Annotated in this window: 54 protein-coding genes, 3 pseudogenes and 1 riboswitch (1 of these 58 running past the window's edge); of the genes and pseudogenes, 51 read left to right on the plus strand and 6 right to left on the minus strand. The window is 42.3% G+C overall.

Annotated features, from left to right (window positions below):
* Positions 1 to 138: pseudogene (locus ACF1X7_RS03260) on the minus strand (IS3 family transposase); the annotation flags it as partial.
* Between the two features lie 239 nt (positions 139 to 377).
* Between ACF1X7_RS03260 and clpB the strand changes: the two are divergent.
* The 5 genes from clpB (at position 378) to ACF1X7_RS03285 (ending at position 6,916) form a co-directional block, all read left to right on the plus strand.
* Positions 378 to 2,963, plus strand: coding sequence for an ATP-dependent chaperone ClpB (gene clpB / locus ACF1X7_RS03265; protein ID WP_411162423.1), 2,586 nt, complete (start codon positions 378 to 380; stop codon positions 2,961 to 2,963).
* 359 nt (positions 2,964 to 3,322) lie between these two features.
* Entirely contained in the window at positions 3,323 to 3,505 is a 183-nt protein-coding gene (gene rpmF / locus ACF1X7_RS03270; RefSeq protein WP_004270395.1) for a 50S ribosomal protein L32, read from the plus strand.
* 107 nt (positions 3,506 to 3,612) lie between these two features.
* On the plus strand, positions 3,613 to 4,164 hold the full coding sequence (locus ACF1X7_RS03275; protein ID WP_004270388.1) for a DUF1836 domain-containing protein: 552 nt from the start codon (positions 3,613 to 3,615) through the stop codon (positions 4,162 to 4,164).
* Between the two features lie 197 nt (positions 4,165 to 4,361).
* Positions 4,362 to 5,894: a glutamate/gamma-aminobutyrate family transporter YjeM gene (gene yjeM / locus ACF1X7_RS03280; RefSeq protein WP_411162424.1), complete on the plus strand. Its 1,533-nt coding sequence runs from the start codon at positions 4,362 to 4,364 to the stop codon at positions 5,892 to 5,894.
* 146 nt (positions 5,895 to 6,040) lie between these two features.
* The gene (locus tag ACF1X7_RS03285) at positions 6,041 to 6,916 is read left to right on the plus strand and encodes a hypothetical protein (protein ID WP_039099384.1); all 876 of its coding nucleotides are present in this window, start codon (positions 6,041 to 6,043) and stop codon (positions 6,914 to 6,916) included.
* Between the two features lie 45 nt (positions 6,917 to 6,961).
* On the opposite strand, the gene ACF1X7_RS03290 is transcribed toward ACF1X7_RS03285, so the two are convergent.
* Positions 6,962 to 7,138, minus strand: a complete 177-nt coding sequence (locus ACF1X7_RS03290; RefSeq protein WP_004270393.1) for a YjzD family protein — start codon at positions 7,136 to 7,138, stop codon at positions 6,962 to 6,964.
* 122 nt (positions 7,139 to 7,260) lie between these two features.
* Between ACF1X7_RS03290 and dnaE the strand changes: the two genes are divergently transcribed.
* From dnaE to ACF1X7_RS03350, 12 genes are all read left to right on the plus strand, one after another.
* Positions 7,261 to 10,599 (plus strand): DNA polymerase III subunit alpha, encoded by a 3,339-nt coding sequence (dnaE, locus tag ACF1X7_RS03295; RefSeq protein WP_411162425.1) that lies wholly within the window; start codon positions 7,261 to 7,263, stop codon positions 10,597 to 10,599.
* 128 nt (positions 10,600 to 10,727) lie between these two features.
* Complete coding sequence (gene pfkA / locus ACF1X7_RS03300; protein WP_004270386.1) at positions 10,728 to 11,687, plus strand: 6-phosphofructokinase; 960 nt, start codon at positions 10,728 to 10,730, stop codon at positions 11,685 to 11,687.
* 80 nt (positions 11,688 to 11,767) lie between these two features.
* A complete protein-coding gene (gene pyk / locus ACF1X7_RS03305; RefSeq protein WP_039099382.1) occupies positions 11,768 to 13,528 on the plus strand; it encodes a pyruvate kinase in 1,761 nt (586 codons plus the stop codon).
* Positions 13,529 to 13,676: 148 nt separating this feature from the next.
* Positions 13,677 to 14,138 (plus strand): DUF441 domain-containing protein, encoded by a 462-nt coding sequence (locus tag ACF1X7_RS03310; RefSeq protein ID WP_004270392.1) that lies wholly within the window; start codon positions 13,677 to 13,679, stop codon positions 14,136 to 14,138.
* A gap of 25 nt (positions 14,139 to 14,163) precedes the next feature.
* Positions 14,164 to 15,072, plus strand: a complete 909-nt coding sequence (locus ACF1X7_RS03315) for a S1 RNA-binding domain-containing protein (RefSeq protein WP_004270403.1) — start codon at positions 14,164 to 14,166, stop codon at positions 15,070 to 15,072.
* Between the two features lie 33 nt (positions 15,073 to 15,105).
* Positions 15,106 to 15,624, plus strand: coding sequence for a Fur family transcriptional regulator (locus ACF1X7_RS03320; RefSeq protein ID WP_004270398.1), 519 nt, complete (start codon positions 15,106 to 15,108; stop codon positions 15,622 to 15,624).
* Positions 15,625 to 15,636: 12 nt separating this feature from the next.
* A complete protein-coding gene (gene xerD / locus ACF1X7_RS03325) occupies positions 15,637 to 16,521 on the plus strand; it encodes a site-specific tyrosine recombinase XerD (protein ID WP_039099379.1) in 885 nt (294 codons plus the stop codon).
* 75 nt (positions 16,522 to 16,596) lie between these two features.
* Positions 16,597 to 16,965 carry a hypothetical protein gene (locus ACF1X7_RS03330; protein ID WP_004270408.1) on the plus strand — a complete coding sequence of 123 codons (369 nt, stop codon included), beginning with the start codon at positions 16,597 to 16,599 and terminating at the stop codon, positions 16,963 to 16,965.
* An 8-nt stretch (positions 16,966 to 16,973) separates the two neighbouring features.
* Entirely contained in the window at positions 16,974 to 17,726 is a 753-nt protein-coding gene (locus ACF1X7_RS03335; RefSeq protein WP_004270404.1) for a segregation and condensation protein A, read from the plus strand.
* Positions 17,710 to 18,339 carry an SMC-Scp complex subunit ScpB gene (gene scpB / locus ACF1X7_RS03340; protein WP_004270387.1) on the plus strand — a complete coding sequence of 210 codons (630 nt, stop codon included), beginning with the start codon at positions 17,710 to 17,712 and terminating at the stop codon, positions 18,337 to 18,339. Before ACF1X7_RS03335 ends, scpB begins: the two co-directional genes overlap by 17 nt.
* The gene (locus ACF1X7_RS03345) at positions 18,340 to 19,110 is read left to right on the plus strand and encodes a pseudouridine synthase (protein ID WP_039099378.1); all 771 of its coding nucleotides are present in this window, start codon (positions 18,340 to 18,342) and stop codon (positions 19,108 to 19,110) included.
* Positions 19,111 to 19,165: 55 nt separating this feature from the next.
* Positions 19,166 to 19,301, plus strand: a riboswitch (FMN riboswitch).
* A gap of 124 nt (positions 19,302 to 19,425) precedes the next feature.
* On the plus strand, positions 19,426 to 20,007 hold the full coding sequence (locus ACF1X7_RS03350; RefSeq protein WP_039099377.1) for an ECF transporter S component: 582 nt from the start codon (positions 19,426 to 19,428) through the stop codon (positions 20,005 to 20,007).
* A gap of 60 nt (positions 20,008 to 20,067) precedes the next feature.
* Here ACF1X7_RS03350 and ACF1X7_RS03355 read toward each other — a convergent pair whose 3' ends face one another.
* Complete coding sequence (locus tag ACF1X7_RS03355) at positions 20,068 to 20,298, minus strand: ferredoxin (RefSeq protein WP_039099376.1); 231 nt, start codon at positions 20,296 to 20,298, stop codon at positions 20,068 to 20,070.
* 34 nt (positions 20,299 to 20,332) lie between these two features.
* Here ACF1X7_RS03355 and ACF1X7_RS03360 point away from each other — a divergent pair, with 34 nt between their 5' ends.
* The 9 genes from ACF1X7_RS03360 (at position 20,333) to ACF1X7_RS03400 (ending at position 29,375) form a co-directional block, all read left to right on the plus strand.
* On the plus strand, positions 20,333 to 21,364 hold the full coding sequence (locus ACF1X7_RS03360) for a helix-turn-helix domain-containing protein (RefSeq protein ID WP_411162426.1): 1,032 nt from the start codon (positions 20,333 to 20,335) through the stop codon (positions 21,362 to 21,364).
* Positions 21,361 to 22,806: a RecQ family ATP-dependent DNA helicase gene (locus ACF1X7_RS03365; RefSeq protein ID WP_411162427.1), complete on the plus strand. Its 1,446-nt coding sequence runs from the start codon at positions 21,361 to 21,363 to the stop codon at positions 22,804 to 22,806. Before ACF1X7_RS03360 ends, ACF1X7_RS03365 begins: the two co-directional genes overlap by 4 nt.
* A gap of 68 nt (positions 22,807 to 22,874) precedes the next feature.
* Entirely contained in the window at positions 22,875 to 23,540 is a 666-nt protein-coding gene (locus ACF1X7_RS03370; RefSeq protein ID WP_039099373.1) for a LysM peptidoglycan-binding domain-containing protein, read from the plus strand.
* A gap of 66 nt (positions 23,541 to 23,606) precedes the next feature.
* Positions 23,607 to 24,266, plus strand: a complete 660-nt coding sequence (gene cmk, locus ACF1X7_RS03375) for a (d)CMP kinase (RefSeq protein ID WP_004270391.1) — start codon at positions 23,607 to 23,609, stop codon at positions 24,264 to 24,266.
* 94 nt (positions 24,267 to 24,360) lie between these two features.
* Positions 24,361 to 25,572, plus strand: a complete 1,212-nt coding sequence (rpsA, locus tag ACF1X7_RS03380; protein WP_004270399.1) for a 30S ribosomal protein S1 — start codon at positions 24,361 to 24,363, stop codon at positions 25,570 to 25,572.
* Between the two features lie 188 nt (positions 25,573 to 25,760).
* Entirely contained in the window at positions 25,761 to 27,071 is a 1,311-nt protein-coding gene (gene der, locus ACF1X7_RS03385) for a ribosome biogenesis GTPase Der (RefSeq protein ID WP_004270389.1), read from the plus strand.
* Between the two features lie 205 nt (positions 27,072 to 27,276).
* Positions 27,277 to 27,552 (plus strand): HU family DNA-binding protein, encoded by a 276-nt coding sequence (locus tag ACF1X7_RS03390; protein ID WP_004270407.1) that lies wholly within the window; start codon positions 27,277 to 27,279, stop codon positions 27,550 to 27,552.
* 95 nt (positions 27,553 to 27,647) lie between these two features.
* On the plus strand, positions 27,648 to 28,913 hold the full coding sequence (locus tag ACF1X7_RS03395; RefSeq protein WP_004270405.1) for a tetratricopeptide repeat protein: 1,266 nt from the start codon (positions 27,648 to 27,650) through the stop codon (positions 28,911 to 28,913).
* A gap of 129 nt (positions 28,914 to 29,042) precedes the next feature.
* Positions 29,043 to 29,375 carry an ATP-binding cassette domain-containing protein gene (locus ACF1X7_RS03400; protein ID WP_235601713.1) on the plus strand — a complete coding sequence of 111 codons (333 nt, stop codon included), beginning with the start codon at positions 29,043 to 29,045 and terminating at the stop codon, positions 29,373 to 29,375.
* A gap of 32 nt (positions 29,376 to 29,407) precedes the next feature.
* Here the strand turns inward: ACF1X7_RS03400 and ACF1X7_RS03405 are convergent.
* Positions 29,408 to 30,301 (minus strand): annotated as a pseudogene (locus ACF1X7_RS03405) (IS30 family transposase).
* A gap of 101 nt (positions 30,302 to 30,402) precedes the next feature.
* Here ACF1X7_RS03405 and ACF1X7_RS03410 point away from each other — a divergent pair.
* A pseudogene (locus tag ACF1X7_RS03410) lies at positions 30,403 to 31,550 on the plus strand (MFS transporter).
* 45 nt (positions 31,551 to 31,595) lie between these two features.
* On the opposite strand, the gene ACF1X7_RS03415 reads toward ACF1X7_RS03410, so the two are convergent.
* A complete protein-coding gene (locus tag ACF1X7_RS03415; RefSeq protein ID WP_004270306.1) occupies positions 31,596 to 32,453 on the minus strand; it encodes a YitT family protein in 858 nt (285 codons plus the stop codon).
* A 147-nt stretch (positions 32,454 to 32,600) separates the two neighbouring features.
* On the opposite strand from ACF1X7_RS03415, the gene ACF1X7_RS03420 reads away from it, so the two are divergent.
* The 23 genes from ACF1X7_RS03420 to budA all read left to right on the plus strand — a co-directional run bounded on the left by ACF1X7_RS03420 (position 32,601) and on the right by budA (position 56,424).
* On the plus strand, positions 32,601 to 33,800 hold the full coding sequence (locus ACF1X7_RS03420) for a CCA tRNA nucleotidyltransferase (RefSeq protein ID WP_411162428.1): 1,200 nt from the start codon (positions 32,601 to 32,603) through the stop codon (positions 33,798 to 33,800).
* A gap of 63 nt (positions 33,801 to 33,863) precedes the next feature.
* The gene (locus ACF1X7_RS03425) at positions 33,864 to 34,325 is read left to right on the plus strand and encodes a hypothetical protein (RefSeq protein WP_004270303.1); all 462 of its coding nucleotides are present in this window, start codon (positions 33,864 to 33,866) and stop codon (positions 34,323 to 34,325) included.
* A gap of 142 nt (positions 34,326 to 34,467) precedes the next feature.
* A complete protein-coding gene (locus ACF1X7_RS03430) occupies positions 34,468 to 36,351 on the plus strand; it encodes an ABC-F family ATP-binding cassette domain-containing protein (RefSeq protein WP_039099422.1) in 1,884 nt (627 codons plus the stop codon).
* Between the two features lie 259 nt (positions 36,352 to 36,610).
* Positions 36,611 to 37,561, plus strand: a complete 951-nt coding sequence (locus tag ACF1X7_RS03435) for a thymidylate synthase (RefSeq protein WP_039099421.1) — start codon at positions 36,611 to 36,613, stop codon at positions 37,559 to 37,561.
* A 15-nt stretch (positions 37,562 to 37,576) separates the two neighbouring features.
* Positions 37,577 to 38,071 (plus strand): dihydrofolate reductase, encoded by a 495-nt coding sequence (locus ACF1X7_RS03440; RefSeq protein ID WP_004270296.1) that lies wholly within the window; start codon positions 37,577 to 37,579, stop codon positions 38,069 to 38,071.
* Positions 38,072 to 38,270: 199 nt separating this feature from the next.
* Positions 38,271 to 39,113: a DegV family protein gene (locus ACF1X7_RS03445; RefSeq protein ID WP_064777125.1), complete on the plus strand. Its 843-nt coding sequence runs from the start codon at positions 38,271 to 38,273 to the stop codon at positions 39,111 to 39,113.
* A gap of 94 nt (positions 39,114 to 39,207) precedes the next feature.
* Positions 39,208 to 40,113, plus strand: a complete 906-nt coding sequence (locus ACF1X7_RS03450) for an SGNH/GDSL hydrolase family protein (protein WP_064777126.1) — start codon at positions 39,208 to 39,210, stop codon at positions 40,111 to 40,113.
* 14 nt (positions 40,114 to 40,127) lie between these two features.
* Positions 40,128 to 40,760: a YpmS family protein gene (locus ACF1X7_RS03455; protein ID WP_064777127.1), complete on the plus strand. Its 633-nt coding sequence runs from the start codon at positions 40,128 to 40,130 to the stop codon at positions 40,758 to 40,760.
* 9 nt (positions 40,761 to 40,769) lie between these two features.
* The gene (locus tag ACF1X7_RS03460) at positions 40,770 to 40,994 is read left to right on the plus strand and encodes a YozE family protein (protein ID WP_004270292.1); all 225 of its coding nucleotides are present in this window, start codon (positions 40,770 to 40,772) and stop codon (positions 40,992 to 40,994) included.
* Positions 40,994 to 41,548 carry a signal peptidase I gene (gene lepB, locus ACF1X7_RS03465; RefSeq protein WP_052202764.1) on the plus strand — a complete coding sequence of 185 codons (555 nt, stop codon included), beginning with the start codon at positions 40,994 to 40,996 and terminating at the stop codon, positions 41,546 to 41,548. The genes ACF1X7_RS03460 and lepB overlap by 1 nt, the downstream gene beginning before the upstream one ends.
* Before the next feature lie 243 nt (positions 41,549 to 41,791).
* Positions 41,792 to 42,643, plus strand: a complete 852-nt coding sequence (gene ylqF / locus ACF1X7_RS03470) for a ribosome biogenesis GTPase YlqF (RefSeq protein WP_162145192.1) — start codon at positions 41,792 to 41,794, stop codon at positions 42,641 to 42,643.
* Positions 42,643 to 43,404, plus strand: a complete 762-nt coding sequence (locus ACF1X7_RS03475; protein WP_064777128.1) for a ribonuclease HII — start codon at positions 42,643 to 42,645, stop codon at positions 43,402 to 43,404. Before ylqF ends, ACF1X7_RS03475 begins: the two co-directional genes overlap by 1 nt.
* Positions 43,405 to 43,454: 50 nt before the next feature.
* Positions 43,455 to 44,321, plus strand: coding sequence for a DNA-processing protein DprA (dprA, locus tag ACF1X7_RS03480; RefSeq protein ID WP_064777129.1), 867 nt, complete (start codon positions 43,455 to 43,457; stop codon positions 44,319 to 44,321).
* Positions 44,322 to 44,415: 94 nt separating this feature from the next.
* Entirely contained in the window at positions 44,416 to 45,270 is an 855-nt protein-coding gene (locus ACF1X7_RS03485) for an SDR family oxidoreductase (RefSeq protein WP_039099414.1), read from the plus strand.
* Positions 45,271 to 45,302: 32 nt separating this feature from the next.
* On the plus strand, positions 45,303 to 45,746 hold the full coding sequence (locus tag ACF1X7_RS03490) for an Rrf2 family transcriptional regulator (protein WP_004270319.1): 444 nt from the start codon (positions 45,303 to 45,305) through the stop codon (positions 45,744 to 45,746).
* Between the two features lie 234 nt (positions 45,747 to 45,980).
* The gene (gene topA, locus ACF1X7_RS03495) at positions 45,981 to 48,065 is read left to right on the plus strand and encodes a type I DNA topoisomerase (protein ID WP_064777131.1); all 2,085 of its coding nucleotides are present in this window, start codon (positions 45,981 to 45,983) and stop codon (positions 48,063 to 48,065) included.
* Positions 48,066 to 48,087: 22 nt separating this feature from the next.
* On the plus strand, positions 48,088 to 49,398 hold the full coding sequence (gene trmFO, locus ACF1X7_RS03500; protein ID WP_004270308.1) for an FADH(2)-oxidizing methylenetetrahydrofolate--tRNA-(uracil(54)-C(5))-methyltransferase TrmFO: 1,311 nt from the start codon (positions 48,088 to 48,090) through the stop codon (positions 49,396 to 49,398).
* A 66-nt stretch (positions 49,399 to 49,464) separates the two neighbouring features.
* On the plus strand, positions 49,465 to 50,370 hold the full coding sequence (gene xerC / locus ACF1X7_RS03505) for a tyrosine recombinase XerC (protein ID WP_064777132.1): 906 nt from the start codon (positions 49,465 to 49,467) through the stop codon (positions 50,368 to 50,370).
* Between the two features lie 598 nt (positions 50,371 to 50,968).
* Positions 50,969 to 51,514 carry an ATP-dependent protease subunit HslV gene (gene hslV / locus ACF1X7_RS03510; RefSeq protein ID WP_004270318.1) on the plus strand — a complete coding sequence of 182 codons (546 nt, stop codon included), beginning with the start codon at positions 50,969 to 50,971 and terminating at the stop codon, positions 51,512 to 51,514.
* An 11-nt stretch (positions 51,515 to 51,525) separates the two neighbouring features.
* On the plus strand, positions 51,526 to 52,944 hold the full coding sequence (hslU, locus tag ACF1X7_RS03515; protein WP_004270302.1) for an ATP-dependent protease ATPase subunit HslU: 1,419 nt from the start codon (positions 51,526 to 51,528) through the stop codon (positions 52,942 to 52,944).
* A gap of 23 nt (positions 52,945 to 52,967) precedes the next feature.
* A complete protein-coding gene (locus ACF1X7_RS03520) occupies positions 52,968 to 53,846 on the plus strand; it encodes an aldose 1-epimerase family protein (protein ID WP_064777134.1) in 879 nt (292 codons plus the stop codon).
* A 158-nt stretch (positions 53,847 to 54,004) separates the two neighbouring features.
* Positions 54,005 to 55,687: an acetolactate synthase AlsS gene (gene alsS, locus ACF1X7_RS03525; protein ID WP_064777135.1), complete on the plus strand. Its 1,683-nt coding sequence runs from the start codon at positions 54,005 to 54,007 to the stop codon at positions 55,685 to 55,687.
* Positions 55,688 to 55,704: 17 nt separating this feature from the next.
* Complete coding sequence (budA, locus tag ACF1X7_RS03530; RefSeq protein WP_064777136.1) at positions 55,705 to 56,424, plus strand: acetolactate decarboxylase; 720 nt, start codon at positions 55,705 to 55,707, stop codon at positions 56,422 to 56,424.
* Positions 56,425 to 56,468: 44 nt separating this feature from the next.
* Here the strand turns inward: budA and thiD are convergent, their stop codons facing one another.
* The gene (gene thiD / locus ACF1X7_RS03535; protein ID WP_411162429.1) at positions 56,469 to 57,263 is read right to left on the minus strand and encodes a bifunctional hydroxymethylpyrimidine kinase/phosphomethylpyrimidine kinase; all 795 of its coding nucleotides are present in this window, start codon (positions 57,261 to 57,263) and stop codon (positions 56,469 to 56,471) included.
* 157 nt (positions 57,264 to 57,420) lie between these two features.
* Here thiD and ACF1X7_RS03540 point away from each other — a divergent pair, with 157 nt between their 5' ends.
* A protein-coding gene (locus ACF1X7_RS03540; protein WP_064777138.1) for an ATP-binding cassette domain-containing protein crosses the window boundary here: on the plus strand, positions 57,421 to 57,671 show its 5' end (the start). It continues 409 nt past the right edge of the window; the window shows 251 of its 660 coding nt (coding positions 1-251); the start codon lies at positions 57,421 to 57,423; its stop codon lies beyond the right edge, outside the window.

Genomic DNA, 57,671 nt, shown 5'->3' on the forward strand with positions numbered 1-57,671 from the left:
CTTATAACGTTGAACCCACGAGACAACTAGTGAGTTACTCTTAATACCATATTTTCTCGCTATTAATTTATAACCTAAGGGTGACGTTAGATAATCCTGAACAACTTTTATTTTTAATGTTTTAGAATATTTGGTCAATATAAAAAACCCCCGATATTGGATTTTGGTCCAATATCGGGGGTTCACTTCAGAGACAGATTTTGTCTTAGCCTCTTTTTTTGTGTTACTTTTCAGGAAGAACTCGCCTACCAGCTCTCCGTCTTAAGTCTGATTTATAAGCGAATTACTTGAAAGTTTGACCTATTTTGACTATTATAGAATTAGTCAGAATAATCTGACACTTAATTTAAAAAATAACTGAAAAAGGAATGACGTCTATGAATCCAGAACAAATGACACAAGCTGTCCAAGATGCACTTGCAGAAGCGCAGAAAATCGCGATGACGCGTCATCAAACTGAAATTGATATTCCACACCTCTTTAAATATTTAGTCCAACCACAACAACTAGGACGGCAAATTTACCAAGAAGCCGGTGCAGATATCGATGCTCTTGAGGCGGAGATTGATCGTGAAATTGACGCAATTCCAACGGTTGAAGGTCAAACGAATTACGGTCAAAACATCTCACAAAACTTGTACCAAGTATTAACTGCTGCTGAAAAATACAAAACAGAATTCCAAGATGAATTTTTATCAACTGAGACGGTCATCTTGGGCTTAATGGGTTTGAAATACCAGGCACTCGTTCAATATTTACAGAAACAAAATGTCACTGAACAAAAATTAAAGAAAGTCATTACTGATTTACGAGGAGGCGAGCGTGTGACATCTAAAAACCAAGAAGATAATTACCAAGCGCTTGAAAAATACGGAACGGATTTAATCAAAGCGGTCCGTTCTGGCAAAATGGATCCAGTTATTGGCCGGGACGAAGAAATTCGAGATGTTATTCGGATTTTGTCACGGAAAACCAAGAATAACCCCGTTTTAATTGGGGAACCTGGTGTCGGGAAAACGGCGATTGTTGAAGGATTAGCGCAACGAATCGTCCGTAAAGATGTGCCCGATAATTTAAAAGATAAGACAATTATTTCACTGGATATGGGGACTTTAATCGCCGGGGCCAAATACCGGGGTGAATTTGAAGAACGACTTAAAGCTGTGTTAAAGGAAGTTAAGAAGAGTGAAGGTCGGATTCTGGTCTTCATTGATGAAATTCACACGATTGTTGGTGCTGGTAAGACTGAAGGTAGCATGGATGCTGGGAACCTCTTGAAACCAATGTTAGCGCGTGGTGAATTACACATGATTGGTGCGACAACGTTGGATGAATACCGGCAAAATATCGAAAAAGATAAGGCGCTTGAACGGCGTTTCCAAAAAGTGCTAGTTCAAGAACCATCCGTTGAAGATACCATCAGTATTTTACGTGGTTTGAAGGAACGGTTTGAAATTTTCCACGGTGTCCGGATTCACGATAATGCCTTAGTCGCAGCTGCGACGTTGTCAAATCGCTACATTACGGATCGATTCTTACCGGATAAGGCAATCGACTTAGTGGATGAAGCCAGTGCCAACATTAACGTCGAAATGAATTCACAACCAACGGAATTGGATCAAGCAACGCGGCAATTAATGCAACTTGAAATTGAAGAAGAAGCGTTAAAGAAAGAAACCGACGCCGCTTCGCAAAAACGATTGGCTGAGACGCAAAAACAATTAGCTGATTTACGCGAAACAACGAATAATTTAAAGATGCGGTGGGAAACTGAAAAAGAAGATTTGAACCGCATTAATGATAAAAAAGCGGAAATTGATGCTGCTAAACGGCAATTAGAAGAAGCACAGGGAAATTATGATTTAGAAACGGCTGCTAAGTTGCAACACGGCACAATTCCACAATTAGAAGAAGACCTTGCCGACCTTGAAAAGGCTGAAAAGCCAGAGGACTGGATGGTTCAGGAATCCGTTACTGAAAATGAAATTGCAACGGTGGTTAGTTCCCAAACTGGGATTCCAGTCGCCAAATTAGTTGCCGGTGATCGACAAAAATTACTGCGTCTTGCCGATGTTCTGCATGAACGGGTAATTGGTCAAGATCAAGCTGTCAATGTTGTGACAGATGCTGTATTACGTTCACGGGCTGGCTTACAAAATCCAGACCGTCCGCTTGGCTCATTCCTCTTCTTAGGACCAACAGGGGTTGGGAAGACCGAATTAGCAAAAGCTTTAGCTGAGGATTTATTTGATTCTGAACGGCATATGGTCCGCATTGATATGAGTGAATATATGGAAAAATATTCTGTATCACGATTGGTCGGTGCCGCACCGGGCTATGTTGGCTATGAAGAAGGTGGCCAATTAACTGAAGCAGTTCGGCGGAATCCATACACAATTGTGTTATTGGATGAAATTGAAAAAGCCCATCCAGATGTCTTTAACATTTTATTACAAGTGTTGGATGACGGTCGTTTGACAGATTCACAAGGACGGACGGTTGACTTTAAGAATACAATCATCATTATGACTTCTAACTTGGGTTCTGAAATCTTACTGGACGGTGTAGATGAAGAAGGTCGAGTTTCACAAACGGCTAAGGAAAGTGTTCAAGCCTTAATTCAGACGAAATTCAAGCCAGAATTCTTGAATCGAATTGATGATACAATTATGTTTACACCATTGAGCTTGAACGATATTCAAGCGATTGTGGTCAAAATGCTTCATGATCTATCAGACCGTTTGTCAGATCAAGAATTGACATTGACGATTTCAGATGCTGCTAAACAATGGGTGGCAGAAGAAGGTTACGATCCTGCATTTGGGGCGCGGCCATTACGGCGTTTTATTACGAACCATATCGAAACCCCATTGGCTAAAGAAATTATTGCCGGGCATATGTTACCAGGAACCACGGTTGAAATTAACTTAAAAGATAACCAGTTAGTTTTTGAAAATCGCTAACGATTGAAAAAGCGCTGCAAATTTAATTTGCGGCGCTTTTTTTGGACATCAATCAGGGATTATTACTGTCAGATTGATGTTTGTATGGTACACTTATTAGGGATGATGTACAGAATGTTAGTGACGATTAAGGACGATTCCACTTTGAAAGTGGTGTCATTAAGAGTCGTTAATCAATTGTTTTTCTGTAATTGACTTGCTCTTAGCGGATAAACATAGTATTATAGAAGTCGCGGACAAAAGTAGCGGGACACGTGATGATTTAAAATCAATTTGAATGGGATTGAGATAATCCTTGCCAAATTCCCCGAGTTCGGTATATCATTAATGAATCTAAGATATAAAGGAGTCTGAAAATAATGGCAGTTCCAGCAAGAAGAACATCAAAGACGAAGAAACGTATGCGTCGTGGACATATCAAATTGAACACACCAAACGTACAATTCGATGCAACTAATGGCGAATACCGTGTAAGTCACCGTGTATCACCAAAAGGTTTCTATAAAGGCGAACAAGTTGTTACACCAAAAGCTAACGACTAATCGTCATCGAGAGTTTCTGAATAAGAAACTCTTTTTTTATGCAGTTTCCTAGTTTTAAATACTAGATGGTGGTATAATGAGTATTGAATAAAAGGAGATTGATAATTATGAAAAATGAACACTTGAAACAAAAGCTCGATCGTTTACAAATTGTACGCTTACCACGTTGGACAGACCTGCCCGATTTGGAACTATATATGGATCAAGTGGTTAGTTACATCAATCAATACCTAAACGCGTTAAATTTAGATGAAATCACCGCTTCAATGATTAATAATTACGTCAAAAAAGAAATTGTGGCAGCACCGATTAAAAAACGGTATACAAAATCGCAAATTGCTCAAGTTTTAATTATTGCACTATTGAAAACGAGTTTTTCGATTGAAGAAATCAAACAATTGATGACAGCGGAAACACCTAACCGAAATGAAAAGCAACTTTATGATTACTTTATCTTAACGTTTTTAGCAGCGATTCATCAGTTAGATGAGGATTACAGCCCCTATGACCAAGGCAAAAATCCAGCAGGTACATTGGTCACTGAAACCCAACAAACATTGCTGAAATTAGCATGTCAGAGTGTGGTATATAAGATTGCAATTGGGATTACTTTGAAGAAAGAACCAGTTGAAGAAAAAACGCCAGCAAAAAATAAGTAATTGACTAGAAAATGAGAATTGAATTAAGATTCACAAATAATTCAATTACAAAAATAATGAATTCGTTTACCTCTTTCTATTTTCGCCGTAAAATAAAGGTAACTAATTAGTTTATTAACAAATGTTAGTTAACTAATTTTTATTCATAGGGTTAATCATTGTGGTTAAGTCTGAAAAAAATGAAAGAGGTGTTTTAGGTGGCAGAAAAGAAGAAGACGAATAAGTTAACGCTTGGTGCGCTTATTCTAATGGTCTTTACGTCAGTCTTTGGATTTACGAATATCCCACGTGCGTTCTACTTGATGGGATATGCATCAATTTTTTGGTATGTTTTAGCAGCTGTTACCTTCTTTATTCCTTATGCATTTATGCTCGGAGAAATGGGAGCGGCCTTTGGTGAAGCAAAGGGGGGGATTTACTCTTGGATGGAGAAATCCGTTAATGCTAAATTTGCCTTTGTCGGCACATTTATGTGGTTTGCTTCATACATTATCTGGATGGTTAACGTCGGGAACGGGATTTGGATTCCATTATCAAACGCCTTTTTCGGGGTTGATAAAACACAAGAATGGTCAATCTTTGGTTTGACAGATGGTGTGCAAACATTAGGAATTTTAGCTATTATTTGGATCATTGTCATTACCTTTGTCACATCAAAAGGCCTTGATAAAATCAAGAGAATCACCAGTATTGGTGGTTCAGCCATTACGTTAATCAACGTGATTTTATTCTTGGGTGGTTTGTTAATCCTTGTTTTAAATAAAGGGGTAATGGCACAACCTGTTACAATCCATGCATTCTTCCAATCACCAAATCAAAGCTATACATCGATGATTCAAGTCTTCAGTTTCGTTGTATTTGCGATCTTCGCTTATGGTGGTCTTGAAGTTGTTGGTGGATTAGTAGATGAAACTGAAAACGCTAAGGTTAACTTTCCGAAAGGGTTAGCTATTTCTGCTGTCGTGATTGTTGTCGGCTATGCTGTTGGGATCTTTATGATGGGGACTTTCACTAACTGGAACTTCGTCTTTACCAATGGTGGTGGCTTCGCCAAAGCAACCGGTTCAAACGCAACCGTTACTTTGGGGAACGTTGCTTATATTGCCATGAACAACATGGGTTACCAATTAGGGTTAGCAATGCACTTAAGTGAACATGCTGCTATTCAAGTTGGGATTTGGCTCAGTCGTTACATGGGGCTTTCAATGTTCTTAGCACTTAGTGGTGCTTTCTTTACAATTATTTTCTCACCATTAAAAACAATTATCGAAGGGACACCTGCTGCCTTTTGGCCTAAGTCATTTACTAAGAAAAATAGTAATAATATGCCGGTCAATGCAATGAAGGTCCAAGCTGCAATTGTAATTGTGATTATTGCCTTCGTTGCTTTTGGTGGTAAGAGTGCTGCTAAGTTCTTCGATATCTTAACAGCGATGACAAACGTTTCAATGACATTGCCATACATGTTTGTGGCATACTCATACTTTGGCTTTAAAAAGGATGAAAGTATCGAAAAACCATTTACAATTTATAAAGGGAAGACCTTCTATAAATTCTGTGTCTGCATGGTTATGTTCACAGTTGGTTTTGCGAACGTCTTTACGATTATTCAACCAGCAATTGATGGTAATTTAAGTCAAACAATCTGGTCAGTTGCTGGCCCTATCTTCTTCACAATTGTTGCATTATATATGTTTAACCGTTATGAAAAGAAAACAAATTTAAAATAAGTTTTTAAAAGAGCGGCCGTTAAGTGGTCGCTCTTTTTGATTGGTCTTAAAAAATGTGACACTTCGTCGTTTTCGCTTGAATTGTGATTCTAAAAGGGTTAAGCTAAGATTTCAATGAGTTAAATTTCAATGAAAAGGTGACGAATATGAAAAAAACAATTGTTGGTTTAGTGACCAGCTTAGGGCTAATCGGTCTATTGGCTGGTTGTGGGACAACCAAATTAACAACGACTAAAACAAATTATCGCCAAAATGGAATGGTGGCAGTCGTAAAAGGTTCAACAACCAAAAAAGCTGATTTACAATACCGGATTAATCATAATCATTTCCAAAAAGCAACGGTCAAAGACGGAACTTATGTGATTCAAGTACCAACAACGACTAACAAACAAACAGTAACGGTACAAGCTAAAGCAAACGGTAAAACCGTTCAAAAGAAGGTAACGATTGCAGCGGGCACATCAGTTGGCCAATATGCCAAGATTGCCGCGCAATACAACCAGGCTTTAATTGGGATGGCGTTATCTAAGGCAGATCAAACCAAAGCGCAGGAATTGCAAAAACAAGCAGCAGCTGCCAAAGCAGGCCAACTTGCACCTGCTGATCTGATGACACTTAAGCAGCGGCAACAGGAAGTACAAGCAGCAATGCAACAGGCGCAACAGACACAAAAGGATCAATTGCTACCAACCACACCTAAAAATGGGGTGACTGAATGGGTCGCAACAAAGCATGTCACCATTCGCGGTTCTGTTGATAGTCAAGATGTAATGGGGATGACGCTCATTACACCCGTTAAAGCGCTCAAAGATAAAGCGGCATTGAAAGATTTTGGGACCAGTTTTGCATTGATTGCGCAAGCAACGGGCGCTGATTCCAAAAAAGTGATGTCCGAATTTAGCGATTATACGAAGAAAAACAAAAAAGGTAGTCAAACCACGATGAAGACGATTGAATCAAATGGTGTGAAGTTCAATACCGGTTTTTCAACAAGTGATTTGTATATTTACATTACAAAATAAACGTAAAAAGGGCCGCAACTTTATGTTGCGGCCCTTTTTTGTGCTTTATTTAGCTGGATCTTTTGGTAAGACAAGAGGTAAGAAGTTGAGCAAAAGCCCAAAAATAACTGAGACGATAACAGTTGTTTGAATGTTAAAGCCGGTTTTCGTTAGTTTAGAACCGATAAATCCAATGACAAACCCAAAAATCAATGTCCAAAGTAGATTCATAACGTATTTCATAGTTGGCCTTCTTTCTTTGATTCAATTCTATGATATTGTAACACGTTTTCCAAAGAGAATCATTTGAAATAATTTGTTATACTAAGAGTAATCGAATTAACGAAGAAAGAAGGGGCCGTTGCTTGCCATTCGTTCAACTACAGGTTAAGAGTACCTATACGCTCTTGGAAAGTACCACTAAAATTGATGCACTGATTGAAAGTGCTAAGGCGCGCGGCTATCAGAGTATTGCGCTGACGGATAAGAACGTGATTTATGGGCTAGTCGATTTTTATAAGGCGGCCAAGGCAGCTGACTTACATCCAATCTTGGGTTTAACGCTTGAAATTGGCGGATTACTTCAAACCGATGAACGGTTTCCGCTAATTGTATTGGCGAAAGATTTAGTTGGCTATCAGAATCTTTTGAAGCTTTCTTCTAAAGTGATGACTCAAACTGATCTGGTTTCATTTGCTGATATTACACAGTGGTTCAGCCATTTAGTAGTGATCACGCCGGCTCAAGATGGCGAATTAGTCCGCCTACTTTTGCAAGCGGAGGAGCAAACAACGGCATATTTGACGCAACTCCAGGCGGCAGTTGATCCGGGGAGCTTGTACTTAGGAATCAGTGCCAAGCGAGCAGCAGCCCCCCAACTTAGCGGGTTAATTGCATTGAGTCAGACGACCGGAGTTCCGCTGGTTGCGTTAGGTGATGTTCGTTATCTAGAACCAGATGATGCTTTTTCAGTGCAAGTCTTACAACATATTAAAGCTGGTACGCAAGTTAATCTCCATAGTGGTGATCAGACAACGCCAGGCGGCTATTATTTACAAGCTGCTGATCAGATTGCGGCCGAGTTTGAAGCATTGCAGTTGGTCGAGGCCGTGCACAATACGGATAAGATTGCACAACTCTGTCAAGTTGAGTTGACCTTTAAGCGGGCCCAATTACCACGCTTTGAAACACCGCATCAAGAGTCGGCAACGGCATATCTAGAACAGTTAAGTCAGCAAGGCTTACAAGTTCGGTTTGCCGATCAAGCGATTCCGCAAGAATATCAAGAACGCTTGCAGTATGAATTGCGAGTGATCAACGAGATGGGCTTTGCCGATTATTTCTTAATCGTTGCCGATGTCATGCGGCATGCCCATGAACAACATATTATGACGGGCCCAGGGCGAGGCTCTGCGGCAGGGTCGTTGGTGGCCTATGCTTTAATGATTACTGATGTCGATCCGATTCAATATCAATTGTTGTTTGAACGTTTTTTGAACCCCAATCGGGCGAATATGCCAGATATTGATTTGGATATCCCAGATAATCGTCGGGATGAAGTGCTGGCCTATGTCTATCACAAATACGGTCGGAATCATATGGCGCAAATTATTACATTTGGTACACTGGCAGCTAAAATGGCGTTACGTGATGTGGGGCGTGTGTTTGGCTTAAGTCAGTTTGAAATGAATGATTGGGCTAAGGCAATTCCGGACATGCTGAAAATCACGTTAAAAGAAGCTTATCAACAATCACAACCATTGAAAAATTTGGTGGCCGATTCCACTCAAAATCGATTACTATTCGAGACAGCACAGAAACTTGAAGGACTGCCACGACACTACTCAACGCATGCGGCTGGGATTGTATTAAGCCAAGCACCGTTAACTGATACGGTTGCATTACAAAGTGGCGGTGAAGAGATTGAACTTACACAATTGCCAATGGGCAACGTGGAAGAACTGGGCCTACTGAAGATTGACTTTTTAGGATTACGTAATTTAGGGATTCTTGCTAATATTGTAAAGCTTGTTGGACAGCAAACGGGACAGCCGTTTGACCCACACTCAATTCCGTTGGATGATCCTAAAACACTTGCATTATTCCAACAAGGTGATACTAATGGTATTTTCCAATTTGAATCACCTGGCATTAAGAATGTTTTACGGCGGTTGGCACCGAGTTCTTTTGAAGACGTCGTGGCGACAGATGCGTTGTATCGACCAGGTCCGATGGAAAACATCGACGTATTTATCGCTCGTAAGAACGGGCAAGAACCTGTCACTTATCCGGACGCGTCGTTAGCCGATATTTTAGCGCCAACGTATGGGATATTAGTGTATCAAGAACAAGTTATGCAGGCTGCGTCCAAGATGGGGGGCTTTAGCTTAGGCGAAGCCGACTTATTGCGGCGAGCAATGAGTAAAAAGAAGAAGGCGGTGATTGATGCTAGCCGGACGCAATTTATTCAAGGCGCACTCGAACGCGGGCACACAGAAGCTGCTGCTACGACAGTCTACGACTATATTGAGCGGTTTGCCAATTATGGATTTAACCGGTCACATGCTGTTGCTTATAGTAAAATTGCTTTCTGGTTGGCTTATTTAAAGGTTCATCAGCCAGCAGCCTTTTTTGCAGCTTTATTAAATGCCGTTTTGAACAATCCGACAAAAACGAAAACTTACTTAGCAGAAGCTAAGAAACGTCAAATTAAAGTGCTGCCACCTGATATTAACCGCAGTCAAAGTTATTTCAGATTAGCCGACTCAGGGATTATCTTTGGTTTGTTCAGCATTAAAAAAGTTCGGCGCGATTTTGTGGCGGCGATTATTCAAGAACGGACAACGAACGGACCGTTTAAATCGTTACTGGCCTTCTTACAGCGGATGGATCCTAAGTTTCTCAAGCAAGAGGCATTAGAAGCCTTGATTTATAGTGGCGCCTTCGATCAGTTTAATCCGAATCGGAATGCGCTGTTGACCAACTTAGCCGACCTGCTTGATAGTGTGAAGTTGTCAGGGAATAACGTCGATTTATTTGCTGTTTTAGCACCGAAAGAACGTGCCGTACCGAATTTAACCTTGACTGAACGATTGGATAAAGAAGCTGAATATCTTGGGGCCTATGTTTCGGGGCATCCGGTCGAGAAATATGATCGTGTACGCCAACACTACCATGTGCCTGATATCAGTGATTTGGCACCCGAGCAAACGGTCCATTTGGTGCTATTCATTCGCCGAATTAAGGTGATTCGAACGAAAAAAGGTGATCAAATGGCGTTTGTAACGGGGCAAGATGCAACCGGTGAAATTAGTGTGACGCTCTTTACTGGCGTTTATCAACGGGTCAGTGAATGGCTACAAACAGGACAAGTTGTTTTTATCACCGGGAAAGTTGAACAACGTCGCGATTTACAAGTGGTTGCTAATCAGATTCAATTGGCACAAGATGCACAAAAGACGCTACCCAAAGCGACCCTTTATTTACGGGTTCAAACGGCGTTGACGAGTCAAGCGCAACAACAAATGTATCAATTGTTACAACAAAATCACGGAACAACGCCAGTTATCTTGTACAATGCGGCCGATAAACAGTCAATTCTATTGAACGAGCGCTATTGGGTTGTGAGCAACGAAAAACTAACGACCGCGCTTACAAACCTTTTAGGGACGGGAAATGTGATTTTAAAAGGGTTTGACCAATAAAGAAATTGGTCTATCTTTGCGAAAATCTTCGCAAAAGACAAGACTTATTTTCTGAAAAGTGATAATATATTAGTGACTTTGAAAGACCAATTGGTTTTTTAAGTAAAATATTTGCCTGGGGTGAAAAGATGAAACGCATAGGTATTTTGACAAGTGGTGGGGATGCACCTGGTATGAACGCTGCCATCCGTGCCGTTGCAAGAAAAGCAATGCATGAAGGCCTTGAAGTCTATGGTATCAATTATGGTTACGCTGGTTTAGTTGCCGGAGATATCTTCAAGATGGACCCAATTACGGTTGGTGACAAGATTCAACGTGGTGGGACATTCTTGTACTCAGCACGTTATCCAGAATTTGCACAAGTCGAAGGACAATTGAAAGGTATTGAACAACTCAAGAAGTTTGGTATCGAAGCTTTAGTTGTCATCGGTGGTGATGGTTCTTATCACGGTGCACTTCGTTTAACTGAACATGGTTATAACGCAATTGGTCTTCCAGGAACAATTGATAACGATATTCCATTTACAGATCAAACAATTGGTTTCGATACAGCTGTGAACACAGTGCTCGAATCAATTGACCGGATCCGTGATACAGCTGCTAGTCACGAAAGAACTTTCGTTGTGGAAGTAATGGGTCGTGGCGCTGGTGATATCGCGCTTTGGGCTGGTGTTGCCGGTGGCGCACAAGACATTATTATCCCTGAACATGATTTCGACGTTAAGGCCGTTGCTGATAAGCTACGTACTTCACGTGAACATGGTCAAAAACACGCTGTCATTGTATTGGCTGAAGGTGTGATGCACGCTGATGAATTCTCAGAAAAACTTTCTGAATACGGCGATTTCCACTTACGTTCAACTGTTTTAGGACACGTTGTTCGTGGTGGGGCACCAACAGCTAGTGACCGTGTGTTAGCAAGTCGTTTGGGCTCAAAAGCAGTTGAATTATTGCTTGAAGGCAAAGGTGGCGTTGCACTTGGGATTGAAAAGAACGAAATTATCGCACATGATATGTTAGACTTGTTCAATCACAAGCATCACGCAATGTTAGATCTTTATGATTTAAACGAAGATTTAGCTTACTAGATTCATCGTTCCATATATAAAATTGTTAAAACGACTGAGAAGTCTTTTAAAAAATAGACATAAAAGGAGAGATTCCACTTATGAAGAAAACCAAAATCGTAAGTACACTTGGACCCGCAAGTAACAATGTTGAAACTATCGCAAAATTAATCGAAGCAGGTGCTAATGTATTCCGCTTTAACTTCTCTCATGGTGATCATGAAGAACATTTAAGCCGGATGAACATGGTTCACGAAGCTGAAAAATTAACTGGTAAAACAGTTGGTATCATGTTAGATACAAAGGGTGCTGAAATCCGGACAACTGTTCAACAAGGTAAGAAATTTGAATTACACACTGGTGAAGTGGTACGTATTTCAATGGACGATACACTTGAAGGAACACCTGAAAAAATCGCTGTTACTTACCCAGGTCTATACGACGACACACATGTCGGCGGACACGTTTTAATCGATGATGGTTTAGTGGATCTTAAAATTATTGAAAAAGACGAAGCAAACAAAGAACTTGTTACTGAAGTTCAAAACGACGGTATGGTCGGCTCACGTAAAGGTGTTAACGCACCTGGTGTTTCAATCAACTTACCTGGTATCACAGAAAAAGATGCTAGCGACATTCGTTTTGGTTTAGATCATGAAATCAACTTTATCGCTGCAAGTTTTGTTCGTAAACCTCAAGATGTTTTAGATATCCGTGAATTATTAGAAGAAAAACACATGGAACATGTTCAAATCTTCCCTAAGATTGAATCACAAGAAGGTATCGACAACATTGACGATATCATGAAAGTTTCAGATGGTTTAATGATTGCTCGTGGTGACATGGGTGTTGAAATTCCATTTGAAAATGTTCCTTTTGTACAAAAGAACTTGATCAAGAAATGTAACGCTATTGGCAAACCAGTTATCACAGCTACACAAATGTTGGACTCAATGCAAGAAAACCCACGTCCTACACGTGCTGAAGTTAACGACGTTGCTAACGCTGTTATTGATGGTACTGACGCAACAATGCTTTCAGGTGAAAGTGCTAACGGTGACTACCCAGTAGAAGCTGTTGCAACAATGGCTCGCATTGATGAAAGAACAGAAAAATCATTAACAGACCGCGATGCATACGCATTGAAAGCATACAGCAAGACTAACTTGACAGAATCAATTGGCCAAGCTGTTGCTCACACCGCACGTAACTTAGGAATCAAGACAATCGTTGCTGCTACAGAATCAGGCTCAACAGCACGTATGATTTCTAAATACCGTCCACAAGCTGACATCTTAGCCGTTACATTCGACGAACGTACACGTCGTGGTTTAACAGTTAACTATGGTGTATACCCAGTTATCGCTAAGAAACCTGCTAATACAGATGATATGTTCAACTTAGCTACACAAACAGCTCAAGAACATGGTTTTGCTAAAGAAGGCGACCTAATCTTGATCACTGCTGGTGTTCCTGTTGGCGAACGTGGCACAACAAACGTTATGAAGATCCAATTAATTGGTTCAAAATTAACACAAGGCCAAGGTGTTGGCGATGAAACAATCGTTGGCAAGGCTGTTGTCGCTTCAAACGCTAAAGAAGCTGCTGAAAAAGCAATTGATGGTGGTATCTTAGTTGTTAAATCAACTGACAAAGAATACTTACCAGCAATCGAAAAATCAAGTGCTATCGTTGTTGAAAACGGTGGTTTAACATCACACGCTGCTGTTGTTGGTATCGCTATGGGTATTCCAGTTGTTGTTGGTGCTAAAGACGCAACAGAAGCTATCAAAGATGGCGAAGTTGTGACTGTTGATTCACGTCGTGGGATTGTTTACCGCGGTGCAACAAACGCTCTTTAATCATTCCTGAATGATGAAATGAAGCCCCCTCTGAAAAGAGGGGGCTTTTTTTGTTTTAAAAACGCGAATCTTGAATTACTTTTCTTAAAATACTGACAAGTCGTTCATTTATCGGTACAATAGTAGGGAGACTTTATTGGAGGTTTACATGGAAAGTTGGTTATTTTTAGTAGCGATTTTAATCGTTGCATTGTTAGCGAAAAATCAATCTTTAATCATTGCGACCGCGGTTGTTTTAATATTAAAGGTATTCCCGATTTCAAATAAGGTGCTGCCTGTGATCCAAGCCAAAGGCATTAATTGGGGAGTGACAGTGATTTCGGTTGCTATCCTAGTCCCGATTGCAACGGGGCAAATTGGTGTCAAAGACTTAATCAATGCCTTTAAAACGCCGGCGGGTTTTATTGCAGTTGGTTGTGGCGTGTTAGTTGCTGTACTATCAGCGAAGGGTGTGGGGCTATTGTCCGCTAGTCCTGAGATGACAGTGGCCTTGGTTTTTGGGACCATCATGGGTGTCGTTTTTCTAAAAGGGATTGCGGCTGGCCCCGTAATTGCAGCGGGGATTACTTATACCATTTTAACGGTCTTTAATTTAGTACCAATTCATTAATTAATAAGAATAAAAGAGGTTAACTATGAATGAATTAATCGGGCAAGTCATTACTGCCTTAGTAACAGATGAAAATGAAACAGCCTTCTTTGTCCAAAAAGACGGCGTGACATTTGAATTAAAAAAAGAAACTTTAGAACAAGAATTGACAATCGGTGAAACGGTGACTGGTTTTGCTTATGAAAACTCAAGTCGGGAATTGATCTTATCAACGTTTATTCCTAAATCACGCGTGGGCCATTATGCCTTTGGTGAAGTGGTTGAAACGCGGCGTGATTTAGGCGTTTTCGTCAATATTGGCTTGCCAGATAAGGATATTGTCGTATCACTGGATATTTTACCAACCATTACGAAATTATGGCCTAAACCAGGTGATCGTTTAATGATTGCGATTGAAGTCGATCAAAAAGGGCGGATGTGGGGCCAACTAGCTGACGAAAGCATCTTCAGATCAATTTCAAAAGGTGCTAAACCAGAAATGAAGAACCAAGACGTGATGGGGACGGTCTACCGTTTGAAGTTAGCCGGGACGTTTATTTTAACGGATGACTTTTACATTGGGTTCATTCATCCTTCTGAACGTGAAGCAGAACCACGTTTGGGTCAACAGGTTAAGGGGCGCGTCATTGGTGTGCGACCTGAAGGTAGTTTAAATGTCAGTTTGAAACCACGGGCATATGAAGAAATTGGCGACGATGCTGAAATGATTATGGCTGTCTTAAAACGGCAACCTGATTACGCAATGCCATACACTGACCGGAGCGATCCAGAAGCGATTAAGAGTTACTTTGGGATTAGTAAAGGCAGTTTTAAGCGGGCATTAGGCCGGTTAATGAAAAATGGCTTAATTACTCAAGCAGAGGGCCTAACGAGTTTAACTGAAAAAGGTCAAGCTGATATTGCCCCAATTACAGATGACGAGAAGCAAGACTAAGCTTTTTTGAATGATTGAAAAGGAAGTTGCTAAATGGATAAAGCTGAGCAATTAGACCGAATATCCGAGCAGCTACAAGCGGCCGGCTACAAGTTAACAGCACAACGCTCTGCGACGGTGGCGGTCATTTTGGACCATGCCCAAGCGCATCTGAGTGCCGAACAGATTTTTATGGCAACTAAAGAGGTGGTCCCTGAAATTGGGTTGGCCACTGTGTATCGCACCCTTGAGATGTTGACGGAACTGCATGTGTTGAATAAAGTTCGGTTCATTGAAGATGGGATGACCCACTATGACTTGTGTGAGACTGATCACGACCATCATTTCCACCATCACCTGTTGTGTCTGCAATGTGGGGCAATCGAAGAAATTCATACGGATTTATTGCCTGCCGTGGAACAACAGGTATATGATGATTACACATTTACGGTGTTAGATCATCGTTTAACATTTCACGGGATTTGTGCACGTTGCCAACAGATTAACCAACAAAATGGGTTACCAGCCAATCAACTGGATCCTAGTCGCCAAATTGACGTGACGCAGTTGTAAAAGAGGAAGCACATGGATGATTTAATTCAAGATTATTTACATTATTTAAAAGTTGAACGCGGTCTTTCGGAGAATACGCGCCAGAGTTATCGGCAGGATTTACAACAGTTTGCGGCGTTTTTACAACGTCAGCAGGTTGCCAATTTTACTGAAGACCGCTTTTTAATTTTGAACTACTTGCAAGAACAAACTGATGTGCATAAGGCACAAAGTAGTATTACACGGAGCATTTCAACGTTACGTAAATTCTATCAGTATTTAGCGCGTGAAAAACAGATTAAACAAAATCCGATGCTCCAAATCGATTCGCCCAAACAAGGCCGTCATCTACCGGCTGTTTTATCGACGGCGGAGATTGAGCGACTATTGGCGGCACCAGATACGAGCACCGCACTTGGATTACGAGATCGAGCGATTCTAGAGGTTTTATATGCGACGGGGTTACGAGTTAGCGAGCTGATTCATCTAAAGATGGCTGATTTGCATTTATCACTGGGCTTAATTCAGACCCTCGGCAAAGGGAATAAGGAACGGATTATACCGATTGGTGATGTAGCGGTTGATTGGATTAATCAATACCTCGATCGTAGCCGGAATCAATTAACGAAGGGGCGTGCTAACCCGTACCTGTTTGTTAATTTCCATGGTAACGGGTTGACGCGCCAAGGGATTTGGAAGAACCTGAAGGCACATGTTAAAACGGCTGGGATTGAAAAAGACGTGACCCCACATACATTGCGGCATTCGTTTGCCACTGTGCTACTTGAAAATGGCGCAGATCTGCGAATTGTACAAGAATTATTGGGGCATTCAGATATTTCAACGACTCAAATTTACACGCATATTAGTAAGAAACATTTGACAGAAGTTTACCAACGGAGTCATCCACGCGATTAAATTAGATTTGTCGCGCTTTATAAACTATGGTAGAGTTAATGCTATTAGAACTTTGTTTGATCAATGGAGGTCAACATGTTATTCAAGTATAAAAATGATTATGAAAAGATTGCGATGGGCTTTTTATCCTTCGTACCGGATTTAAAAGAAGTCAGTCATGTACAAGCTGAATTGGCGCTCTATACGTCGGATGAGCAACGCAATTTATATTTATGGCGCAATGAAGCCGGCGATTTTGCCGGTGTTGTGGGGATTGAACTGGGTGCGGACTATATTTTAGTGCGCCATATTTCACTGAACCCTTCGGAACGTAGCGACGAGAACTATTTCACCATGTTGGATGAATTAGCGGCGCTTTATCCTGAAAGTCGCGTGATGGGTTCGTTAGAGACTGCGCCATTGATTGCTAAATGGGAACAACATCAGAATACAGAAATGGACTAGATTGACCAATGACTGAACAATTAACGTTGGTCTTGACTGATTTTGAAGGACCACTCGATTTATTATTACATTTAATTAAGCAAACTAAGATTGATATTTATGATATTCCCATTGCTGAAATCACCGCGCAATATCTTGATTACTTGCACCAAATGCAAGTATTGAAACTAGATGTTGCAGGTGATTATTTAGTAATGGCGGCGACGTTGATGAAGATTAAGAGTAAGTTGCTCTTACCTAAGGCACCTGAATTAATTGAAGAAGAAACAGAAGAATACGTCGATCCACGGCAGGAATTAGTGGACCAACTATTGGCGTACCAAGCCTTCCAAAAGGTCGCAACGGTTTTGCAAGAGCGCGAATTGGAGCGCCAACAGCTCTTTGCTAAGCCAGCTAGTAGTAATCCAGCTGAAAAAGTGGTCCCACTGGCGCGCGGCGTGATTAAGCCACGCGATTTAGCGGCCGCAGTTTCTAAAATGTTGGTCGAAGCCCAAGCTAAACAACCGGTCTTCAAAACGGTCCAAAATGACGAAATTTCGATTACGGATAAAATGAGTTGGATTGTGCGTCATTTAGCCGCTCAACCAGTTGCTTTTGAAGCGTTGGTCGTTGTTAAAACAGATCGAGATGAAATCGTCACAACATTTTTAGCCGTACTAGAATTGATGAAGGATCGAAAAATTATTTGCGAACAAGCCGACTATGATGCACCAATCATGGTTCGGTTGAAGGAGGGCATTTCAGTTGAATCATCTCGCTGAAATTGAGAGTTTATTATATGTCGCGGGGGACGAAGGAATTGCGCTTGCGCAAATTGCGCAACTTATTCATCTCGATGAACCGGCAGTCCGCCAGTTATTAGAAAAATTGGCAAATCGTTACCGCGGCAACACTGAATCGGGTTTGAACCTGATTCAAGCCGAAGATATCTATAAATTAGTCACCAAAAAAGAATACGCGACGTTGTTGAAGACCTATTTTGATGGACCGGTGTCAACTAGTATTAGTCAGGCCGCTCTTGAGGTATTGGCAATTATTGTCTATCGCCAACCAATCACGCGGATTGAAGTCGATGAGGTCCGAGGTGTTCAAAGTAGTGGGGCCATCCAAACCTTGTTAGCCCGCCAATTAATTAGCGAAAAAGGGCGTAAGGATGCGCCTGGTCGGCCAATTTTATATGGAACGAGCACCTATTTTTTAGATTACTTTGGTCTTGAATCGCTCGATGAATTACCACCACTTGAACAATTGGCACTTGACGCTGATGTCGATGGTAGTGAAGGTGGTACAGCAGACTTGTATTACCGTCAATTTGAACAAACGTTAAATGAAACAGATACGACGTCGGAAGAGACGTCCAAAGGAGAACAATAAATGGAACGATTACAAAAAGTGATTGCAAATGCTGGGGTAGCTTCAAGAAGGAAAGCAGAAACCTTAATTGCAACTGGTCACGTCACCTTAAATGGTAAAGTGGTGAAGGAAATGGGTATCAAGGTGGATAGCACAAGCGATCATATTGAAGTTGACGGTGTGCCGTTAACGCGTGAACGCAAGGTCTATTATGTCTTGTATAAACCACGCCAAGTGATTTCAGCAGTGACAGATGATAAGAAACGCCGGGTCGTCACTGAATACCTTGGCGATATCGTTGAACGGGTTTATCCAATCGGTCGATTAGATTACGATACATCTGGCTTATTACTACTAACGAATGATGGTGATTTTGCCAACATGATGATGCATCCAAAATATAAAGTCGACAAGACTTATATTGCGAAGGTTTCAGGATTACCAACTGCAGATATGTTGCGCCAATTGCGTAAAGGAATTGTCTTAGAAAAACGCAAAACAGCACCAGCCAAGGTCAAAGTAATTTCAACTGATCGGCGTAAGAACACTGCCATTGTAAGCATCACCATTCACGAAGGGATGAATCATCAGGTTAAGAACATGCTAGCTGCGGTTGGCCTACCCGTAACAAAGTTGAAACGGGAAACATATGGTTTCTTAACGTTAGATGGGTTAGTTTCTGGCGAATACCGTGCTTTGAAACCAATCGAAGTCGCAGAATTCAAAAAAATTGCTGAACTAAATGAAAAACCACAGCATAAGAATCGACCAAAATTATCACGGCATGATTAATTAGTTGCTTTTGGCACGTTGATTTGCTATGCTTATTTCGAACAAAATGTTAATGGTTCGTCTTCAGGGGCAGGGTGTAATTCCCGACCGGCGGTAAAAGTCCGCGACCTGCTACAATGTTGATTCTTGTGGTGGCTGAACTGGTGTGATTCCAGTACCGATAGTGAAAGTCTAGATGGAAGAAGATAGGGCTTATTTGGGTATGAATGTATGCAAGTAAGGTCTGTTAATCTCCCTGATTAACAGACTTTTTTGATGCAATCAGACTTGGCTAAGTCCGCTGACGAAGGCAACCTCATCTGGAGGGTGTTAGTAATGCAAGTTTCAAAAGTTCGTACGATGATTGGGGTCGCAATGCTAGGGGCAATTTCATTTGTCGTCATGTTTTTCGAATTTCCAATTATTCTCGCATTTCCGTTTTTAAAAATTGATTTTAGTGACGTGATTGTCCTGTTAGGGACGTTCGTTTACGGACCAATTGGAGGAATGGGGGTCGCATTGATTCGCTCGACGCTTCATTTCATTATGACCGGTGCTAGCTTACCGAGTTTGGTCGGCGACTTTGCCGGTGTCTTGGCGTCAATCTGCTACTTGTTACCATTCTATTATTTATTCAAGCGTCAATCGAACGTTTTAGTAGGTCAAGCAATTGCTGGTGTTGCGGGGGCTGTCAGCATGACGATCTTCATGTCATTTGCTAACTGGCTTTTCATTTTACCGCTCTATATTAAATTGATGGGTTTGAACTTAGGAATGTCGACTACCAAATACATTCTATTTGGATTAGTACCGTTTAATTTAATTAAAGGGGCACTCGTAACGGTGGTGTTTGCCGTTTTATATTTACGGATTTTACCATGGCTAAAACAACATATGCAAAAACCAATTGCCAAATAAATGGCAGCAAAAAAGGTTGTGTCCAAGCGGGCACAACCTTTTTTATAGGACGTAAATATGCTACGATGAAAATGGCGTTGATTGGCGTACAATCGCACCAGTTGGACAGGCGGTGTAGGCGGTTTTAAACGCAATTCGTTCTTTAGGATCTTCAATTGGCGTCGTTCCCTGATTATGATCGGGTTTAAAAAAGGCGATTCCTTCTTGATCGTAATCGAATAAGTCGGGCGCCTTTAGCTGGCAGAGACCGCAGGCGATACAGCGTTCCGGGATGACTTGACTATAGAGCATTAAATTCACACTTTCTCAATAAAGGACTTAATTGATGATGTTAATGGCGTATCTACTATGCTTGTTGGCGCCTGAGAAAAGGCGGTATCAAGCAATCTACTATACCTTAATTGGTAAACGAACTACTTCAAATCTGTATGCCGGTTTAGCATATGGATTATTAAAATGGCTCCAAATTTATCCTAATCTAGAACAGGCACAATTTCAAGCAGAATTAAAACGACTTCAGCAAAATGGTTGGATTGAAATCGATGAGCGGTATGTTTGGTTGACTGCTACCGGGCAACAAAAACAAGCTGAATGGCAGCCGCAATTAGTTTGGCCGACGCACTATGAAGGCCCACAGATGGGTCACTTACCCCAATTCACTGCTCGTTTTATGTTGGCCGTTCAAATTGTGTCGGAATATCATCATCAAAATACGCAGTACTATCCATTGGAAACGAGTATGAAGGACCGCGTGTTGGTGGTCAGTTGGTTTAAGCGGCATAAGGCAACCATCAATTTTAGCAGTCAATTCCAGCTAGAATTGGCGCAATTACTTGACCAGTTAGATCCGCAACAAGCCGATCTTGTGGCAAATCAACTGATCGGACATCAAGTCTTGGGCAAAAGCTACCAACAACTGGCGCAAGCCTTAGATAGCCCATCCTTGACAGTTCGTGTGCGGACCATCGACGCCTTTGCTCAAATTTTAGGGCTTTTATTGGCGCACCAAACGACTTATCCGCTATTGAATGAATTAGTGGATCAGGCTGAAACGCAATTGAGTCAGAGTACGTTACAGACCTGGCAATTGATCCAACAAGGGGCGAGTGTTGAACAAATCAGCCGCCAGCGCCGGGTTAAGATCGGAACGATTAAAGAACACCTTTTAGAAACCGCGATGTTACTCCCACGGTTTCCGTTTGAACAATTCTTAAAGGATGCAACTACACAAAAACTAGCTAGATTGATGACTGAACAGCCATCGCTCAGCTATAATGAAGCACAAACCGCACTCCCCGGTCTAGATTTCTTTGAGTATCGGCTTTATCAAATTCAAAGGCAGGTGAACGCCCAATGAGCACGGATGAACTGATTTATAAAACGCTAAAAGAGCGGTTTGGCTATGAGATATTTAAGCCAGGACAATTAGAAGTGATTCAATCTGTTTTGGCGGGCCAAGCGACTTTGGCGGTTTTACCGACCGGGACGGGAAAATCATTATGTTATCAATTACCAGCCTATCTTTTGGGCCATACCACTGTCATTATTTCACCTTTAATTGCATTGATGCAAGATCAGGTCGCACAGTTGAATTACCAAGGTGAAAAAAAGGCAGTCGCGATTAATTCAAATTTGGAACCGCGGCAAAAGCATGCGTTATTGCGACAATTGCCACAGTATCGTTTCGTGTTTATGGCGCCTGAAACGATAAGCCAGCCGGCGGTCATTCAAGCACTACAACAATGCCAGATTGATTTATTGGTCATCGATGAAGCCCACTGTATTTCACAATGGGGGATTGATTTTCGGCCGGATTATTTAGTGCTTGCGCAAATCAAGCACCAATTAAATCCGGGGGCAACGCTCGCACTAACTGCAACAGCTGATGCACAGGTTCGGCATGATATTTTAGCCAAGCTAGATTTGCAGTCGGCCAATAGGATTATTACGTCGGTTGATCGTCCTAATATTTACTTAGGGGTGAGTCAACAAGCGGATGAAGCGAGTAAGAACGCCTTTTTGCAACAATTAGTAACTGAGAGTCAGGGGCCTGGGATTATTTATTTTTCAAGTCGTCAAAAGACTGTCGAGATTGCGGCTTTTTTGCAACAAAAGACAGCGATGCGAGTTGCCTATTATCACGCAGCGCTTTCGCCACAGGAGCGCTTCATTATTCAACAACAGTTTATGCAAGGGCAGTTGGACGTAATCTGCGCAACGAATGCATTTGGAATGGGGATTAATAAAGCCAATATTCGCTATGTGATTCACTATCATTTACCGCAAAATATCGAAAGTTATCTACAAGAAGTCGGTCGTGCAGGGCGCGATGGCCAACCAGCCTATGCAATGTTGTTAGCAACACCGCAAGATACGTATCTGCAACAGTCGTTAGTGTCATTTGGGATTCCTGAAGCTGGATTGATTCGGCGTTTCTATCAAGAACCGACATTATTTAAACAAAGCCAAGGCAACGAGTTTGAATTATTACGGCGGTATCAGCAAATTGGGATGGATGAACAGGCCGTTAGTGAACTGTTACAGAATCGGCAAAAAGAAAAGCGTTTTGCGCTTCAAACAATGGTTGATTATTTAAACTTACAAGGCTGTCGGCGGCAATTTATTGTGAACTATTTTGACGAGCAACCCCAACAGGTTGCCCATGCTGATCAATGTTGTGGTCAACAGGATTCAACGGTCTTTTTAGAAAAATTTAATTTAAAAACGTTAACTGATGATAAATCCCCTAAAATAGACGGGTTAGACCATTGGGACGGTATTTTGAAGCAATTGTTTTAGAGATTTTCTGGGTATTTTAAAAGGGTCTATGGTACAATATCAAAGAATACCAATAGGGAGGGCCGTCAATGCTCAAAGATGATAAGAAAAAATTAGATAATCAGACGGAAGACAAACCCTGGGAAAGCCAGTTTGATGATGATCGTGATGATCGCGGGAATTTATCGCGTGTTGCTTCCAAGAGTAAGGAAAAAGGAAATACATATTTTGCCATTATTCTAGGTGTATTGCTTGTTTTAATGATTGCATTTCCGATTATTGCCTATACGATTCATTCTAGCCGGGCTAACCGCCCAGTCGAGTCTAGTAAGATTGTCGTTAATACTTCTGATAGTGATAGTGCTTCTAAGAAAGAAGCTAAAAAAGCGAAGTCTGCTAGCGAAAGTGCTACCAAAGCGGCCAGCGAAAGTAAAGCTAAACAGGCTGAAAGTGAAAAAGCGGCTAGTGAAAGCCAAGCAGCTGAAAGTAGCAAACAAGCTGCAGAAGAAGCTGAAAAGGCTAATAGTCAAAGCCAAGCTCAAGCAGACGCTCAAAATAGTAGTAGCGAAGAAACAACAACTGAAAGTAGCAGTTCAAGCGAAACAACGGGTGGTTCTTATACGTTGAAAGCCGGCGAAGGTTTATACCGCGCAGCGGTTAATAACGGTTTAACACTCGATCAACTACTTGCATTAAACCCTGGGTTAACAGCCAATTCACAAGTGGCACCAGGCACAGCTCTAAAAGTTAAATAATAAGTACTACCAAAAGGCCTGGGGAAACTCCCAGCCTTTTTTAATGATTTTTTCAGGAGGCAGAACATGCAAATTGCAATTGATGGACCAGCATCATCTGGTAAAAGTACGGTCGCTAAAATTGTGGCTACTAAATTAGGGTTCGTATACGTTGATACGGGTGCTATGTATCGCGCATCAACCGTGTTAGCACAGAAATTAGGGTTAGACTTCGGGGATGAAGCGGGAATTTTAGCAGCTTTAAAAGAAGCAGATATCCAATTTAAACCTGACCAAGCAGGGCAAAAAGTCTTCTTGAATGGTGAAGATATTACATTAGCCATTCGAACCCCTGAAATTACGAATAATGTCTCACAAGTATCAGCTTTAGCTGGTGTGCGCACTGAGATGGTTGCACGGCAACGTCAGATTGCAGATCAAGGTCAAGTCGTCATGGATGGACGCGATATTGGAACAACGGTGTTACCTGCTGCGAAGGTTAAAATTTTTATGGTGGCAAGTGCCCAAGAACGAGCTAAACGCCGTTATGCTGAAAATACAGCTAAGGGGATTATGACGCCTTTAGCAACGCTACAAGCAGAGATTGAATTACGTGATCAAAAAGATAGTACACGGGCCATTTCACCCTTAAAAAAAGCTGACGACGCCATTGAAATCGATACAACTCAGTTAACAATCGATGAGGTGGTCGACACAATATTAGCAATTGTAAAGAAAAATATGTAATTTTATCTTTGAACGAGGTAAAATAACTGGTAATCCGAATAGATATCAACTAAAATAGTAACTGTATAGATAGTCGTTAAGGAGGATTTTAGCTATGAGTGAAGCTAATTTGAATAACACCCAAAGCAGCGATGCAATGGCAGCTGCTTTAGACAGTGTCCACGAAGTCAAAATTGGGGACGTTGTTAAAGGTGAAGTTTTAGCAATTGAAGATCGACAAGTGATTGTCGGCATCGAAGGAACTGGTGTTGAAGGGGTTGTGCCTCAAAAAGAATTATCAAGTCAACCTATTGAAGACATCGCAGACGTTGCCAAAGTAGGCGACCAATTAGATTTAGTGGTCATTTCAAGAATCGGTAACGATAAAGAAAACGGGAGCTACTTATTATCTAAACGTCGCTTAGAAGCCCGTAAAGTTTGGTCTGAAATTGAACAAAAATTTGCTAATCAAGAAACAATCACAGCTAAAGTCATCGACGTGGTTAAAGGCGGCTTAGTCGTCGATGCTGGTGTCCGTGGCTTCGTACCAGCTTCAATGATTTCTGATCGTTTCGTACGTGATTTAAGCAGCTTTAAAGGCCAAGAATTAACCTTACAAATTATTGAAATTGAACCAAGTGAAAACCGTTTAATTCTTTCACGTAAAGCATTATTGGAACAAGAACGTCAAGCTAAGTTACAAGCAGTTTTTGAAAAAATGTTACCTGGGGATGTTGTTGAAGGTGAAGTTGCTCGTTTGACAAACTTTGGCGCATTCATCGATTTAGGTGGCGTTGACGGCTTAGTCCACGTTTCTGAAATTTCATATGATCACATTAACCAACCTTCTGATGTCTTAGAAGTTGGTCAAAAAGTGCAAGTGAAAGTCTTGAGCTTAGACCAAGAAAAAGGCCGGATCTCATTATCAATTAAAGATACGCAACCTGGTCCTTGGGATGATATCGCTGATAAAGCACCAGTTGGTAGCACTTTAGAAGGGGTCGTTAAACGTTTAACAACATTTGGCGCCTTTGTTGAAGTCTTCCCTGGGGTTGAAGGTTTAGTGCATATTTCACAAATCTCACATCAACATATCGCCACACCAAACGATGTGTTAGAAGAAGGCCAAACGGTTCAAGTCAAGGTCTTATCAGTTGATCCTGAACAACAACGTTTAGGTTTATCAATCAAAGCATTGCAAGAAAAACCTGCTGGTGCTAAGGATTCAGAACACGAAGATGTGGCGCCTTCTGACTATGTGATGCCAGAAGAAGAAACAGGTTTCAGTATCGGCGACATGCTTGGTAAAACATTAGACGATAAATAATTTTTTTAAAAGTCATATGCAAAAAGGTAGGGTCTGGGACAAAACTAGGTTTTGTCTCAGACCCTACGTTTATGTCGGTGATTGATTAGTACGACGCAGAGGAAGCGGAAGTTCAGCGGACTTTGTCGGAGTGACCTTGTCAGTTTGGCTCAGACAGGGTACACTGAACAACGAAGGGAATGAATACAATGACAAAACCAGTTATCGCCATTGTTGGTCGACCTAATGTCGGTAAATCGACGATTTTTAATCGCATTGCCGGTGAGCGGATCTCGATTGTTGAAGATACGCCAGGGGTTACGCGTGATCGCATTTATACCACAAGTGAATGGTTAGGGCATGAATTTAGCCTAATCGATACCGGTGGGATTGAAATTAGTGACGCACCATTTATGGAACAGATTAAACAACAAGCAGAAATTGCAATTGATGAAGCAGACGTGATTATCTTCTTAGTGAGTGCACGAGAAGGGGTTACTGATGCGGATGAGCGAGTTGCACAAATTTTATACCGCGCTGACAAACCGATCTTACTTGGGGTTAATAAGGCGGATAATCCAGAACAACGCCAAGATATTTTTGATTTCTATAGTCTTGGCTTTGGCGAACCCATCGCCGTTTCAGGGGCTCATGGTCAAGGGTTAGGTGATCTTTTAGATGCCGCCGTTGCTAAGTTCCCAGCTGAAGATGACGAAGAAGAAGACGATAGCATCAAGTTTAGTTTGATTGGCCGTCCCAATGTTGGGAAGTCATCACTTGTGAACGCGATGTTAAAAGAAGACCGGGTAATTGTCTCTCAAATTGAAGGGACTACGCGGGATGCCATCGATACGAAGTTCACGGCTGAAGATAATCAAGAATTTACCATGATTGATACTGCCGGGATCCGTAAACGGGGTAAGGTCTACGAAAATACTGAAAAATACGCCGTAATGCGTGCATTACGTGCGATTGACCGTTCAGACGTCGTATTAGTCGTTTTGAATGCTGAAGAAGGTATTCGTGAACAAGATAAGAAAGTGGCTGGCTACGCACATGAAGCTGGTCGTGGGATTATCATCGTGGTTAATAAGTGGGATACACTTAAAAAAGACAACCACACGATGAAAGAGTTCGAAAATCACGTGCGCGATCAATTCCAATACTTAGACTATGCGCCAATCATCTTTGTATCGGCTAAGACCGGCGTTCGCTTGCAAAACTTGCCAGCGATGATTGAACAAGTGAGTGAAAACCAAAACCGGCGCATCCAATCAGCACTCTTAAACGAAGTCTTGATGGATGCAACAACGGTGACACCAACTCCAGCTATTAATGGGAAACGATTGCGCATTTATTACATGACACAAGTAGCGGTTCAACCGCCTACATTTGTGGTCTTCGTAAACGATGTTAACTTGCTTCATTTCTCATATCAACGTTTCTTGAAGAATCAATTACGGAAAACCTTTGACTTTACTGGTACACCAATCCATTTGATCCCTCGTCAACGAAAATAAGCTGTTTTTTCAAAAATCCGCTAATATGATTAACTAATTTGCTCAGAATGCTATTTTTTAGCGAAATTCCTTGCTATCACTAGGTTTGTGTGATAAATTAAAAAATGAAATGGTGATCAAATCATTGTTTCGTCATTTTTGACCACTCAAAAATGGTTTCGGTAATTAATTACTGATTATCTGTGATGAGCAGGAGGTGAAAAACATGGCAAACAAAGCACAATTGATCGAAGGCGTAGCATCAAAGACTGGTTTAACTAAGAAGGATGCAACTGCTGCAGTTGATGCAGTATTTGGTTCAATCCAAGACACTTTGAAAAAAGGTGACAAAGTTCAACTAATCGGCTTTGGTACTTTTGAAGTACGTGAACGTGCAGCTCGTAAGGGCCGTAACCCACAAACTGGTGCAGAAATTAAGATTCCTGCAAGCAAAGTACCTGCATTCAAGCCAGGTAAAGCATTAAAGGATTCTGTTAAATAAGAATTCAATTTATAGGCTGGGATTTTTCCCAGTCTTTTTTTATTGGCAATTAATCCGAATATGTTAAAATGGAACAATCGAAAAAGGGTGGTTAAATGACGAATTCAGAACAAATGCTTACAGCATTAGAAGATAATAATTTAGAACAAGCACAGACTTACTTCCAACAAGCCTTAGTTGCTGATGAACCCGATACGCTCTACAGCTTAGCTGAAGAGTTATATGCGATGGGTTTTTTGGAACAAGCAACGACAATTTACCAACAATTGTTGGCCCAATTTCCTGAAGAAGATCAAATCAGAACAACACTGGCAGATATTGCGGTCAGCAATGGCCAATACGACGACGCCTTGAACTTGTTGGCAGATATTACGCCAGAATCCAATGCGTACGCCGAAAGTCTGCTGACGGCAGCTGATGTCTATCAAACAATGGGCTTACCAGAAGTTAGTGAACAAAAATTATTGACGGCGTTGCGCTTATATCCAGATGAACCCGTCATGCAATTCGCATTAGCTGAATTGTACTTTGAAATGGGTGAATATGTGAAGGCCGCCAATTACTATGAGACGCTCATCGACCAAGACGTTGTTGAACTGGGACAGGTGAATATTCAAAAGCGGTTGGCAACTAGTTATGCCAGCAGTGGGGCTTTTGAAGAAGCTTTGCAGATTTACGAAGGGTTGACGCCAGAATTTCTAACAGAAGACGATCAATTCCAGATGGGCTTTTTGTACTTACAAATTAAGGATTATCAAAAAGCAATTGAAATCTTAACCAAGTTACAGACGACTGATCCACAATATACGTCACTATATACTTACTTGGCAGCAGCTCAAGAGGCTCAGAATCAATTAGAAGACGCCTTAACGACCGTTCAGACCGGAATTGGGTACGATGCCTACAACGAGGTCCTCTATCAAAAGGGGAGCGATCTAGCGCTTCAATTAGGTAATAACGAGGTTGCTGAACAGATGCTAAACGAGGCCCTCAAGATTGATCCTGATAATATGGGCGAAATTAGTGCCTTGAGCCAAGTTTATCGCCGTCAAGGCCGCCATGCCGAAAACATTGCTTTCTTACAAGATGCGATTGAAAATCATAAACCAACGGCTGATTTATATTGGTCATTGGCGCAATCACAGATGGCGGTGGATGATGTTGACCAAGCGCGCGAAAATTATCTGTTAGCTTATCCTGACTTGAAAGATAACTCGGACTTCCTACACGATTTAATTTTATTCTTCCAAGAAATGGCACAGGTCCCAGAAATGTTAGCGGCCCTCAAACAATATTTGAAGCTCGTGCCAAACGATTTAGAGATGCAAACTCTCTATGACGATTACCAAGCCATGCAATAATGCAAAAAAACGCCCGACTATTACTTTAGTCGGGCGTTTTTTTGCGTCTTTAGTCGCGTTTCTTCCCCAGATGAAAGTGGTACATTGAAGAGGAATCGGGAACAGGATTTATTTGGGGAGGTTTTTAGGATGACAAACACAATACTTTCGGTTGACCAACTAACACAAGTGGTGTCAATTGGGCAGTCTGACCAGACGACAACCTTATTGAAAAATATTTCGTTTACGGTGCAAAAAGGGGAGTTGGTCAGTATTGTTGGGCCTTCTGGGTCTGGTAAGAGTACGTTGTTGTATTGTATTTCAGGGATTACGCGACCTACAGGCGGCACTGTGGCAATTGCGGGGATTAATCCGTATCAATTGAAATCCAATCAACTAGCGGCTTTTCGCAGACAGACGATTGGCTTTATTTTTCAACAATACAACTTGATTCAGTCTTTACCCGGTAGATTGCAAATTTAATCCGAATTTTTGGACAAATTTGTCAGCATAACCTAATACGGTGTTTGCCAGTCGAGTATTTTAAGCGGTCGCTGGTTAATTTGGAGTAACGTCGTCGTTAAATCTTGAGCACTAATGTGCTCAAAACGAGTCCCTTTAGAATAAAAATAACGTAAATTCCGATTAAAGCGTTCATTACTACCACGTTCAGCTGGCGTATAAGCATGGCAGTAATAGGTCTTAATACCATATTGTGATTCAAGTGATACTAGCCCACTAAACTCAGTGCCACGGTTTACAGTAAAGCTGTGCACCGGACCATTAAAAGTGGTTAGGAACTTAGTTAGTGCTTCATTAACAGTCGCTGTCGTCCGATCTTTTAACCGGTATGCCCAAAAGAACCGTGATTTTCGATCGATTAAAGTTAATAAAACTGCCTTACTATGCCCACGAGGACCAACGACTGTATCTAGTTCAAAATCGCCGATGCGATTACGTTGATTAATCATCAGGGGACGCTGTTCAATTGATCGCCCCAAAGATTGATTATATTTGGATCGTTGATCAACGTTACGCCGTTGGCGTACGCCATGTTAAGGTAGATCATTCAAGGAGAAACCAATTCTCCCCTGATTTAGCCAATTATAAATAGATTTAGTAGCTAGTTTAAATTCGTGAGCAATCATTCCTGGTGACCAGCTTAGACGTAAATGGTTGAGAATTTTTTGCTTTAACTCATCGCTCAGCTTAGTTTTCCGACCACATCGTGATCGCTTGTATTCGGCATCTGTTTGTGCTAATTCAGCCTGATAAGGTTGACATCGAGATAATTCATAAGAAATTGTTGACGGTGATCGGTTCAGCCGAACGCCCATTTGGATATTGGACAGTCCTAGTTCACAAAAGGTTTCAATTTTAATTCGTTCGGAATAGGTTATACTAGACAAAAGATCAGCTCCTAAAAGATGGGTTTGTGGTAAACACCATTTTAAAGGAAGCTGATCTTTTTTGTCCGAACAGCGTTCGGATTAATTTTACAATCTACCGTATGGTTGCATTTATGGGGATTGGTTTAGTTGATCCCATTTTAAAAACGATTGCGGTTAAATTAAATGCCACACCAGCGCAAACGACCTTACTATTTACGAGTTATATGTTGGTCACAGGGATTATTATGCTATTTACAGGGTTTATTTCCACTAGAATTGGTGCGAAAAAAACGATTAGTATTGGTTTGATCATTATTGTTTTATTTGCGGCGTTAGCTGGTCGTTCACAGACCATTACGCAATTAATTTCGCTACGGGCCGGTTGGGGCTTTGGGAACGCCTTGTTCCTATCAACCGCTTTGACTGCGATTGTCAGTGTGATGCCTGAAAAAACGGAACAAGCGATTATGTTATACGAAGGATCTTTAGGAATTGGGATGGCCGTTGGACCACTTGTGGGTGGCGTCTTAGGGAGTCTTTCATGGCGTTTTCCGTTTATGGTGTCGCCATTTTGATGTTTATTGCGGCGTTGACCATCATGGTTTCATTAGAACCGATTGCTAAACCTGCTAAAAAGGCGCCTTTTTTTGCAGGGGCTGTCGCGTTAAAAAATCATCGTTTACGTTCAATCGGGATTATTGCATTATTGTATAATTTCGGGTTTTTCACGATTTTAGCGTATGCACCATTCTTATTAGTTGGGTTAACTGAATTGCAAGTTGGTTTTGTCTTTTTCGGGTGGGGCGTGATGTTAGCCATTGCATCGGTTTTCATTGCACCACGGATGGAACAAAAAACGAATACCCTTGTGACGTTGTTGTTTGGGTTAAGCTTTTTCTTGATCTGCTTAATGGTGATCGGTATTTATGCAGATCAACCAGCCTTAGTGGCCTTTGGCGTCATCATTGCTGGTTTCTTCCAAGGCTTGGTGAATACGTTGTTAACGACGGTTGCGATGGAAAATGATTCGATTGAGCGCAGTGTTGCATCATCGGCATATAGCTTCATTCGCTTTACTGGCGGGGCAATCGCACCATTTGTTGCTGGTAAAATCGCTGAGAAATGGTCAGCGCATTGGACTTTTTATTTTGCGAGCTTAATGATTTTAATTGGGATTTTCTTTGTTCTGCGCAATCAAAAATATTTTGTGACGGTTGAAGAAGTTGAAAAAGAAATTGAGTTAACTGAGGGACAGGAATTATCATAAAGACACTTAAAAACGCCAGCGATTAATCGCTGGCGTTTTTATTGATTAGTCGTACGTAAAGCCTTCCCCGAGTGCTTCGTGCACATCAATAATGGAAACGAATGCGTGCGGGTCATGTTGGTTAATCAACCGTTTAAGATAGGCGATTTCACTTGGACTGACGACACAGTACAGCATTGGTCGGTCTTGATGGGCATAAGCGCCTGTGGCCTGTAGAAACGTCACGCCGCGTTCCATATCGGCCAGAATGTCATCGGCAATTGCTTGCGCGTGGTCACTGATTACGAGTAGCCCTTTGGCGGCGTAAGCACCCTCGAGTGTGAAGTTCACAATCCGGGAGAAGACGTAAGACGCAATTAAGGTATACATCATATGTTCGATATCGAGGTAACTGAGTGAGAGTGTTAAGACTACGACGTCAAAAAGAAGGAGGGAGCGGCCCATTGGCATCCCTTTTTCTTTTTCGATAATGCGGGCAATGACGTCGGTGCCACCAGTTGTGCCACCGAAGCGGTAGATAATCCCACTGCCGAAGCCACCACATAAACCGGCTAGAATAGCGGCGATTAAAATATCGTGGTTTAAATCAATTGTGATGGGGACACGTTGCCAAATCCATAGAAAAACGGACATCATCGCCGTTCCGTAAATCGTGTAGGCGAGTGCGCGTTTACCGAGGTAACGATAGCCTAGAATAATTAGCGGGATATTTAACAAAGCCGTTGAATACGCCGGGTCGATATGCAACCAATACCGTAAAATCAAGGTAATCCCGGTTAAGCCACCTTCAGCCAGGTGATTTTGAATGTTGATGGTCACTAGCCCAAACGCGTAGATCGCACAGCCCAGCGCAATCACCGCTAAATCACGACTAGTCGTTTGCCAAGTATGTTGTTTCGTCATGTCAACGCCCCCTTTACATAACTCAAATATAGCACGGAATGGGGGTTAAAAACAGTTGGAACCACTTTGGTGGCTGAAGTGGGGCCCTTGATTGTGGTATGATAAATAGCATCAGAAACAGTTAATTGTTAGATAAGAGGGATAGCCATGAAAGTAACCACCTTTGCGCCGGAATTTGAAGCGGCCCTACCAATCTTAAAACAAATTGAAGCGGCGGGTTTTGAAGCCTATTTCGTCGGCGGCAGTGTCCGCGATTATTTATTAGGCTTGCCGATTCACGACGTTGATATCGCAACGTCGGCGTATCCAGCAGAAGTGAAGCAAATTTTTAAACGAACGGTCGATACCGGAATCCAGCACGGGACTGTGATGATTCTTGATCATGGGACTGGCTATGAAGTGACCACTTTTAGAACGGAAAGTGGCTATCAAGATTTTAGACGGCCTGATTCAGTGACGTTTGTGCGGTCGTTAGCCGAAGATTTACAACGGCGGGATTTCACGATTAATGCGCTTGCGATGCGCGCTGATGGTGAGATTATTGATTTATTCGATGGCCTGACCGATCTAAAAGCGCAACAAATCAGAGCGGTGGGCAAAGCCGACGAACGTTTCCAGGAAGATGCACTCCGTATGATGCGTGCCGTCCGTTTTGAAAGTCAACTCGGCTTTGCAGTTACACCAGAAACACAAACTGCGATTGCCAAACATGCTGAACTATTAACGAAAATTGCGGTGGAACGCATTCATGTCGAATTTGTGAAGTTGCTGCAAGGGATTCAGCGGCAAAATGGGTTACAAACCTTTTTAAAAACCGGGTTGTATCGATATTGTCCAGCATTCGCGACTGAAGCAGCGGGACTGACCAAATTAGCGGCATTACCAGCGCAACAGATTCATGATGAAGATACGGCTTGGCTACTAGTCAATGCATTATTGGGTAAAACCCCCGCCGCCGCCGGCAAATTATTGAAACGCTGGAAGAGTGCTAACGATGTGATCGATGCGGTTAAAGCAGGTTTGGGATTATTGCCAGCCATTCTAGACCAATCAGCCGATCAGTGGGCCCTTTATCAAGCGGGGCAACATGTATTAGACATCACGTTAATTGTTGCCCAATTAATGACCAGTGAATCAGTCGCAGTTGATCAGTGGCAAGCAAAGTATGCGGCACTGCAAATCAAGCAAAAGGCGGAACTTGCCATCAATGGACAAGTCTTAATGCAAAATGGGTATCAACCTGGTCCGCAACTAGGAAAAATGTTGGCGCAACTCGAAAAAGCCGTGGTGTTAGATCAATTACCAAACGATCAAGCCCAATTATTGCAATCGGCTGCACAAAACTAAGCCATTCCCTCAGAAGGTGTGTTAAAATAACCATGTAAGCACATTCAGAAAGGGTGACAATTGATGACACAACATGTTTTTAAGGAATTGAAATTTTATTTTAGAAATGGTGACGCTTGGACCGTCAGCCACAAAGAATTAAATGATATTTGGATTAGCCGTGTTACCACCAGTTATGGTCGCATTAATGGTGGCCCAATGCAAGAGATTCACCCTTGCAAGAGTTTCAAAGCCGAAATCTTACCTGAAGCGGATCATGTGAAGTCCGAAGATATCAACACCGGTTCTCTTGAAATGGGGATGTTCGGTCGTGCAACGAAGTATCAAGACATCGAAAAACTCGATTTAATCTTTGAAGATGATCAAGATCGCGCACCAATGCAAATTTATTTCCCATTCAAGAATAAAGATAATAGTGGCTTAGATAATATTTATCAAAGTAGCCAAATCTCACAAAAAAATGGTCGGTTGTACATTGTAATTGATGCAGAACACACAATTGCAGATATGTACCCTGAAATTTAAACGTTAGCTCCTGACAATATTGATCGTTGTCAGGGGGTTTTTTATTTGTTTACAGTTTACGACATTCTTTTTGTCATTTTGATTGTCAGTCGTCTGATTATTCGCTATGATTGGTGGTAACGAAAGTAAAAAGGTGACTATATTGCAAACATTGACAGCAACGCATTTAACGAAGACTTACGGCGAAAAAACGCTTTTTGAAGACATTTCATTTTTAATCCGTGAAGGGGACCGCATTGGTTTAGTCGGCATTAATGGGACCGGGAAAACGACGTTACTCAACGCGATTACCGGCACGGATTCATACGATAGCGGGCAGGTTGAAACGCCTAACCAATACGCGATGAGTTATTTAGCCCAGAAACCAAGCTTTGATACGAACTTAAGTATTATGGCGGCGATTTTTGCCGGCGATAATCCGGTTTTCAAGACGATTCAAAACTATGAACGCGTCTTGGCGGCATATACGCAAGATCCCACTAATCCGAAGTTACAGACGCAATACGAACAAGCTGATGCGCAAATGACGCAACAAGATGCTTGGACGGTTGATACGGATATCAAGACGATTTTGACGCAATTACATCTAACGGATTTGGATCAACCGATTAATACATTATCTGGGGGCCAACAAAAACGGGTTGGGTTGGCACAAGCCTTAATTGAAAGCCCAGACTTATTGATTTTGGACGAACCAACGAACCACTTGGATTTTGATTCCATTGAATGGCTTGAAAAACGCTTAGCACAATATCAAGGCGCGCTTTTAATTGTCACGCATGATCGCTACTTCTTGGATCGTGTTGCGAACCAAATTTTTGAACTCGACGGTGGTCAACTCTATTCATATGACGGTAACTATGAACAATTTTTAACCCAAAAAGCTAATCGCTTGGAACGTGAACAACAAGCTGCCCATAAGCAACAACAACTCTACAAGCAAGAATTAACGTGGATGCGCGCGGGTGCTAAGGCACGAACAACCAAGCAACAAGCGCGGATTAATCGCTTCAATGACTTAAAGGCGAATTTAACCACTGGACCAGACGATTCGGAAGTCGATATTCAGATGGGGCAATCGCGGTTAGGTAAAAAAGTACTCGAATTAAAGAACGCCAGTTTAAAACTCGGCGATCGTCAGATTTTGGATGACTTTAGTATTCTAGTTCAAGCGAATGATCGGATTGGGATTAGTGGCGTCAACGGGGCCGGTAAATCATCACTGTTAAACGTGTTGGCTGAACGCCTCCCACTTGATAGTGGCGAGTTAATTGTCGGCGAAACCGTCAACCTCGGCTACTATACGCAACAAAATGAAGACTTAGATCCTAACAAACGAGTGATTGCATACTTGCAAGAAGCCGGCGAAGAAGTCATTGGTAAAAATGGGGACCGGATCAGTGTCACACAATTGTTAGAACAATTCCTATTCAGCCGTCAAATGCACGGCACATTGATTGGCAAACTTTCTGGTGGTGAAAAACGCCGCTTGTACTTGTTGAAAATTTTGATGCAACAACCAAACGTCTTATTACTGGATGAACCAACTAACGATTTAGATATTGGCACGTTGACGATTCTGGAAAATTACTTGGAAAACTTTAACGGGACTGTGATCACAGTTTCGCATGACCGTTACTTCCTCGATCAAGTTGCCGACAAACTCTTGATTTTTGAAGGGGCCGGCAAGATTAGCACCGAAGTTGGCCTGTTCAGCGATTACTTGGCAAAACAAAAAGCAACACCAACTAAGTCAGCGCCTAAAGCAGCGACAGCATCGGTTGAAGAAGCACCAGTTGCAAAGACCAAGCAGAAATTAACATACGCCGAACAAAAGGAATACGAACACATCGAAGCCGACATGGAACAATTGGACGAACAGATTGAAACCATCAAAGCAGAAATGAACGCAAACGGCGCGGACTATGGTAAATTAGCAGAGTGGCAGGCCCAAATGGATCAACTTAACCAACAACTAGACGAAAAAATGACCCGCTGGGAATACTTAAGTGAATACGCAAACTAAATGAGTGCATTCAAACCAGGTATATTCCGAGCACTAGCCTAACAAGGCGAATGATTGCTGAAAGCAATCGTTTGACTTGTGTAGCTAAACGCAAGAACATGGTTTTAAAAGCACGTTAAAAAACTGAGTGCGTTTGAAACGGTTTGACGCTGAGCATTAACTTAATTTGGCGAATTAGCGATGTAATCGCTGATTTGACAAATGTCGTTAAGCGCAAGCGCCAGTTTCAAAAAGCACGTTAAAGAAAGGAATCCACATCATGTCTGAGCAAACCTACTTAGATTTAGCACGTACCATTTTAGAAACGGGTCATTATAAAGAAGATCGTACCAACACTGGCACCTATAGTCTGTTTGGCTATCAAATGCGCTTTGATTTAAACGAAGGGTTTCCTTTATTAACCACCAAAAAAGTGCCATTCGGGTTAATTAAAAGTGAGTTATTGTGGTTTTTAAAAGGTGATTCCAATATTCGTTACTTACTACAACACAATAATCATATTTGGGATGAATGGGCGTTTGAACGTTACGTTCAAAGTGCCGATTACACAGGCCCGGATATGACAGATTTTGGTCATCGTGCCCAAACTGATGCGGCCTTCAATACTGTTTATCGCGACCAAATGCAACAGTTTAACGAACGGATTTTAGACGATGAAGCCTTTGCCAAACAATATGGTGAACTGGGCGATATCTATGGTAAACAATGGCGTGCTTGGCAAACCCGTTCTGGGGACACAATCGATCAGATTAAAAATGTGATTGAACAAATTAAAACCAATCCCGATTCACGGCGCTTAATTGTCTCAGCTTGGAATCCAGAAGACGTGCCAAGTATGGCGTTGCCGCCTTGTCATACGATGTTCCAGTTCTACGTTAATGACGGACGGTTATCGTGCCAATTGTATCAACGCAGCGGGGATGTTTTCCTTGGCGTACCATTTAACATTGCGAGCTACGCATTATTGACACATTTGATTGCGCATGAAACCGGCCTTGAAGTCGGTGAATTCATCCATACGTTGGGTGATGCCCATATTTACAGTAATCATATTGAACAGGTGAAGACACAGCTTGAACGCCCAATTCATGCCGCACCAAAATTGTGGCTCAATCCAGATAAAACAAGCATCTTTGATTTTGATGTCGCCGATATTAAACTTGAAAACTATGAAGCAGAACCCGCAATTAAAGCACCCGTTGCGGTTTAATGAGGAGGAGCGCCAATGTTAGCATTCTTATGGGCTGAAGATCAAAATGGGTTAATCGGTCAAAATGGTCACTTACCATGGTCATTACCCAACGATCTTGCCAATTTTAAACACGAAACGGTTCATGAAGTGGTGGTAATGGGCCGGAAAACGTATGATAGTTTACCCGTCCAACCCTTACCTGGACGCCAAAACATTGTGATTACGCGACAACCGGATTTAGCTGTGGCTGATGGGGTGTTTGTGATGCACACCAAAGCGGAACTGCTTAAATATGAGCAAGCCAACCCGATGAAAAAGATTTTTATCATTGGTGGTGCCGATATTTTTGCAATGTACGCCGATGATGTCGATTATCTGTACGTTACAAAAATTGCTGAATCGTTTGAAGGCAACGTTTATATGCCAAAATTAGCGATGGATCAGTTCGAATTGATCAGTCAAACACCTGGTGTGGTGGACGAACGTAATCGCTATGCGCATACGTTTGAAATCTATCAACGCCGTTAGAAAGATTCAATTAAGGGCGGTCGCAGCGATGTAACCGCCTTTTTGCTTGCTACAAAAGTGACAACTGGCTTTTTTTTAATCAGTAACTTTTGGTGAAAAAAGCGTGATTGTTTGATATACTGTCAATAGACATAATCATAGAAATCACGGGGCCGTTGATTGCCCAGATTTCAAGATAGAAAGCGTGGCTGAAGTAATAGTGGCTAATATTAAAATTGTAACGGATTCATCCATCCAACTCACTCCTGAAGAAATTAAAGAACATCATATTACGGTTATTCCGTTGACGATTATGATCGACAATACGGTGTATATCGATGGTGAAACCATTACCCGCGATCAATTTATGACTGAAATGGCAAGTGCGAGTGCCTTACCTAAGACGAGTCAACCCGCAATCGGGAATTTTGTCGAAACGTATGAACAATTAGCGGCTGATGGCAGCCAGATTTTATCAATTCACATGCTACGAGCAATTAGTGGCACTGTTGATACAGCCCGCCAAGCCGGCGAGATGGCGAAAGCAGATGTAACAGTTGTCGATAGCGACTTTACCGACCGTGCAATGGCATTCCAAGTGTTAAAAGCGGCAGAAGTCATTGAAAACGGCGGTAGCATGGATGATGCTTTAGCAGCCATTCAAAACGTACACGATCATACGAAGTTATACATGGGTGTGACTGATCTAACCAACCTCGTTAAGGGGGGCCGGTTGAGTCATGCGGCTGGTGTGATTTCAAGTTTATTAAATATCAAGGTGATCCTTGAAGTGGCTGATAGCGAATTAAAAGTGTTACGCAAAGGCCGGGGGATGAAGACCATTACGAAATTCATCGATGAAATGGAAGCTGATATGCGCGACTTAAAGATTCGGGCAATCGGGATTTCACATGCGGATGGGCTAGAATTGAGCGAAAAAATTAAAGCACAATTGCAAGTAGTATTCCCAAACATCGAAATTCTTGTTCGGACAACTGATCCAGTGATTGCAACGCATGCGGGTGCAGGCGCATTTGCCGTTATGTACTACACAGAGGAATAACAAGATTACAATTAATGCATTAACACACTAAGGCTGGTTGACATTTAATTGTCCCAGCCTTAACTATTATCTAGAAATAACCGAGGTGTCACGTTTGAAGAAAGCACGACAGATTTTAATTGATTTAGGCTTATTTGCTGGTGCGATTTTAGTGGTCTTTATTATCTGGCAACTATTAACGCCACGGCCCAACCAAGCGCCTAAGACGGTAACATCAACGTCTTCAGCGGATAAAGTGATCAAATCAAAACCAAAACCAAAAAAGACGTTGCAGTTGGTTGCGATTGGCGATTCATTGACGCATGGTGTTGGTGATGAGACCAACAAAGAAGGCTATGTGTCATTAGTTGCCAATCAGATTCAGCAAGCAACCAAGCATCCCGTCAAGACCGCCAATTTCGGTGTGACGGGCGATACCAGTGTACAGATTACTAAACGCGTGCAGAAACAAAAGCCGCTACAGCAGCAATTGGCAAAAGCTGATATTGTGACGCTAACTGTTGGGGGCAACGACCTAATGGCAGTTTTACAGAATAATTTTTTTGAGCTGAATCAACGTCGGATTACGACTGGTCAGCAAAAATATCAAGCGAATTTAACCACGCTGATGACGCAAATTAGAAAATATAATCCTGATGCCCCAATTTTCATCATGGGGGTCTACAATCCGTTTTATGTCTATTTCCCTGAAATTAATGGGATGTCAAAGGCGGTTGCTGAGTGGAATCAGACCGCCAAAACGGTTGCTAATGATTTCAAAGATACGTATTATGTCAATAGTGATCGGATGTTGACACGGGGCGATGGGCATTTTGTCAAACAGACTAAATCGCTCGCTAAAATGGATAGTGCACAGTTGCAAAAAACATTAGCGGCTAACGAGCATTTGAACCCCTATATCAGTCCAGATGATCATTTCCATCCCAATCATAAAGGCTATCAACGGGTCACAAAGGCCTTTTGGCAAGTGATGAAAGCACACAAGCAAACGTGGGATTAGAGAAAGGATAGGTTATGACAACCAGACAAGCACATCAAGCAGCACAGAAAACAACAACTAAACGGACCATCAATTATTGGAAATACAGTTTCATCGTCTTATTAGCAGTCGTGATCGGGACAGTTGGTTTTGTCGGCTACAACGTGACAGCCCCTAAGACTGAAACGATTAAAACTGAGAAAATCATCAAAGTTGATAGCACTTTTGAAATTCAGATGCATAAGAAACAAATCAATAGTTTAGTCGCCTATTATTTACAAAACTACTTGGAAGATTCAAAGATTAAATACCAACTAACCCTAGATCAGCAGGCGATTTTATCTGGTCAATTCAAGTTCTTAGGGTTTCCGGTCGAATTCAACCTCTTTTTTGAACCGTACGTTTTAGAAAATGGCGACGTCCAATTACGCGCCAAACAATTAGCAGTCGGACAATTGAAGGTGCCCATGTCGTTTGTCTTTAATTACATCAAGCGTCAATACAAATTCCCCAAATGGGTTATTTTGGATGCACACAAGAGCCGGACTACATTACGCCTAAATGAGTTCAAGCTCGAAAACGGGATGCAAGTAACTGCTAAACATATCGATTTGAAGAATGATAAGATTGATTTAAACGTCTATATTCCGCTAAAAAATAAGAAATAAGGTGTTCAGATGAAGCAGAGTTTTTATCGTTACCTCATGACCCAACGTGATCCGAATAATTATGAACCAGTTCCCCAATTTGCCAACAATGCCTTTTTTGACCAATCTTTTCCTAAACAAAGCGGCGATTATGAAACATTAACGCGCTATTTGGAACTTAATGGTAGCTACCTCCCGAGTATGACGATTTTTGATGAGGCGTATGAAGCCTATCAGGAAAGCGAACAAGCCTAATGACCTCCCCGAAGCAGAAATTGTGGCGGGGATGGGCCATTACCGGCTATTGGCTTCTCGCATTTTTACTGGCTGGGACGGTAGCGATTGTGTTACGGTCATTCATTCTAGTCCCCGCATCGGTATCAGGGCAATCGATGGCCCCGACGCTTGAGTCAGCGGACCAACTCTTATTACGCACTAGTGGGCCCATCAAGCGCTTTGATGTTGTTGTCTTCACCCGAGCTGATCAAACAACTTATGTGAAACGGGTGATTGGTCTGCCGGGTGAAACCGTTGCATACCGCAATGACCAGCTGTACATCAATGGACGGCATGTCTCCGAACCATTCTTGAATCAGGCCAAAAAGAAACTAGGGGTTTTAACATCAGATTTTGAATTAAAAACCTTAATCGGCGAAAAGCTGATTCCAAAAGATGAGTACTTTGTATTGGGTGACAATCGCCAGATTAGCAAAGATAGCCGTTTGTTTGGTACGATCCACCGCGATACAATATTAGGCCGAGCAGTGGCGGTCTACTGGCCGATTAAAGATATACAATCTTTAAAATAATCAAAAAAGCTGGCATACTCTAGAGTGTGCCAGCTTTTTTGATTATCGAGTGCTAATGATCGTATGAAATGTACTGAATATGATGCTTAACTGAAAAAATGATACGCTTAATTGGTGGATGTTGTAGTCCGGAATTAAATTTAACCCGTCAGCCAGACATCAGGTATGATAGAATTAAGAATAATACAATCAGTGACAAATATTAAGAATGATGTATATCGCTTAACTAGCAATAAAGGAGTTATTATGACAATTCAATGGTATCCAGGCCATATGGCAAAGGCCCAAAAACAAATTAAAGAACGGCTCAAAGCAGTCGATTTGATTCTCGAAATCGTGGATGCACGGGTTCCAGAATCTTCCATTAATCCGATGATTGCAGAACTTGGTCAAAACAAACCGACGCTCTTGATTATGAACAAAGCGGATATGGCAGATGCCAAACGCACACAACAATGGATTGAAACATTTAAAAAACGGGGGATTACAGCAATCGCGCTTGATGCGCAACATAAATCAAAATTACCGCAAATCGAAAAAGTAGCACAAGAAATTTTGGCAGACAAACTTGCTAAAAAACGGGCAAAAGGGATTCTTAATCCGGTGATCCGTGCAATGTGTGTTGGGGTTCCTAACGTTGGTAAATCAACGATTTTGAATCGCTTGGTGCAAAAAAACATTGCGGTAACAGGTAATCGACCCGGTGTAACCAAGAATCAACAATGGTTAAAAGCGGGCCAATCACTCGAATTATTAGATACACCAGGGGTTTTATGGCCTAAATTCGAAGATCCAGCTGTCGGCAATAAGTTGGCCTTAACTGGTGCGATTTCGGATGCAATTTATCACCCGGATGATGTTGTGGTGTATGCCCTCGATTATTTCAAGGATTTCTATCCGCAACAATTGGTAAAAGAATACCATGTGACGCCGGCTGAACTTGAAATGCCAGCGCCTGATTTAATCATGGCATTGACCAAACGACTAGGTTTTAAAGAAGACTACGATCGCTTCTGTATGAAATTCATCACGGACGCGCGTAAGGGTAAGTTAGGGCGCTTTACACTCGATATCGTTCCTGTGGAGGCGCACTAATGACCAAACCAGAATCAATTGCTGCCATTAAGGCACGCTTATTAGACGACATTTCAGAGGAAGAAGTGGCGCTCTTACGCAGTGATGCGCGTGCTGGCGTGCAGAAGTTACTCGTTCAATATGACAAGCGGATGGCTAAGTTAGCGGCGCAAAAAGCGGCGTTTATCGAACGACGCCAGCTAGAAGAAAGTTTATGGCCAGATTATTCCTTGATTGCTGGAATTGATGAAGTTGGGCGCGGCCCATTAGCGGGTCCAGTTGTGACAGCGGCCGTCATTTTGCCACATGATTTTGACCTATGGCAAGTCAACGACTCTAAACAGCTTTCGTTTAAGGTGAAACAAGAACTGTATCGCGGCATCATGGCACAAGCCATCAGTGTCAGTATTGGGATTGCCGATGCACCACGGATCGACCAAGAGAATATCTATCACGCTACGGAACTGGCGATGGGCGAAGCTGTCGCTGGTTTAGCAGAACACCCCGATTACCTATTGGTGGACGCAATGACCGTGCCGACAGACATCCCACAAGAAAAATTGATTAAGGGGGATGCGCGCAGTATTAGTATCGCCTCAGCCAGTATTGTGGCTAAAGTGATTCGGGATCAATTGATGATTAATTATGATCAACAATATCCGGGTTACGATCTTGCTAATAATATGGGTTACGGGACAGCGAAACATCTCGCTGGTTTAGCTGAATTCGGTGTTACGCCAATTCACCGCCGCAGTTTTTCGCCCGTTAAAGACGCCCTATAGAAAATAAAACAGCTCCTTTACGAAGATAAACGTAAAGGAGCTGTTTTTTTGTGTTGACTAAAAAGCAATTATTATTGAAAGTACACCTGGCAGATGGGTTTGGCCCCATCAGTGAATTACGCTTAGCCGCATGGTTAGTAACGAGTCACAATTGGGCGTTATCGGCACTGGAGATTGCGCAGATTGCGTGTTTACCGGAGCGATATTGGCTGACCTTTCAGACTAGTTTTGACAGTCTAGCTCTGCAACAGAAGTGTGCCACGCATGAACGTTATGTTCAGTATCTGACGATTCTAGAAGCAGATTATCCGCAACGGTTGTTAGAAACCCATTGTCCGCCAACAGTTTTATTTTATCGCGGCGATTTAAGTGTTTTGAAACAGCCATGTGTTGCGGTGGTTGGTGCGCGGCAAGCTACGGAGTATACTAAGCAAGCCCTGCAGCATTTATTGGGATTACCACAAACAACGACGATTATCAGTGGTTTAGCTCAAGGGGCGGATGCGATGGCGCATGAAGTTGCACTCCAAAAAGGGTTACGACCGATTGGCGTGATTGGAACGGGCTTGAATTGTTATTACCCACCACAAAACGAACACTTGCAACAGGCGGTCGCTGAAAAAGGGTTATTGATATCAGAATACGGTTTGGACGTAACGGCTAAGAAGCACCACTTCCCAGCCCGAAATCGGATTATTGCCGGACTTTGTCATAGTTTAGTGGTCACAGAAGCCCGCCAAAAAAGTGGTAGCTTAATCACCGCTAATTTAGCATTACAAGCCAATCGTAACGTATATGCCTTACCGGGCCAGGTTAATCATTCATTATCGGCAGGCTGTAATCAACTGATTTTAGCCGGTGCAACGCCGCTTTTAAATCAACAATTGTTATTGGACGAGTTGCATTATTTTGATTGAGGGTTAATTGTTGACAATTCTGCGGCATGTTGTTAATATTAAAGTCACAAGTTACTTATAAAGTAACAAATAGAATTCAAAGGGGATTTTTAATATGAAATATGCAATTACAGCAGTGACAGGTCGTTTTGGGCAAGTCGCAATGAAGACGTTGGCTGACTTAGTGCCAGCAGAACAAATCATTGGATTAGCACGGAATACTGAAAAAGCCACTAAAATGGTCCCAGCTGGTGTGACCGTTTGTCCCGGTGACTATAACGATGTTGCCACATTAACGGAATCACTCAAAGGCGTTGACCGGTTATTATTCATCTCCTCACAACCTGGTGGCGATGTGCCCCGTGCGCAACAACATTTAAACGTGATTGAAGCTGCTAAAAAGGCTGGCGTTAAGTGGATTGCTTATACGAGTTTCCCACACGCTGATCAAGCAACAGGTGCTTTAGCAAGTGATCACATTCAAACTGAAAAAGCATTGGCGGCATCAGGCATTGATCATACATTCTTACGCAATAACTGGTATCTTGAAAACGAAATGGATAGCATTAAAGGCGCATTAGCAGGTCAACCATTTGTTTATGGCGCTGGTGAAGGGCATGTTGGTTGGGCACTCGAACACGACTATGCTGAAGCTGCGGCTAAGGTATTAGTCAACGATCAACCAAAAGCGATTTATGAATTTGCCGGTGCGCCAGCCACTTATGCGGATTTAGCTCAAGCGATTAGCGAGTTGACTAATCAAGAATTTAAGGTAGTATCATTAGATGCGGCTGATTATCGTCAAAGCCTCGAAGACAACGGCTTACCTGCTGAAGTCGCTGAAATTGTCACTGGTATTCAAACAATGATTCAAGATGGTGATTTAGATGAAACCACTTCTGATTTACCCGATGTCTTAGGCCGACCATTACCTTCATTAAAAGAAGCGTTACAGACGATTATTAAATAAGCCTGAATTGATTTCAAAAAGGCGGTTGAACCATGAAATATTCTCATAAACTTAGTGATGCCATCCATATTTTGGCCTATGTCGATATTTTTCAAGATGGTGATTTATCAAGCCAAGCGATTGCTGGGAGCATCGAGTCTAATCCTAGTTTAGTGCGGCGGCTAATGTCACTACTGGTGAAGGCGGATTTATTAGCGACTAAACCGGGGACGATTGCCCCTAAATTAGCGCGCCCAGCGGAACAGATTACAATGTTAGCCGTTTTTCAGGCGCTTGATACAGATCAACGGTTATTACACGTTGATGAAAAAACAAATCCAGATTGTTTAATTGGTAGCAACATTCAAGCAACCCTTGATGCGGCTTATGATCAGGTGCAAAAAGCTGCGGAAGCGGAGATGGCAACCATCACCCTTGATCAAATTATTGCGGGGATTCTTGAACGCGATGCACAAAAAAATAGTTTGTCAGTCTAAGTTTTTTATCTGGCGACTATATAATAGAAGAAATCGGGGTTCGACCAAGTGGTTGAACCCCGATTTTTGGTGTGATTTGTACGTTTGAAAACAATTTCTCTTTGGCATACTGCCAAACCTATGCTATGCTTTAAGCTGTTAATATCAAGCATACTATCAGTTGACAATCGTCAAGGTAGTGTTTTATGCTAATGAACGATTTGAACAAAGCGTTCTGTTGAAAGGGGTTTGTCCATGGCAGGCAAAAATTTAGTCATTGTAGAATCACCTGCAAAGGCCAAAACAATTGAAAAGTACCTTGGGCGCAACTATAAGGTTGTTGCAAGCAAGGGTCACATCCGCGATTTACCAAAGAGTCAAATGGGTGTTGATTTTGAAAATAATTATGAACCTAAATATATCTCGATTCGCGGTAAAGGCGAAACGATTAAAGAATTAAAAAAGCAAGCTAAAAAAGTTGATCATATCTATCTCGCAGCCGATCCGGATCGCGAAGGCGAAGCGATTGCATGGCATGTTTCCCATATTTTAAAACTCGATCCAACTGAAAAAAACCGGGTTGTCTTTAACGAAATTACCAAAGACACCGTTAAAAGTGCTTTTAAAAACCCACGTAGTATCGATATGAAACTCGTTGATGCACAACAAGCGCGACGCGTGCTTGATCGGATTGTCGGGTATTCAATCAGTCCATTACTCTGGCAAAAGGTTAAAAAAGGCTTGAGTGCTGGTCGGGTTCAATCCGTTGCGTTAAAACTCGTGATTGATCGTGAAAACGAGATTAAAGCCTTTGTTCCAGAAGAATACTGGTCATTGGATGCGGAATTTAAAAAGAGACGTAGTAAGTTTAACGCCAGTTTCTACGGCGTGAAGGGTAAGAAATTACCCCTTGGCGATAATGATGCGGTTCAAGCGATTTTGAAACAAATCGATAAGACTAAGGATTTCACGATTGAAGATGTTAAGAAACGGGAACGCAAACGTTTTGCAGCCGCACCATTTACAACGAGTTCCTTGCAACAAGAAGCCAACCGTAAGTTGAACTTCAGAACGCGGAAAACAATGATGCAAGCCCAACAATTGTATGAAGGGATTAACCTTGGTGGCAAAGAAGGCACGGTCGGGTTAATCACTTATATGCGTACCGATTCAACCCGGATTTCTACCGGTGCTAAACATGAAGCGTCACAATTCATCCATGACAATTATGGTGAAGAATATGCGGCATTAAAGGCGCATAAGACGAAGAATCCTGAAGGTGCACAAGATGCCCATGAAGCGATTCGCCCAACGTCAGTGATGCGGACACCTAAGAGCTTGAAAGACGTTTTAACTAACGATCAATATAAAATCTATAACTTAATCTGGTCACGGTTTGTCGCCAGTCAGATGACACCAGCCATTTTTGATACGGTCGCAGTTAAGATTGCTCAAGGTGATGTCTTATTCAAGGCAAACGGCTCACAAATGAAGTTCCCAGGATTCACGAAACTCTATGTGTCATCACGTGATACTGAAGACTCTGCTAAGGATAATGTCTTACCAGAACTTGCAGTTGGGGATGCGGTGAAACTCGTTAAAACTGATCCAGCGCAACATTTTACGCAGCCACCAGCACGTTATTCTGAAGCCAATTTAGTTAAGGCTTTGGAAGAAAACGGTGTTGGTCGACCATCAACGTATTCACCAACGATCGAAACGATTCAACGGCGTTATTACGTGAAGTTAAACGCAAAACGCTTTGAACCAACTGAGTTAGGGGAAATCGTCAATGGTTTAATTGTCGAATTCTTCCCGGACATCGTTAACATCGACTTTACGGCCGATTTGGAACATCGTTTGGATGAAGTCGAAACGGGTAAAGAAGACTGGGTCAAGGTGATTGACAACTTCTTCAAACCGTTTGAAAAAGAAGTCGAAAAAGCGAGTGAACAAATCGAAAAAGTACAAATTAAAGATGAACCAGCTGGCTTTGACTGCGACATCTGTGGTGCCCCAATGGTTGTTAAAATGGGTCGTTATGGTAAATTCTTCGCTTGCAGTCGCTTCCCAGATTGTCGCAATACCAAGGCAATCGTGAAGGAAATCGGCGTCACCTGTCCCAAATGTGGTAAGGGGCAAGTCATCGAACGTAAATCGAAGAAGAATCGCTTATTCTACGGTTGTGATCGTTACCCAGATTGTGATTTTGTCACATGGGATAAACCCGTCGGCAGAAACTGTCCGAAGTGTGAACACTACCTTGTTGAAAAGAAAATTAAAGGTGGCAAACAAGTAATTTGTCCAAACGGTGACTACGAAGAAATTGTCCAAAAATAATTAGAAAAATGGAGACTAGCAAATGAGCACAGAACCTTTTGTAAACGTGATTGGTGCCGGATTAGCCGGTTCAGAAGCAGCATGGCAAATTGCCCAACGCGGTGTGAATGTGCACCTCTATGAAATGCGTCCCGTTAAAATGACACCGGCGCACCATACAGAACAATTCGCAGAATTAGTGTGTACGAATTCGCTCCGTGCGAACCAAATTACCAATGCGGTTGGCTTAATTAAAGAAGAAATGCGTCACTTGGACTCATTAATCATCAGTGCGGCTGATCAAAATGCCGTTCCTGCTGGTGGCGCATTGGCCGTTGACCGCACACCGTTTTCACAAACGGTGACGGATCGCTTAGCCAATCATGAACGTGTCACAGTTCATCATGAAGAATTAACCGATTTTCCAGAAGGTCCTACGATTGTGGCCACTGGTCCATTAACGTCCGAAGGCTTAGCTGAAAAAATCAGTGCCTTAAACGGCAGTGATGGCTTGTATTTCTACGATGCTGCAGCGCCCATTTTGGATAAGAACAGTATCGATTTCGATAAAGTTTACCTCAAATCACGGTATGATAAGGGCGAAGCTGCTTACTTAAACTGTCCAATGACTGAAGAAGAATTCGAAAACTTCTACAAAGCCTTGATTAGCGCTGAAGTTGCAGAAATGCATGACTTTGAAGAAGAAAAGTTCTTTGATGGCTGTATGCCAATCGAAGTGATGGCCAAACGCGGGATTAAGACGATGTTATTCGGGCCTTTGAAACCCGTTGGATTGGAAGATCCGAATACTGGCAAACAACCATACGCCGTTGTGCAATTGCGCCAAGACAATGCGGCTGCTAGTTTGTACAACATTGTTGGTTTCCAAACACATTTGAAGTGGGGCGAACAAAAACGGGTTTTCCGCATGATTCCTGGTTTGGAAAATGCTGAATTTGTGCGGTATGGTGTGATGCATCGCAATACTTTCATGAAATCACCAGATGTTTTATTACCAACCTATCAATCAAAACAACGTGACGATCTATTCTTCGCTGGTCAAATGACTGGGGTTGAAGGCTACGTTGAAAGTGCCGCTTCTGGACTAGTGGCTGGGATTAACGCCGCTAAACTGGCGTTGGACCAAACACCGGCTGTTTTCCCAACGGATACGGCGATGGGATCAATGGCGCACTATATTACCCATACGAGTGCCAAACATTTCCAACCGATGAATGCGAACTTTGGGATTTTCGAACCTTTGAAACAACGGATTCGCGATAAAAAGGAACGGAACCAAGCACTTGCTGATCGCGCACTTGAAAGTATCGACCAATTTAAGACGACACTTTAATTAGAATCTTTTAAATCCCGCCAGGCTTGTGGTAAAGTAATACTAATCAAGCTTGGAGGGATTTTTTTGGCGTTAGAACAAGAATGGCTTAATCTTTTTTTACAGTACTTAGTGGTCGATCGGCATTACTCGCCAGAAACCCAAAAAGCTTATCAAGCTGATATTCAGATGTTCAGTGCTTTTTTAACCGCTAACGGCGGCTTAGCGTCGTTTAAACAGGTCACGCCACTGGACGTGCAGACTTACTTGAATGAAATGGATCAAAAAGAATATAGTCGTGAAACTGTCGCGCGGCGAATTTCGAGTTTGCGGTCGTTTTACCGGTATTTAGTGAAAAATGAGTTCGTGCAAACCGATCCTTTTGAAGCTGTTCAATTAAAAAAGCAACAGCATAAGCTGCCGCGGTTTTTTTACGAAAAGGAAATGGACGCGCTATTTGTTGCCATTGATGGGGATCAACCACTCGATCAACGGAATCGCGCCATCTTAGAATTACTGTATGCGACGGGGATGCGGGTGAGTGAGTGCGCGCAGTTGACGGTAGCACAAATTGATTTCGGCTTACGCGTCATTCTTGTTCATGGAAAGGGCAATAAAGATCGCTATGTACCATTCGGGCACCATGCTGAACGTGCCTTGCAAGCTTATTTAAAAGTTGGTCGTGTTCAATTGATGGCCAAAAAACAATTGGACCACGATGTCGTTTTTGTTAATCATCTCGGAGCGCCAATTACAAGTCGGGGAATTGAATACATTTTAGATCAGATTATCAAGAAAACAAGTTTAACGAGTGACATTCATCCGCATATGATTCGGCATACCTTTGCAACTCACTTATTGGATCACGGTGCTGATCTGCGAACGGTGCAGGAATTATTAGGCCACAGTAGTTTATCAACCACACAGATTTACACCCATGTCACCACAGCCCATTTACAAAAAGATTACCGCCAATTCTTTCCCCGCGCGTAAAACTCGGACTAAAGTTTGATTTTTTTCAACGAAAAATAGACTAATATTAGCACACAGTCTTAAAGACTGCTAAAATAGAAGTGCGTTCAAACCGGTTATGTTCTGAGAATTAGCCTAACAAGGCGAATGATTACTGGAAGCAATTGTTTGACTTGTGTAGCTAAACGCAAGAACATGGTTTGAAAAAGCACGTTAAAGAAAGAAGTGGGTTCAAACCGGTTATACTTTGAGGACTAGCCCAGTCACGTGAATGAGCGACGTAGTCGATCGTTTGCGGGACGTAGCTAGACGCAGAAGTATGGTTTGAAAAGCACGTTAAGAAAGAAGTGCGTCATCAACGGGTTGTTTTTGAGCATTTGCCTAATCAGGCGGATTACCGGCAACGCCGGTGATATGACAGATGTAGCAAAGCAGTTGATGAAAGCACGTTAAGAAAAAAGTAAGTGCTTTCAAGCTTGTTCAACTTTTGAGCACTAGCATAGGGAAGCGAATTAGCGATAAAGTCGCTGATTTGATTCACAGCGCTAAGCGCAGAAAGTTAGTTTGAAAAGCACGTTAAGCCCCGCCCAATCCCCAAACAACGTTAGGAGTAATTCATATGACAACAATTTGTGCAGTTAAACATAATGGTAAAACAGCTATCGCCGGTGACGGTCAAGTCACCATGGGCGAAAAATTTGTGACGAAGGATTCTGCTAAAAAGGTCCGTCGAATTTATGGTAATCAAGTCGCAATCGGCTTTGCTGGTGGTGTTGCAGATGCCTTTACGCTACAAGAATGGTTTGAACAAAAATTAGAAAAGTATTCAGGCGACCTGCAACATGCTGCTGTTGCTTTAGCGCAAGACTGGCGTAAAGATCCAACGCTTCAAAAATTAGAAGCGATGTTGATTGCGGTCAATGCGACTGATATTTTATTAATTTCAGGGAATGGTGAAGTCATCACCCCTGATACGCTATCGGAATCAGGTGATCAAGTGATTGCCGTGGGTTCAGGCGGCAATTTCGCCCAAGCAGCAGCTACCGCATTATTACTTGAAGGAAAAGATGACTTATCCGTTGAAAAAATCGTCACAACCAGTGTTGATATTGCTGGTGGAATCGATGTTTACACCAACCACAACGTGATTGTCGAATCATTTTAGGAGGTCGCACAATGGACTTAATGAATAAAACACCCAAAACAATCGTTGCCGAACTTGATCAATTTGTCATTGGCCAAGATCAAGCTAAAAAAGCCGTTGCGGTTGCACTATACAACCGTTATCGCCGGATGCAACTCAGTGCAAAAATGCAACAAGAAATCACGCCTAAAAATCTATTAATGATCGGGCCAACTGGGGTCGGGAAAACAGAAATTGCCCGACGGTTAGCGAAAGTTGTCGATGCCCCATTTATCAAGGTTGAAGCCACTAAATTTACCGAAGTGGGATATGTGGGACGTGACGTTGAATCAATGGTCCGCGACTTAGCTGATGTGGCTGTGCATATGGAAGAAACAGAACAATTTAAAAACGTTCGTGCTAAGGCTGCTCGTCAAGCAGACAAGCGCTTGGTTAAACTACTAGTACCGGGCATTAAAAAGGAACAACGTAAGAACAATAACAACATGAATGATTTAATGAACATGTTTAACGCGCTTCAAAAAGGGGAAACACCAGCTGGTTTCGGACAAACTGAACCAGAAGAAGTGACGGATGATATCCGTAACGAACGGTTATCTGTTAAAGAACAGTTAGATAAAGGCTTGTTAGATGACCGGGAAATCGAAATTCAAGTTGATGAACCGAAAAAAGTTGCCCCAATGAACGATATGATGGGCCAGATGGGAATTGATTTAAACGATACTCTGGGTTCAATTATGCCGAAGAAAAAAATTACGCGGACGGTAACGGTTAAAGAAGCGCGTGAAGTTTTCATTCAAGAAGAATCCGCTAAATTAGTCAACCATGCCGATATTTACCATGATGCGCTCCAACGTGCTGAAAATACCGGGATTATTTTTATCGATGAAATTGATAAAATTACGGCTGGTGGCAAAAAACAATCTGGTGAAGTCTCTCGTGAAGGGGTTCAACGTGATATTTTACCAATCGTTGAAGGCTCACAAGTCAATACGAAATACGGTGTTTTGAAGACCGACCATATCTTATTTATCGGTTCAGGGGCGTTTGCTGAATCAAAACCCAGCGATTTAATCGCTGAATTACAAGGACGGTTCCCAATCCGGGTTGAACTTGAAGATTTAACTGAAAAAGACTTCATCCGAATTTTAACGGAACCAAACAACGCACTTGTAAAACAATACATGGCGTTGATTGGCGCCGATGGGGTGCACGTCACCTTCACGATGGAAGCAATCGGCCGCATTGCTGCGATTGCCTTCCAAGTTAACCATGATACCGATAATATTGGTGCGCGTCGTTTGGCCACCATCTTAGAGAAGCTATTAGAGGATATTCTCTTTGAAGGTCCTGACATGCAGATGGGGGATATCACCATCACAGAACAATATGTCAACGATAAGATCGGTAATATTGCAGCCGATAAAGATTTAACCCGCTTTATTCTATAATTTTTAAAAGGTGGTATTTTAAGATGATCCAAATTGCAAACGAATTTTTAACGGTGACCCTCAGTCCAAAAGGCGCCGAATTACAAAGTATTAAGGGCGCCGTTTCGGGGCTTGAATATTTATGGCAAGCTGATCCCGATGTTTGGGGCCGGCACGCACCCGTTTTATTCCCATTCGTGGGGCGTTCAAAAGCGGACCAATATACGTATAATGGCCAAACCTATCCGATGGGTCAACACGGTTTTGCACGTGATCGCGAATTCAGTATCGAAGAACAATCGGACCACGCCGTGACTTTCTTGTTGAAAGCAGACGCTGACAGCCGGGCCGTGTATCCATTTGAATTTGAATTACGTGTGAGCTATCGTGTTCATGATATGCATTTGACGGTTGGCTATGACGTCCGCAATGTTGCGCCAAGCGGGTCAATGTACTTCTCAATTGGGGGTCATCCAGGATTTAAAGTCCCATTAACGGATGACACGCAATTTGAAGATTATTTCTTAGACTACCGCCCACAAAAATCACGGGTTAAGATCCCATTGCAAGGGGCCTTCATTAATTTGAACGACCGGACGTTAGCACCAACCGACGTCGCAACGGATATCAATCACCAATTATTTAAAAATGACGCCTTAATCTACGAATTAAAGGGTCAAGCCAATGAATTCAGTATTCGTTCTGAAAAAACGGACCACTCAGTGACCATGAAATTGGCTGGCGCCCCATTCATCGGTGTTTGGTCACCTTATCCAACAGAAGGCAACCTTGTGTGCCTTGAACCTTGGTGGGGGATTGCGGATACCGTTGACGCAAGCGGTGAACTTTCAGAAAAATTTGGTGTCAACGAACTGGCTGCAGGTGAAACGTTTAATGCAAGTTATGAAATTACTGTTCGTTAATGAATGATTAAAAAAACGCACTTACCAAGATGGTGAGTGCGTTTTTTTAGTAAACTGGCTGTAGGCGGGTAACGCGTTCTAAACGCACTCTGCTAGTTTTTCCAGTAGTTCCATGCTAAGATATAAATTATAAAATCATAGGTTAGGTAGGGTAAGTCATGACTGAAGAAAAGAAGTATTACGGCGCGGATGCCATCATCGATAGTTTAGTAAATCATGATGTTGAGTACGTGTTCGGGATTCCGGGTGCGAAGATTGATCGGGTTTTTGAACGACTAGAACATCCCGTTAATCCAAAGACGCCCAAATTAATTTTGACGCGCCATGAACAAAATGCAGCCTTCATGGCGGCTGGGATTGGTCGGATTACGGGCAGACCAGGCGTTGTAATGGCGACTTCAGGCCCTGGTGCCAGTAATTTAGCGACGGGGGTCGTGACAGCAACGGCAGAAGGTGATCCAGTCTTAGCCATTGCCGGTCAAGTGAAACGCGCTGATTTGTTGCGACTAACGCATCAAAGCATGCGTAATGCCGCTTTATTCGCACCAATCACAAAATTCAGTGCGGAAGTCCAAGAACCTGAGAATTTATCAGAAGTGATTGCTAACGCCTATCAAGAAGCTGAATCCGCTAAACAGGGCGCAACGTTTGTCAGCATCCCACAAGATGTCACGGACTCAGAAGTTCATTCTAAAGTGATTGAACCGCTAATGGCGCCTAAATTAGGGCCAGCCAGTCCCGTTGAAACGACGCTTTTGGCACAACGGATTAAAGAAGCAAAATTACCAGTACTTTTAGTTGGTATGCGCGCTTCTTCACCAGAAGTGACAGCAGCGATTCGCAATTTAGTGGCTGAAACCCACATTCCGGTCGTTGAAACGTTCCAAGCAGCCGGTGTCATTTCGCGTGATTTAGAAACTGATTTTTATGGGCGAGTTGGTTTATTCCGGAATCAACCAGGCGACCGCATTCTAAAACGCAGTGATCTTGTTATTGCAGTCGGCTATGATCCAATCGAATATGAACCGCGTAACTGGAACGCTGAAAGTGATGCGCACATTATGGTGATTGATGATATGCGCGCTGAAATCGATCATAATTTCCAACCTGAAAAAGAATTGGTCGGCGATATTGCGCAGACCCTAGACTTTTTATTACCTTATATGAAGGGGTATCAACTAGCGGGCGATGTGCGTGATTATTTAGTTGAATTGCACGCAGAACTCAATCAACGTGACACGGCACCTGAAATGACGACCAATAATCCACTTAGTCATCCGTTGAACATTATTTCAGAACTGCAAGCACGGGTCACCGACGAAATGACCGTCACGGTCGATGTTGGTAGTCATTACATCTGGATGGCGCGGCATTTTAGAAGTTACGAACCACGGCACTTGCTCTTTAGTAACGGGATGCAGACCTTAGGTGTGGCATTGCCATGGGCGATCAGTGCTGCTCTAGTGCGGCCAAATACACAAATTGTGTCGGTTTCGGGAGATGGTGGCTTCTTATTCTCAGGTCAAGACTTAGAAACTGCGGTGCGTCTGAACTTAAACATCGTGCATATTATTTGGAATGACGGTTATTATGACATGGTAAAATTCCAAGAAGAAATGAAATATGGCGAATCAGCGGCCGTTAAGTTTGGTCCCGTTGATTTTGTCCAATATGCAGAGAGTTTTGGTGTAACCGGGTTACGGGTCGAAAAAGCCGCAGATCTTGGTAAAGTATTGGATCAAGCCTTTGCCATTGATGGTCCCGTCCTTGTAGATGTGCCCGTTGATTACAAAGATAATCAATTATTAGGCCAAGCATTATTACCTGACCAACTCGTTTAATTTGAGGAGGAAAATCAATGACAAATGATGTCAAACGCGTTTATCAACACGGAACGTTAGCCCTATTAATTCCGGGGCTCTTTACAGGGACAATGACCGTTGCTGAATTATTAACCCATGGGAATTTTGGAATCGGGACGGCGCACGGTTTAGCTGGCGAACTGGTCTTATTAGATGGCCATGCTTATACTGTGAATGGAGATGGCCAAGTGACTGAACTCGCACCTGATGCGACAGTTCCATTTGCGACAGTGCATTGGCAAGATTCATCATTACCTACACAAGCGGTTCATCAACGCACAAAGGCTGAGTTAGAAACGCAAATTCTAGCGCAAGCACCGTTAAAAAACTTGTTTTTTGCGGTTAAAATGACTGGGACTTTCAAAGTCATGCATACGCGGGCCGTCCAAACACAACAGGAACCTTATCCGAATTTGACTGCTGCAACCCGAGTGCAACCGGAGTTTGAACAAATAGACGTAACGGGCACGTTGATTGGGTATTATGCACCAGCGCTTTATCAAGGCGCAGCTGTTGCAGGCTATCACGTACACTTCTTAAACGATACGCACGACTTTGGCGGTCATATTCTAGACTATACCGTGGTCGATGCTCAAATGACGCTCCAACCGTTTGAAACGTTTGAACAGCACTTCCCAAGTGATAACGAAGCTTTTTTAAAGAGTGGCTTTGACTTACAACAAGTCAATGCCGATATTGAAGAAGCAGAACACTAAACATTCAAAAAGCCCACGGAAAAATCCGTGGGCTTTTTTGTATTTTAAGCATGGTGGTTAATTGGACCATACTTGTGGCCGACTTCAATCGGGTTAGCGATGGCGCGGTGAACAAATTGTTTAGCGGTCTTAATGGCAGCCTCAATTGTCTGCCCCTTAGCGATTTCAGCACAGATGCAAGCTGAAAGTGAATCGCCCGTCCCATTAATATGGGTGGTTTCAACGTAAGGTTCTGATAGCCAAAATTCTTGTCCATCGGCAAGGCAAACGTAGTCTGTAACGATTGATTGTCCGGCCTCGTGATGGCCTTTAATCATGACGTTTTTTGCGCCCATTGCCAATAGTGCTTGGCCAGCAGCTTGGAAATCAGCAGGTGTCTTCAGTTCAATACCAGTTAATTTTTGCGCTTCGTAGAAATTAGGCGTTAGGACAGTTGCAAGGGGCACTAATTCTGTCTTTAGTGTGTTAAAAGCATCATCTGCCAACAACAATGCTCCATGCTTGGTAATAATGACCGGATCTAACACTAGGGGACCAAAGTCATGTTTTTTCAACTGATTAGCAACGGTTAGAATGGTCTCACGGTCGGTTAACATTCCTGTTTTGCAAGCGCGAACCTGAAAGTCGGCTGCAACTGCTTCAAACTCGGCATCAATAAAGTCGGGAGACAGTGCTTGGCTAGTACGAATCCCATATGAATTTCCAGCAACACAGGCTGTCAAAATGCTCATACCATAAACATTACGGGCAAAAAAAGTATTTAAATCTGCTTGCGCACCGGCACTGCCATCAGAATCGGAACCGGCAATTGTCATGACTTGCGGAAAGCTATTTGACATTATCAACATCTCTTTTCCAGAGCGGACGGAACGTCCATCACTTAATATATCCTAATATTAGTATAAGCTTTTAGGTGTCCTTTTTTCAATCAGCAGAAGACACTAATTAAGTGAATTTCGTGTATACTATGAATTAAATAATTGTCAGGAGGGACTTATGATTCAATTAAAAATCGAACGATTATCTTATCAGGTTGATCAACAAGTGATTTTAACCGACATTAATTTAACCGTTGAAAAAGGCAGTTACTTAACGATTACAGGACCTTCTGGGGGTGGTAAGAGTACTTTGTTACGGTTAATTGCGGACTTACTAACGCCGACAAGTGGTACCATTTTATTAAATGATCAACCACTGACCCAGTTTAGTCCAAACCAGTATCGACAAAAGGTTTCGTATTGTTTTCA

The organism is Latilactobacillus sp. VITA-14 (assembly GCF_046580785.1).
GTDB classification, from domain to species: domain Bacteria; phylum Bacillota; class Bacilli; order Lactobacillales; family Lactobacillaceae; genus Latilactobacillus; species Latilactobacillus curvatus.

Bases quoted from the DNA above. Each gene is read 5' to 3' on its own strand.
- clpB (WP_411162423.1), top strand. From the start codon at position 378: ATGAATCCAGAACAAATGACACAAGCTGTCCAAGATGCACTTGCAGAA.
- rpmF (WP_004270395.1), top strand. From the start codon at position 3,323: ATGGCAGTTCCAGCAAGAAGAACATCAAAGACGAAGAAACGTATGCGT.
- ACF1X7_RS03275 (WP_004270388.1), top strand. From the start codon at position 3,613: ATGAAAAATGAACACTTGAAACAAAAGCTCGATCGTTTACAAATTGTA.
- ACF1X7_RS03285 (WP_039099384.1), top strand. From the start codon at position 6,041: ATGAAAAAAACAATTGTTGGTTTAGTGACCAGCTTAGGGCTAATCGGT.
- ACF1X7_RS03290 (WP_004270393.1), bottom strand. From the start codon at position 7,138: ATGAAATACGTTATGAATCTACTTTGGACATTGATTTTTGGGTTTGTC.
- pfkA (WP_004270386.1), top strand. From the start codon at position 10,728: ATGAAACGCATAGGTATTTTGACAAGTGGTGGGGATGCACCTGGTATG.
- pyk (WP_039099382.1), top strand. From the start codon at position 11,768: ATGAAGAAAACCAAAATCGTAAGTACACTTGGACCCGCAAGTAACAAT.
- ACF1X7_RS03310 (WP_004270392.1), top strand. From the start codon at position 13,677: ATGGAAAGTTGGTTATTTTTAGTAGCGATTTTAATCGTTGCATTGTTA.
- ACF1X7_RS03315 (WP_004270403.1), top strand. From the start codon at position 14,164: ATGAATGAATTAATCGGGCAAGTCATTACTGCCTTAGTAACAGATGAA.
- ACF1X7_RS03320 (WP_004270398.1), top strand. From the start codon at position 15,106: ATGGATAAAGCTGAGCAATTAGACCGAATATCCGAGCAGCTACAAGCG.
- xerD (WP_039099379.1), top strand. From the start codon at position 15,637: ATGGATGATTTAATTCAAGATTATTTACATTATTTAAAAGTTGAACGC.
- ACF1X7_RS03330 (WP_004270408.1), top strand. From the start codon at position 16,597: ATGTTATTCAAGTATAAAAATGATTATGAAAAGATTGCGATGGGCTTT.
- ACF1X7_RS03335 (WP_004270404.1), top strand. From the start codon at position 16,974: ATGACTGAACAATTAACGTTGGTCTTGACTGATTTTGAAGGACCACTC.
- ACF1X7_RS03345 (WP_039099378.1), top strand. From the start codon at position 18,340: ATGGAACGATTACAAAAAGTGATTGCAAATGCTGGGGTAGCTTCAAGA.
- ACF1X7_RS03350 (WP_039099377.1), top strand. From the start codon at position 19,426: ATGCAAGTTTCAAAAGTTCGTACGATGATTGGGGTCGCAATGCTAGGG.
- ACF1X7_RS03355 (WP_039099376.1), bottom strand. From the start codon at position 20,298: ATGCTCTATAGTCAAGTCATCCCGGAACGCTGTATCGCCTGCGGTCTC.
- ACF1X7_RS03360 (WP_411162426.1), top strand. From the start codon at position 20,333: ATGATGTTAATGGCGTATCTACTATGCTTGTTGGCGCCTGAGAAAAGG.
- ACF1X7_RS03365 (WP_411162427.1), top strand. From the start codon at position 21,361: ATGAGCACGGATGAACTGATTTATAAAACGCTAAAAGAGCGGTTTGGC.
- ACF1X7_RS03370 (WP_039099373.1), top strand. From the start codon at position 22,875: ATGCTCAAAGATGATAAGAAAAAATTAGATAATCAGACGGAAGACAAA.
- cmk (WP_004270391.1), top strand. From the start codon at position 23,607: ATGCAAATTGCAATTGATGGACCAGCATCATCTGGTAAAAGTACGGTC.
- rpsA (WP_004270399.1), top strand. From the start codon at position 24,361: ATGAGTGAAGCTAATTTGAATAACACCCAAAGCAGCGATGCAATGGCA.
- der (WP_004270389.1), top strand. From the start codon at position 25,761: ATGACAAAACCAGTTATCGCCATTGTTGGTCGACCTAATGTCGGTAAA.
- ACF1X7_RS03390 (WP_004270407.1), top strand. From the start codon at position 27,277: ATGGCAAACAAAGCACAATTGATCGAAGGCGTAGCATCAAAGACTGGT.
- ACF1X7_RS03395 (WP_004270405.1), top strand. From the start codon at position 27,648: ATGACGAATTCAGAACAAATGCTTACAGCATTAGAAGATAATAATTTA.
- ACF1X7_RS03400 (WP_235601713.1), top strand. From the start codon at position 29,043: ATGACAAACACAATACTTTCGGTTGACCAACTAACACAAGTGGTGTCA.
- ACF1X7_RS03415 (WP_004270306.1), bottom strand. From the start codon at position 32,453: ATGACGAAACAACATACTTGGCAAACGACTAGTCGTGATTTAGCGGTG.
- ACF1X7_RS03420 (WP_411162428.1), top strand. From the start codon at position 32,601: ATGAAAGTAACCACCTTTGCGCCGGAATTTGAAGCGGCCCTACCAATC.
- ACF1X7_RS03425 (WP_004270303.1), top strand. From the start codon at position 33,864: ATGACACAACATGTTTTTAAGGAATTGAAATTTTATTTTAGAAATGGT.
- ACF1X7_RS03435 (WP_039099421.1), top strand. From the start codon at position 36,611: ATGTCTGAGCAAACCTACTTAGATTTAGCACGTACCATTTTAGAAACG.
- ACF1X7_RS03440 (WP_004270296.1), top strand. From the start codon at position 37,577: ATGTTAGCATTCTTATGGGCTGAAGATCAAAATGGGTTAATCGGTCAA.
- ACF1X7_RS03455 (WP_064777127.1), top strand. From the start codon at position 40,128: ATGACAACCAGACAAGCACATCAAGCAGCACAGAAAACAACAACTAAA.
- ACF1X7_RS03460 (WP_004270292.1), top strand. From the start codon at position 40,770: ATGAAGCAGAGTTTTTATCGTTACCTCATGACCCAACGTGATCCGAAT.
- lepB (WP_052202764.1), top strand. From the start codon at position 40,994: ATGACCTCCCCGAAGCAGAAATTGTGGCGGGGATGGGCCATTACCGGC.
- ACF1X7_RS03475 (WP_064777128.1), top strand. From the start codon at position 42,643: ATGACCAAACCAGAATCAATTGCTGCCATTAAGGCACGCTTATTAGAC.
- ACF1X7_RS03485 (WP_039099414.1), top strand. From the start codon at position 44,416: ATGAAATATGCAATTACAGCAGTGACAGGTCGTTTTGGGCAAGTCGCA.
- ACF1X7_RS03490 (WP_004270319.1), top strand. From the start codon at position 45,303: ATGAAATATTCTCATAAACTTAGTGATGCCATCCATATTTTGGCCTAT.
- topA (WP_064777131.1), top strand. From the start codon at position 45,981: ATGGCAGGCAAAAATTTAGTCATTGTAGAATCACCTGCAAAGGCCAAA.
- trmFO (WP_004270308.1), top strand. From the start codon at position 48,088: ATGAGCACAGAACCTTTTGTAAACGTGATTGGTGCCGGATTAGCCGGT.
- hslV (WP_004270318.1), top strand. From the start codon at position 50,969: ATGACAACAATTTGTGCAGTTAAACATAATGGTAAAACAGCTATCGCC.
- hslU (WP_004270302.1), top strand. From the start codon at position 51,526: ATGGACTTAATGAATAAAACACCCAAAACAATCGTTGCCGAACTTGAT.
- ACF1X7_RS03520 (WP_064777134.1), top strand. From the start codon at position 52,968: ATGATCCAAATTGCAAACGAATTTTTAACGGTGACCCTCAGTCCAAAA.
- alsS (WP_064777135.1), top strand. From the start codon at position 54,005: ATGACTGAAGAAAAGAAGTATTACGGCGCGGATGCCATCATCGATAGT.
- budA (WP_064777136.1), top strand. From the start codon at position 55,705: ATGACAAATGATGTCAAACGCGTTTATCAACACGGAACGTTAGCCCTA.
- thiD (WP_411162429.1), bottom strand. From the start codon at position 57,263: ATGTCAAATAGCTTTCCGCAAGTCATGACAATTGCCGGTTCCGATTCT.